Here is a 49147-nt window from a genome sequence, read left to right as displayed (position 1 = left end):
CACCACATTTAGTGTAGAGCCAAAAAAATACGAAGCGATTTATCATCAAAATGGGCAAATAGAGTGGGAAACAGCTGTTCCAGAAAAAGAAGAAGAGATCAAAAAGCATATTCACGAATTAATGCTTTTTCACGTATATGACGGTTCATAATAGATAATTTTTTCATTGCATGAATAGTAAGAATTCCTCCGAAACTAACGTGTAGGGGGGATATCATTTGAAGGATAATCAAAATCGTTATGAATTTTTAGATGACACCAAATATGAAGGGCGAGATAAGGCCTATTTCGATATTGATCGTATGGTCAATGAAGGAATGTGCGGAGGATCCGTACATCGCTTAGATACGGCCGCTAATATCGAAGAAGCCGTTCATATTACCGCTGAAGAACCACCGAGACAAGCTTAAGATGGGATGCTCACAATTTGTGTGAGCATCCCATTTTTTGATTTGGTTTAACGACTTTTTACGAGCATTTGCACCGCTTCTTGAATCGCCTCTTCTGCATTCGTCCCTTTTTTATTCGCTTCACGAATACACGCTTCTAAGTTTTTGGCGACAATTAGGCCAATGGAGCGGTCAACAGCTGAACGGATAGCAGAAAGTTGAGTCACCACATCTTTACAATGTTTTTCTTCCTCCATCATACGTAATACCCCTCGGACTTGACCTTCTAACCGGCGCAAGCGATTTTTTATATCTTGTGAATATTCCATTCATCATCCCTCACTCTTTATCATTCCTTACCCCCAAGTGTATACTATTGTGTCCTCTTTTTTCAAATCATATGGTGTCTAAGAGTTGAGTGAATTCCTCATTTTTCTTTCAATTGCTATAATAGGAAAAGAACAAAGTAAGGAGAAATGACAATGATTCACCGATTGAAACAACGGTTTCCAAATATACTTATTCAAACGAATTCACCTTCTTTTGCCAATGATTACGAATGGTATTTCTCATCAGAAGAAAACGTTTATTTTGGAATTCCGAAAAAAGATTTGTCTCAAGATGAACGCGAACTACTTCAATTGCTATTTAATCGAAATACCTTTCCTATGTCCCTAGTCGGAACAGCAAACGCCGACCTTTGGTATCAACTACTATTCCAAGGATCTGACTTTCAAAAGCCGATGGACATGGAAGCTGTTCGTTTTGTTCAATTTTACATTTCTTCGCACGATTACGAATTACACGACATCATAGATGCGATACGAAATGCGGTGACCCCAAACGTAGAACTATTTTTTATCTCTCCAAATGAAGGAATTATTGTCGAGCCGCTGTCACCTCTCGCAATGTCGAAACAGGATCTATCATCATTACAGTCCATTTTAGAAACTGATTTTTTCTTTAATGTTCGGTTTTATTTTGGCCGTTTTTTTCAGTTAAATAAGTATATACATCAAAACTTTCAAGCCGAACGACAACTATTTCAGTGGGCAAAAGGACATGTAGATCATAAACTTCTCACATTTGAATCAATTGTTCCCATGTTTCTCATGGACCACATTCCTCCATCCATTCGGGCAACCATTTTTTCATCGGTCATGTCCATTTTAAAAGAAGATGAAACTTTGCATAAAACTGTAAAAACGTATATTGAAAATCAATCGAATGCCAGTTTAACGGCAAAAGAATTATATATCCACCGGAACAGCTTACAATATCGCATCGATAAGTTTATTGAGAAATCCGGTATTGATATTAAAACGTTTACAGGAGCATTAACCGTTTATTTTGCTATTCTTCATGATGAACTGAGCAAACTGCCAGAAACAGAATAGCTTTTTTTGTGCAGCATGTCCATACGCAAACGCTTTCATCTTCTTTACAATAATTGTAACAAAAGGTTGGAGGGATAAAAGCATGGCTGAATTGAGACTTGAGCATGTGTACAAAATTTACGATAAAAATGTTACTGCTGTAAAAGACTTCAACTTACATATTAAAGATAAAGAATTCATCGTTTTCGTTGGCCCTTCTGGATGCGGAAAATCAACAACATTACGTATGATCGCAGGACTTGAAGAAATTTCTAAAGGAGATTTTTATATCGATGGAAAGCGCGTAAACGATGTCCCGCCAAAAGATCGTGATATTGCGATGGTATTCCAAAACTATGCACTTTATCCACATATGACGGTATATGATAACATGGCATTCGGATTAAAGTTAAGAAAGTTCCCGAAGGATGAAATTGATCGTCGTGTTCGGGAAGCGGCGAAAATTTTAGGACTCGAGCCGTATTTAGATCGAAAACCAAAGGCGTTATCTGGTGGTCAACGTCAGCGGGTGGCCCTTGGTCGTGCGATTGTTCGTGATGCCAAAGTATTCTTAATGGACGAGCCGCTCTCCAACTTAGATGCAAAGCTTCGTGTTCAAATGCGTGCTGAAATCATAAAATTACATCAGCGTTTACAAACGACTACGATTTATGTAACCCATGACCAAACAGAAGCAATGACGATGGCTACGCGGATCGTCGTGATGAAAGACGGTGTGATTCAACAAGTCGGAACTCCTAAAGAAGTGTATGAAAATCCAGAAAACGTATTTGTTGGAGGCTTCATCGGCTCACCTGCGATGAACTTCTTTAAAGGAACATTACAAGACGGTCAATTTGTTATGGGAGATAAAGTAATAGCCGTCCCAGAAGGTAAAATGAAAGTACTTCGTGGGGAAAATTATGTCGGTAAAGAAGTCATTTTAGGTATTCGCCCTGAAGACATCCATGACGAGCCAGTCTTTATTGAGTCTTCTCAAAACACAGCGGTTAACATTCATGTGGATGTTGCAGAATTAACTGGAGCGGAATTAACGATTTACGGTCAAGTGAGCGGCCAAGATCTTGTTGCTCGTATCGATTCTCGTAGCGATATTAAAGCAGGACAAAAACTTCAGCTAGCGTTTGATATGAATAAAGCACATTTCTTTGATGTAGAAACGGAACAACGTATTCGTGCGAAAAACTAATATCAATACACCAAAAGCTGCCTTGTAATTAAGGCAGCTTTCTTCTTTTATTCACTAAAATGTGATTGATTCACCTCTTGTAGAGGAATCATATGAATGGTATCTTCACGGCAAACTTGACATTGAAAAAGATGCGTACAATGGGTAAAACTCGTATGGTGCTGTTCCATATACGGACTGTAGTCGTCCAAATAATCCTCTATTCTCCCCACATCGTCCATTCGTCCGCCACATTCTTGACAATGTGGAGTAAAGTGAAACAAGCCATTACATAATGGACATTGCAACACGCACGTCACCACTTTCTTTTTTTCTATTTTACAAAACGAATGAACGATTTATACAACGTTAAAAAACCCACTATTTACCGTTATTTAAAAGCGCATACTTTTTATGAATACATCCAAACTATTGATTAAATAAAGCAAAAATAATTTCATCGCTGGGCTAAGCCAAGTCTAGGCTGCAAGTCACTTGATTTGCAAGCTGGTGCAATTCCAGCAACAGCCCAACCATTTATAATTTTACAACGAGGAGATGACAACCTATGCCATTACAAAACCAAAATCAAAACCGTAGTTCTAACCAATTAGTAGCTCCAGGTGCTCAAGCTGCAATTGACCAAATGAAGTATGAAATTGCACAAGAGTTTGGTGTACAATTAGGACCAGATGCTACATCTCGTGCTAACGGTTCAGTCGGTGGCGAAATTACTAAACGTCTCGTTCAAATGGCTGAACAACAATTAAGCGGATTTCAACAACAATAACGAATAGACAATTGCATATGAAATGGCTATACCCCTGATCATTCATCAGGGGTTTTTATTAGATTACTCATTTTTATTGTTACCGATCATAGTAGCAGGATTCACCCACTGGTCAAATTGCTCTTCGGTAACGAGTCCTAGTTGTAGTGCCGCTTCTTTTAACGTAATTCCATTTTCATACGCAAACTTCGCGATTTTCGCCGCATTTTCATAGCCGATATAAGGATTTAACGCCGTAACTAACATAAGTGAACGATTCACATTTTTTTGAATCACTTCTTCGTTTGCTTCAAGACCTTTCAGGCACTTTTCATGAAACGAGCGGATGCCATCAGCTAATAAACGGATAGATTGAAGAGCATTATAGACAATGACCGGTTTAAAGACATTTAACTCGAAATTTCCTTGACTTGCTGCAAATCCAATGGTGGCATCATTTCCGAAAACTTGTACTGCAACCATTGTGATCGCTTCACTTTGCGTTGGATTGACCTTCCCTGGCATAATGGAACTTCCAGGTTCGTTTGAAGGGATTTGGAGTTCTCCGATTCCACATCTCGGTCCGCTTGCTAACCAACGGATATCATTCGCAATTTTCATCATATCTGCTGCGAGCGCTTTTAATGCCCCATGGACATAAACAATTTCATCATGACTCGTTAAGGAGTGAAATTTATTCGGAGACGAATAAAACGAATAACCCGTGTATTCCGCCAGTTTTTCGGCTACTTTTTGACCGAATTGAGGTGGAGTATTGAGCCCTGTTCCAACAGCTGTACCGCCAATTGCCAAACTTAACAGCTGCTCGGCTGCCTGTTCCACCATTTCTTTGCTTTTTTCTATCATATAGCGCCAACCGCTAATTTCTTGACCAAGAGTGAGCGGTGTCGCATCTTGTAAATGGGTTCGTCCAATTTTTACAAGATGGGCAAATTGTTGTTCTTTGTTCTTTAACGTCTCCATTAATGAATTGGCTACCGGAATGAATTGTTCATGAAGTTGTCGAAAAATCGCAATATGCATCGCGGTTGGAAACGTGTCGTTAGAACTTTGCGATTTATTCACATCATCGTTCGGATGCACAACTTCCGAGTGACCTTCTGCACGTAATTTTTCATTCGCTAAATACGCGATCACTTCATTAACGTTCATGTTTGTTTGCGTACCGCTTCCCGTTTGCCAAACACGTAACGGAAAATGTGCGTCTAATTGACCACTGTTAATTTGGTCACAAACGGCCACAATGGCGTTTTTCTTTTTTTCCGAAAGCAGTCCGGAGGCAAAGTTCACTTCTGCCGCGGCTTTTTTTATTAATGCGTACGCATATACCACTTCAAGCGGCATCACTTCAGTTCCAATTCGAAAGTTTTCTAAACTTCGCTGGGTTTGCGCTCCCCAATACTTATTTGCAGGAACCCGCACTTCCCCTAATGTGTCTCGTTCAATCCGTTCATTCAACAGTCATCCCTCCTAAAAATCCATCTTTTTATTGTATTTCCGTGAATGATTTTTTATAAACACTTTCAGGTTGGAGTGCTAAGGTGAAGGAAGGTGAGGAACTTGACTTGCTGTAGGGAAATGCGAAACAATGCACATAGTGGTACATAACAGTGGTGCATATTTGGATATTGAAATGCAAATTAACAGTTTTAGGTGCAAGTTTGAAATCGGTTCATAAAAAACCCAGTTGGGTGCAAATAAAGGCCATACTGGTGCAAATAACTCGAAATTGGTTCAAATAGTCAAATAAACAGGTACTGATTGAACAAAAATTGGGTTGAAACCTTATTTTTTCGTAGCGAAAACATAAAGAAAAAATGACCTTTTTTTCAAGGGGTCAACTCACTTTATTAACGGCACATACAAATCAAATTTTCGTTCATCCTCTGACCTATTAATGTCCTCATCTTCTTCATGGTAAATTTCTAAACTGAGTGCATGATAATCTTGCTTGTACCCTTGCTCTTCCATCCAGCGAAAGACAGTAACATATGCTTCTTGAACATCTTTGGCGTGTCCATGAAACGTCGTTGAAGCATACGTTTGAGCTGGTAGGTCGAGCGCTACCATTCCCTCTGGTACACGGTCAAAAGCTTCTACTTCTACCGTTACATAATAGGTGAAATCTGTTTTCCGGCCATGAAACGGACAAATATAGGACGACCCTTTTCTTTTTTGTATGTCTTGTTCGCGCCCTGCCAACTCATCAAATAGCTTAGGAATATGATGCAATTCTGAATAAGGTCCTGTCCATCCGATTCCAACCACTTTTTTTGGTTGCAAGGTGACAACTTGAATTTCCATTTTTTCTCCTCCTTGTAATTTTTTATCTACTAATATTTTGACAGAAAATAAGAAAAACCCTTCTCTATGAAGGAAAATACATAGAGAAGGGTTTATTCTTTGTTTTACTGTACACGACGATCCTGCATGCTTCGAACGACCGAAGTAACAACTTTTCGTGGTAAAAAGCGAACACTATTCGCAAGAAAACGATTTTTAAATCCAGGAATAATGAGGGTTTTTCCTTTCATGAATTCGTCGTACCCAATCCGGACGACATCATCAACGTTCATGACACCTCGGTTAAACAGCTTGGATTCACCTAGTTTCGCCCGACTAGTAAAATTGGTCGCCGTTGGTCCAGGACATAAAACAGACACTGTTACATTGGTGCCTTTTAATTCATTTTCCAAAGCTTCGGTGAACGAAAGGACATACGCTTTCGTCGCATAATATACCGCCATTAACGGACCTGGTTGAAAGGCAGCTGTGGATGACACGTTTAAAATTTTTCCTTTGTTTCGTTTGACCATATCTTTCACAATCAGTTTAGTTAATTGGGTAAGGGTTTTAATATTTAAATCAATCATATTTAACTCTTCGTCTAAATCGGTTTCAACAAATTCTCCGTACAAACCAAAACCAGCGTTATTAATTAAAATATCCACCTCAATGTTTTCGTTTTGAAGTTGTTGGTATAAATCATTCACTTCCTCTTGAAGGGATAAGTCTTTTGTATACGAAAAGACTGTAATTCCATAAAGCGACTCAAGCTTCTCTTTTAGTGATTTTAACTTATCTTCACTTCGGGCAATAACAACAATATTATACTGGTCTTTAGCAAAACGCTCCGCAAATTTATAACCTATTCCACTGGAAGCTCCTGTAATAAGAACCGTTCCTTTACTCATAGTTTAGGCCTCCTTTATTCCACCTAAATTTTTATGTGTTTAAAAACTTGAACATATATGGTAAAAAATATTGTTCGTGTACTCAGTCACAATTTTCTACTGCTTGAATAAACGCCTTCAATAATTGCAGAGCTCTATCAATGGTTAAAGAGTAATAGCGCTGAGTTCCTTTTCGATTAACAGCCACTAGTCCAGCATCACGCAGTACTTTTAAATGATGAGAAATCGCCGGCCGCGACAAATGGGAATGCTTAGTAATTTCATTTACTGTCTGCTTGTCATGTTCGGTAAGCAGTAAAATAATTTGCTGCCGATGAATATCACTCAATGCCTCGAATAATGGAATACACGCACGATAAATACGAATAGATGGATCGTCCAAGCGTCTCCCTCTTTTGTTCTTATGTTTAAAAGTTTAAACATTTAATACACTTTAATCATATCTTAACTAGATTTTACTTGTCAATTATTTTTATTTAGGTTATTATCTTTTATCTTAATACGGACTGTAGAATTAGTGTTTAAGACAAAAAATTTGATTCGTTATTTGTTAAACTGGATAAAAATAAAAACGGCGTCCGGTCGGAAGCCGTTTTTTCTATCGTTATTGGAGTTTTTGTAAAAATTGCTTTGTCCGTTCTTCTTGCGGGTGATTAAAAATTTGCTCCGGTTTCCCGCGTTCGACAATATATCCGCCATCCATAAACAATACTTCGTCCGCCACTTCTTTCGCAAAGCGCATTTCGTGTGTAACAACAACCATGGTCATTCCTTCATTAGCTAAGTCTTTCATAACTTTTAACACTTCACCAACGAGCTCAGGGTCCAAGGCAGACGTTGGTTCATCAAATAACATCACTTTCGGCTCCATTGCTAGAGCTCTGGCAATGCCCACACGTTGTTGTTGACCACCGGAAAGCTGGTATGGATAATAATCGATCTTGTCCCCTAAACCGACTTTAGTAAGCAACTGAATCGCTTTTTCACGAACTTCTTCTTTGTTCTTTTTTTGAACCGTAACCGGTCCTTCCATTACATTTTCGAGTGCGGTCATGTGCGGGAACAAGTTGTATTGCTGAAACACCATACCGGTTTGACGCCGGAACTGTAACAATTGCTGTTTGGAAATTTTCTGTTCGAAATTCATATGAACATGATCGATGGTAATTTCCCCTGCATCCGGCGTTTCCAAGGCGTTTAAGCAGCGCAAAAACGTAGTTTTCCCTGAACCAGACGGTCCGATGACAACTACGACTTTTCCTTTTGGGATGTCTAAATCAATGCCTTTTAGCACTTCTAATGAATGAAAACGTTTTTTTAATCCTCGAATGGTAATCATGGTCAAACTCCTTTTACAGGATTATTTCGCCACATAGCGATCTAATCTTGCTTCCATGCGATCTTGGATGATCGTTAAAATGAAGCAAATGACCCAATATAGCAAGGCAGCTTCAGAATATAAAAGTAAGAATTCATAGTTCATAGCCGCAATTTCTTGTGCTCTTCGGAACATCTCGGTCACTAAAATTAATGATGCCAATGACGTATCTTTTACTAAACTAATAAACGTATTTGACAACGGAGGGATGGATACCCGTGCTGCTTGTGGTAAAATAATACGCTTTAACGTTTGCGAATGAGACATCCCTATGGAATATCCTGCTTCCCATTGTCCTTTTGGAATCGATAATATCGATGCCCGAACGATTTCCGATGCATACGCACCAACGTTTAATGAAAAACCGATAATGGCCGCTGGAAATGGTGTCATATCAATATTTAACGTAGGAAGTCCGTAAAAAATAATGAATAATTGCACTAACAGCGGGGTCCCGCGAATCGCAGATACGTAGACTCTAGCGATACCACGCAAGACTTTAATGTTCGATAAACGTGCGAGTGCTGTTAGGATTGCGAGAATCATTCCAAAGAAAAACGATAAGATGGTTAGAGGTATCGTATAATACAAAGCTCCCTCTATCATCGGAGCAAGGGAGCTTGTAAAAATGTCCAACATCCGGTCAGGATTTTGGAAAATATTATTTAGATACATCTTCACCAAACCATTTTTCAGAGATTTTTGCTAATGTACCGTCATCAATCATTTCTTGTAATACACGATTAACCTCTTCTACCAACTTATCGCTTCCTTTACGGAACATAAAAGCACTTTCGGCAGCATCTTCTGCCGTTGCTGCGATTTTAATATTCGCATCTGGCTTCTTATTTAAATAGTCTAAAATCGATAATTTGTCGTTAATGGTTACATCCACACGACCTGTTTCAAGCAAGTTAACTGCTTGGCTTAATCCTTCAACTCCAACGATTTCTGCACCATAGCTTTCCGCAATGTCACGGTAATTACTTGTTAAAGATTGGGCCGCTTTTAATCCTTTAATTTCTTCAAATGAAGAAATGTTGCTATCTTTATTTGTTACAAGAACAGCTGATGAAACTGTGTACGGAATTGAGAAATCATATTTTTCTAAGCGATCTTCACGAATACCTACTTGGTTGGCAATCATATCAAAACGCTTGGAATTTAATCCTTCGAACATCGCATCCCATTGTGTTTCTTTAAATACTGGTTCTACGCCAAGACGTTTCGCAACCTCACGCGCCACTTCTACGTCATATCCAGTCAATTCACCAGACTCATCGTGGAACGTAAATGGTGGGTATGTTCCTTCCGTACCGATGTATAATTTACCTTCTTCCATTACTTTATCGTACAAAGAAGCTTCTTCTGTTCCGTTGTCTACTTGAGCATTTTCTCCATTATTCGTACCACATGCTGCAAGAGCCAACATGGAACCAAGAGCTAAAGCGAAAATCCATTTGAAACGTTTCATGCTCTAAACCCCCATTAAACTTATCGGAATTAATTATTTAGTAACGAAAGCAATCTTACTTTGTTTTAAATAAAATGTCAACTAAAAAGATTGCTTATCACTAGTCATATGTTTTACATAAACATCGGTCGTTACTCTTCTATTTTTCCATGGCCTATAAACATTCTAATTGTGGAATGTGTATTTGAACATTACGGTACATGTTTCGGTTAGTGCTTAGCTCCTACATAGAAAGAATTGCGTGGGTTCAGGTCAATTTTTTTAAATTGAGACACATTTATCGAATTTTAGGACATGTTAACTTCATCGATTTCGTATAATTAACAAAACGAGCCTACACATCAGGCTCGTTTTAAACTTCAATCATTGGTTAGGAAACCGACTCAAATGTTGCATGCTGCATTTGATACATTTGATAATATTTTCCTTTTAACTTCATTAATTCATCGTGCGTCCCTCGCTCGACAATTTGCCCTTTATCTAATACGAGAATTTGATCTGCCTTTTTAATAGTAGACAAACGGTGAGCAATGATGAATGTCGTGCGTCCTTTTTTTAATACATCCATCGCTTGTTGTATGATTGCTTCCGTTTCTGTATCAATGTTCGATGTGGCTTCATCAAGAATAAGAATCGATGGATCAAACGCTAACGCCCGTGCAAACGAAATGAGCTGTCTTTGTCCAGCCGATAACGTGCTTCCCTTTTCATTGACGACGGTATCCCAACCGTTTTCTAAATGGGCAAGTATGGATTCTGCTCCGACATCCCGCAATGCTTGTTCCATTTTCTCTCTTGAGATGTTTGGATGATTCAACGTCACATTGGATGCAATCGTACCGGTGAAAAGAAACGGGTCTTGAAGAACAATTCCCATATGTTCGCGCAATGCTTGCACTGGAATTTCTTTAATATCCATACCATCAATGAAAATTCGTCCTTTTTGATAATCGTAAAAACGGAAAAGCAGATTAATAATCGAACTTTTTCCTGAACCGGTATGGCCTACTAAGGCGACCGTTTCACCGTGTTTTACCTTAAATGAAATATCTTTTAACACCATTTCTCCCTCTTTATAACCAAAAGAGACATGTTCAAACGTAACGTTTCCTTTGTATCGAGGAATTCGTTTGTCTGAAACAGAGGTTCCTTTTTCTTCAAGCATGTCAAAAACACGTTCAGCTGATACAAATGCTTTTTCCATATTCGCAAACTGATTTACAATTCCAGTTAGCGGCTGGAACAATCGGTTAATGTAATCAACAAACGCATAGAGCACCCCTAATGTAACGATATTACCATCTATAACACCATGACCAAAATACCAAATGAACGCTACGAAGGTTACATTGCGAACAATGGTCATGAAGTTGTGGGACGCTAATGCATTTAAGTGTAATAGCTTGTTTTGATAACGAAAGTGCGTTTCATTTAATTTTTCAAATTCATGTTGAATCCAACGTTCTCTTCCGAACGCTTGAATGATTTTCATCCCTTGAATGGATTCATTAATTTTGGCATTAATTTCACTGTTTTTCGACCGAATGACTTTGTTATAAGTTGATGCAAATTTACGATATACAATCATCCACACATACAAAACTGGAAGTAACAACAAACAAACAGCAGCTAACTTGGCATCGATCAAGAACATCGCCACATAAATCCCAGCAATGTAAATAAAACTCGTGACAAAGGTCGCTAAAACCGTCACAAATAATTCACGAATTGATTCCGTATCGTTCGTAATTCGAGCCACGATTTTTCCAGCCGGTGTCGTATCAAAATATCGAATCGGTAACGTTTGAATGTGTTGAAATACATCGTTTCGCATTTTCCGAATGATTTGATGAGCCGTTTTTTGTAATTGGTAGCGTTGCCCATAAACAAATGCCGCCGAAATCACCATCAAGACCAAATAGGTAAGTAAGTAAAACATAATGGATGGAACTTCAGGTTTATAAAATAAAATTAATTCATTTAGTGATAATGGTGAAGCTGGGTATTCGAACTTATTTTTTTCATTAATTACGACAAGCTCGCCATTATTATACGATCGTTTTCCCTCCCACACGATCGCTTGTGGAACAAAATAAAATTGATTGTTCACTTGAACGATACTAATTTCTTTGGAAGAGGGGGTGTTTATTTTTTTTGTATACCACGAACCGTCATAAAATACCGCCTGTTCATCCGTTTCAGTTTCATACCATGGCCCTTCAACACCTATCACATGTTCATCAATCATCGTTTTAATAAGATAAGGACCGGTTAATTCCGCAATGGTTGATAAAACAATAAAAAAAATGCCGAGCGTTAATCCTTTTTTAAATTTCAATGCATAAGCAACGAGTTGTTTAACGGTTTTCACGCTCTCCCCTCCTCTAACCCTTTCACTTGTTGACGAATATATTGCTCCTTATACCAACCGTCCTGTTGAATAAGCTCATGATGGGTTCCTTCTTGGATAATTTTACCATCATCCAAGACGATAATCCGATCAGCGTGCTCAACTGCTGTTAAGCGGTGGGTAACAATCATGGTCGTTTTTCCTTTTCTGGCTTGGCGAATATATTGAATGATTTTCGCCTCCGTCTTTCCATCTACCGCTGATAATGCATCATCTAGCAGCAATAATTCAGGATCTTTAATTAAAGCTCGAGCAATGGAAAGCCGTTGTTTTTGTCCTCCGGATAAAGCGACTCCTTTTTCACCGACAAGCGTTTCCCAACCTTCAGGAAACATTTGTAAGTCTTGGTCAAATGCGGCTAAACGTATCGCTTCCATCACTTCCTCATCCGATGCTTCAGGTTTTCCGAAAAGAATGTTTTCTTTAATCGTTTTTGAAAAAAGCACATGGTTTTGCGGAACGTATCCGAGCAATTGTTTGAAAGAGGACCGGTCAATTTTCTCAATCTGAACCCCTGATACAAATAGTTGATTCAAAGGGACTGGATACTCTCGTAAAAGCTGTTTAAGAAGCGTCGATTTACCACTTCCCGTTTTTCCGACAATTCCCAACGTTTCCCCTTTCTTTAAAGAAAAAGAAATTTCTACTAATTGCGGGGTGGTCGCCGTTGGATATTGAAACGTAAATTGACGAAATTCAATCGATGTAATGGACGGAATAACGACAGGTTGGACAGGAGACTCTAAGACATCTTTTGTAGACAACGTCTCTTCTACCCGCTCTAAAGACGCGTGACCACGCTGCATCACGTTGATTAATTCCCCAATGGCATACATTGGCCAAATCAACATCCCTAAATATACTTGGAACGAAATGAGCGCTCCTAACGTCAATTCTTGACGAATCACTAAATACGTTCCATACCCTAAACCGATGAAATAACTTAACGCAATAACGATTTGAATCGTTGGCTCGATTAATGCATCCACTTTGGCGACGGACACGTTTTTGTTGTATACATCATTCGCCATTTCTTGAAAACGGTCTTCATCTTTTCGTTCTTGTACAAATGCACGAACCACCCGAACCCCTTCGATTGATTCCAGGACTCGGTCGTTCAATTGACCGAATGCATCTTGAGCTTTCGTAAAATACGAATGAATTTTTCCACCATACATTTTTAGAAGTACCGACATGAGTGGCAGCGGGAGAAATGCCGCTACCGTCAACTTCCAACTAACAAAAATACACATCGATATAAGGATCGTTCCCATGTAAAAACTGGAATCAATTAACGTCAAAATCCCAAATCCAGCTGTCATGGAGATCGCTTGTAAATCATTCGTGGCTCTAGCCATTAAGTCTCCCGTTTTATTTTTTTCATAAAACGTTGGAGACATTTGTAAAAAGTGGCTCATTAACGAGGTACGTAATTTTCTTTGGAGCAAATGGGCACCACCAAACAATTGGTATATCCAAACGTAGTTGAGCCCATATGAGAGCAATACAACAAAAAGAAGATAAAATATATAAGATAATAGTTTCTCCACCGTTAACGTTTGCCCAAAGATCTCATCAATAGCCATCCCAACAATTTTCGGCGGGAACACCTCTAACACACTAGCACACATTAATAACCCAATGGCAATTGTATATCGTTTCCAATGTTCACGAAAAAACCAACGCAACTGGACTAACACTTGAAACATCCAAAATTCCTCCAATCATCTCGATAACATTTTCTAGCCCGAATTAATCTCCCAAACGCTCATTGCTATAAATGTGAATTGAATCATGTTTAATAACCACCTTTCTTTTTGTTAAATCATTTTTCATCGGGAGGCTTCCTTTCGTTCATAAAATGGAAGATTTACAAATACAAAAAGCATACCGCCCTTTTTTGCAGTATGCTTTCAAACACAATATAAACAAAAAAGGCACAGGCAAAGAAACCTGTACCTATCTCTCTTAGAATTTTTCATTTTAATATTCAAAATACTTTCCAAGCAAAGGTACAGGTATTGTGATATTCAGTTGAAGCTGAGTAACGATTCGTCGCTTTTTCATCACAATTCCTCCTTTGCTGTTAAGATGCATAAATTTTACCACAAGAATAAAATTTCTGTCAATTATTATTGTTTATTATTTTTCGTTCTCTACAAAAGATTTGCAGTGCCATCAGGGTGATGAACAGGATGAACTTAATTATTATTCTTATGGTTTATCGAAATGAAATTCAGACGCGATTCTAAAAAGAACAAAAAAGGGGGAAACTCGAATTCGAGTTCCCCATCGAATCGGCTTACTCTAATCATCATCGTCTCCAAAATACTTTTTCCACTTGTCCTTTTCTTTTTCGAATTTTTTCTTCCATTTCTTTTGTTGCTTTTCTATCCATTTCTCCCACTGATTTTTTTCTTTTTTCTCTTTTTGTAAATAAGTATTTACCGAGTGAACATCAAACGGATCATTCGGCGTATAGATGACCGTAGCTTCCATAATTTGATCAAATAATGGGACTACGGTTTCCGAACTTAATCCTTTTAGATAATGTTTTTCATCCGTTCGGTCGTAGCCTAACCAAACGGCCCCAACTAGATGAGGAGTATAGCCGACAAACCATTGGTCTTTCGTTCCATCTACCTCGGCAAATGGAACTTGAGTGGAACCAGACTTTCCAGCAATCGTATAACCATCCACATGAATCCCTTTACCTGTCCCAGTTTCTACCACATTTAAGAGCATTTTTGTCATTTCGTCAGCAATTTCTTTTTCTACGACTTGTGTGGCTTTTTCATTCCATTCTCCAACGATCGTACCATCTGGTGCAACAATTTTCGTAATGAAATGACTGTCATATCGTTTTCCACCATTCGCAAATACGGCATACGCTTCAGCTAAATCTTGCGGGGAAACCCCTCGATGTAATCCACCAAGCGCGATTCCTAAGTTTCGGTCTTCTTTGGAAATTTGAAAACCGAATGCTTCTGCATAGTCCAAACCTTGATCAATACCGATTTTATTTAATAACCAAACTGCTGGAATATTAATCGACTTTTCTACGGCAAGATACATGGGGACTTCCCCTTCGTATCTGCCATTGTAATTCGTAGGTGTATAGTCTCCAAAGGACATCGGTTCATCTTTTAACATACTCGTCACTTGATACCCTTCAACAAGTGCAGGCGTATAGACGACAATCGGCTTAAACGTGGAACCAGGCTGCGCTTTTAACTGTGTCGCTCGATGGTAGCCACGAAACACATGATCGCCCCGCCCTCCAACCGTCGCCAGTACGCCACCTGTATGCGGGTCTACTAAAATCGCTCCACTTTGGACGATTTGCTCATCCGTCCCCTGTGGGAAATTGGCATCATTTTCAAAGACGTTTTCTAACCCTTTTTGCATGTTTTGGTCCAGGGCCGTGTATATTTTATATCCTTTTGTTAATAACTCTTCTTGAGTTAAACCGTATTTATTAATCGCTTCATTAATGACTGCATCCACATAATATGGATAATTTCCTTTTAACGGGTCACCGCTGTTTTCTTTCAGAACAATTTCTTCACTAGTTGCTGTCTCATACTCTTCTTTTGTAATCATTTGGAGTTCATACATTGTTTTTAACACAACATTCCGGCGCTCGATGGCCTTTTCGAAATGTTTGAATGGGTTTAAAGCAGATGGCGCTTTAATGATTCCTGCTAACAACGCAGCTTCACTTAAAGTAACATCCTTCAAATCTTTACCGAAATAAATATACGCCGCATTTTGTATTCCCCAGGCTCCACTACCAAAATAGATGTGATTTAAGTACATTTCTAAAATTTCTTTTTTAGAGTAATGTTTTTCAATCTCACGGGCTAAAAACAATTCCTCTAGTTTTCTTTCAAATGTTTTTTCAGAGCTAAGGAACGCATTTTTCGTTAATTGTTGAGTGATCGTACTTCCACCTTGGACAATGTCCCTATGAACAATATTTGTCCAAAACGCTCGGACGATTCCTTTTATATCAATCCCATTATGTTCATAGAACCGTCGATCTTCAATTGCAATCACCGCATCTTGAACATAGGTTGGAATGTTCTCAATAGATACAGGTTCCACTTTATTTGCCGTAATTTTACTCGCCGGCTCTCCATTTCGGTCATAAATCACCGTAGCTTGGGCCAATCCTTTTTTCAAGGCATCCACATTCGCTGATTTCGCTTCTATATAAAAGAACAATAAAACGGACAAAATCGATGTTAATACAAGTAAAACAAAGATTTTATTTACGTAAGCATTCTTCCAAAATGTTCGTATATGCTGAATCCATTGTTTTACTAGCTTCATCGGATTCCCTTCCTTTTAGAAATATAAAATCAATTTTATAGTTAATAGACGAATGATACAAGATATTGTTTCATTTAGCCTATCAAATAGAAAAAAGTAATCGAATGATTCGATTACTTTTTTAATACGAATTTCGTTTTCTTGCAATTGATAGACCAATGTTTCATATACATGTAAACGATTTGTAACGTTTTTTCATCCATCTTTAATAGTTTTAAAGAGTCATAACAGGATGAATTAACTGAATCCATGTAATTAATAGTCATACTGTTTTTCAGAGGAAATTTAATACTTTTTTCCTCTTCCCCAAACTGAATGAACGACCATGATGTTTCGTTTTGCAAGCCAACTTTTTAACCAATTTGGTACATATAAAATAAGGAAGACGAGTAGGACATAAATGATGGTAAATGTGTTTGGAATGAGGATGAGACGTATCCATTGTTTGAATTGCAAACCTGAAAACACACTTATTCCAAGGGCACGTTCCATCGTTCCAATCGGAATAAGGCCACCTTTAATATAAAAAAAGATGGCTATATTTGATAAAACATAGACGAGAAAAAGGATGAATTTATTCGCCCAAGTCCACTGCTTGAAACAACACTTTAATAAAATAGAGAGCCCTACAAAACATAACGGATACAAGCCGAATAAAATACGTGTTGGCGTCAATCGTTCCCACACCCCTTTTTATCTTATTCCTTCCGTTCATCGAGAACGAGTTCATCCAATCGTTTAAAAGCTCCCTCTTTTGAAAAACTACTATAAATTCGATAGTTTTCATCATCTAAAATACGGTAATGTTGGCTGATGACGTTTTGCTGAAGAACATACCCATTCTTCCGTTCAATTTCTCGCCACCACACTTTACCACCAAGTGTTTTTTCCTTCCGATAATCAATTCCTTCACGGACGACGGTTTCAATTACTTCTAACGGATCGCCCCCCAACGTGTTTTGCACTATCGTGCTTTCTCTGAAGATTGCACAAACGGCAATGACGACTGTCCAACTTGCTTCAATACGACCTTTTTCAATTTGAACGAGTGTTTTTTTAGAGATTCCAATAATTTCAGCCATTTTATCTTGTGTATAGTTCGCTTCCGTACGTATAAGCTTTAACTTCTCTGAAATAAGTAAAATAATTTCATCCCTTGTCATATATCTCATCCTTCATTCATAGTATAGTGTAATTTTACACAATTTTCTTTTATTTTCCAATAATCTTGCTCATGACTGTGCCGAAAGGTGAGAAGGTTAGAGAAAATTTTAATAGTTAAAAAGGAAATTTAATAATTTTGTCGAATAAAAGTAACGGGTTGTACATATATTTAAAATTATAATCAGAGAAATCATTCATTTCTGAATTTTCGTGAGATGAATGGAAATTTATTCATATTTTTACTATAATAAAAATCGAGGTGAAAATATGGAAATTTCTCAAAAAAAAGAATGGGCCCATTCCATCAAGGACCATAAACAACAGTTACTGAACGTTTGGGAGAAAAAAATATCCTCTCAGAATAAAGAAAGTAAAAAAATAATTATAAAGTGTGGCGAACTTTTGTTTAATTCATTACCGTTTTTCTCCTCGATTGATGATAAACAAATTGATAAATACATTCACCAATTTGCCAAATCGGTTATTGATGAACGTCTATTTTCGAATTTAAATATTCAAGACTTCGTGTACAACGTCAATATTGGTCGAACTGTCATTATAGACGATATTTTTCAAACTATTGAAGAGAAAAAAAACTTACAACAGGCGATTCATTTAATTAACCGCTTGTTTGACCTTTTCTTATTCCATACCATTTCCTACTATACAACCTTAAGTTACGAAATCAATGAGTCGAATCTTAAATATCCAAGTTCAAATCATCAAGAGCGGTTGTCGATTTTAGGACAAATGACTTCAAGTTTTGTACACGAATTCCGAAACCCATTAACATCCATACAGGGGTTCATCCAATTATTACATGCAGAATATCCAACGCTACCTTATTTAAATATTATTCGTTCTGAATTAGAACAACTGAATTTCCGAATTACCCAATTTTTACTTCTCTCTAAGAAAGAGACATCGAATAAAGACAAAACGGAAATCTTAGTCGCTGACTTAATCGAAGAAGTGTTGAACTTCCTATATCCAAGCATTCTTGACGTAAATGTCCAAATTATTAAAAATATCGACCCACATCTTCGAATTTTTGGTTCTAAAGAAGAAATTCGCCAAGTGTTAATTAACATTATCTTTAATGCAATTGACGTCCTTCAAGATTATCGAGATGACCCGAAAATTTTCATTCTAGCCACAGAACTCGATAATAAAGTTATCATTCATACTCAAAATAATGGCCCAAAAATTCCTGATCATATCAAGGAAAACATATTTGAACCATTTGTCACAACGAAAAAAAGAGGAACAGGGCTTGGACTATACGTATGTAAACAAATTATCAACAATCATCAAGGTGAACTATTGTGTGAATCTAACGATGATTTAACGACGTTTACTATTAAGCTACCTCTTCATAAATAATAGCCATGACGCAAAAGCGCCATGGCTACTGTATACAACATCCGTGAAAAAAGCTTGCCTAATGTATAAGCAATCCTCATTTATTCTCTTCGTCATCCATCATCTCTTTCCAACCTTTTTTAAACTGATACATTGTTTTCCCTGCTGTTTTACCGATTTTCGGTAATTGATTTGGGCCGAAAATCAACAGTCCAACAAGAATGATAACAGCAATTTCACCTAGTCCAAGATTCATCTTGCTCCCTCGTTTCCACTATAAACCTATTCTCCTCGCTGTTCTTTAATCGTTCTTCTTTTTTCCGTTTCCGCCACAACGAGAGCACAAGCGGCATCTCCTGTAATGTTCACCGCCGTACGCGCCATATCCACCAGACGGTCAATACCTAACACTAAAGCAATTCCTTCTACCGGTAATTGGACACTCGTTAATACCATAGCAAGAAGAATTAATCCAACCCCAGGAACACCAGCGGTACCAATACTTGCTAATACAGCTGTTAATACGATCGTCACTAACTCGGAAAGTGATAAATCAACACCGTATACTTGAGCGATAAATACGGTAGCTACCCCTTGCATAATCGCGGTTCCGTCCATATTGATTGTAGCCCCTAACGGTTGGACGAAACTACTAATCGGCTCTGGTACTTTTAATTTTCGTTGCGCCGTTTCCATAGAAATCGGTAAAGTGGCACTACTGCTTGATGTACTTAAAGCAACGCTCATGGCTGGAGCAAACGTTTTAAAGAACCAGAGAGGACTTTTTTTAGCAATGAAGAAAATACTTGAACCGTACGTAATGAACGCGTGCAAAACTAAGGAAATTAATACAACGAGTAAATAGAGCCCCATCGCTTGAATGGCATCCCATCCTTGACTTCCAATAGCAGACGCAATTAATCCAAACGCTCCATATGGCGCAAGCTTCATGATGAATGACACTAAATACATCATGATGTCATTACCTTCTTCTACAAATTTTCGGAACGTGTTAGCTTTCTCACCTAAAACCGTAATCGCCATCCCTATAAAAATCGCCAACAAAATAATTTGTAGCATGTTTCCTTCAGCGAGCGCTTGAATTGGATTCGTCGGAATCATATTTAGGAATGTTTCTGAGATAGGTGGAGCTTCTTTTGCTTCAAATTCAACATCCGTTGTTTCAAATTCACCGGCAAGACCAGGTTTGATAAGCAGGGCCATAGAAAGTCCGATGACAATGGCAATCATCGTGGTAACTAAAAAATATCCAATCGTTTTTACGCCAATTCTCCCTAATTTTTTCGGATCTCCTAAACTACTTGTACCTAAAATGATGGAAAATAACACAATTGGAACAACAAGCATTTTAATTAAATTTAAGAACAGCTTTCCAAGAGGTTGAAAAAGATATGTATCAAACGTTGGAAAAAGATTCGGCGCAAACGTATTAATCATTCCGCCGGCGATAATCCCCAAAAATATACCAATAAAGATCTTCGTCGTTAGTTTCATTGATATCCTCCCACCTTTCTCTTTTCTATTAATCTTAAAAGAAACTGATGACGAATTGCAATGTGATTTTAGACATCTTCTTAAATAAAAGCAGAAATAATAATTCATTTCAATAAATGTAAAGAACAAACCTCTTATCTCCAAAAAAATCTCCCCTTTTTTTGGAGAGATTAAGTAAAATATTCAATGGTTGCTTGTGGAAACAATCGCTCGATGTACGAGGACAAGGTGGTTTTAATTTCTTCTTCTTCCTTTTGTTGATACACGTATTTCCCGATTCCGTAGCGTCCCCACTTGTATCGACGTTTCGTTTCTTCTAGTTCCAGCTTCGTCATTGGATAATTTTTTTGAATCACCCGTTTCGCTGGTTTCGTAAATCGATGTTGAATTAATTCAAACGTTAACCCTTTTTTGGCATGCATTGGTAGTTCCCCCTCAAGTTGTTCAAACAGTTTCCGATACCCTTCTTTCCACCCTTCATGCAAATAGATCGGGGCGACGATAAACCCTAACGGATAGTCTGCATCCGCTACTTTTCGAGCCGCTTCGATACGTTTCGGTAGCGGAGATGTACCTGGTTCAAAATTTTTAATCACATAATCAGCGTTGACGCTAAAACGGAATCGCGTGTTCCCTTGATGGTTCGCATCTAATAAATGATCGACATGGTGAAATTTTGTAACAAATCGCAACTTGCCATACTCGGATTGACCAAAATATTCAATCGCTTGTTTTAATGAATGAGTCAAATGGTCAATTCCGACAATATCAGACGTACAAGACGCTTCAAATCGAGTAATTTTCGGGGCTCTCTCTTGTATGTATTTTTCCGCTTGTTCTAATATTTCATCGACATTCACATATGTTCGAATATACGGTTTACTTCCCATCGTTGTTTGTAAATAACAGTAGTGACAATGTCCCATACAGCCGGTTGCCAACGGAATCGCATATTCTGCTGACGGCTTCGAAGAATCAAATGTTAACGTCTTTCGAATGCCTACAACGAGCGTCGATTTAGCGACACGGTACTTTTGGAAGTCATTTTCACCTGGTAAATTACGCACTTGATTGTGCGAGGTCGTATAACGAATTTCTACTCCTAATTTTTCGAATTTTTCTTTGAGCCTTTTCCCCAATGGATAATCTAACGCTTTTGGTTCAAAATACACGAGCTGTGGCATGAATGGCTTAATCATTAACTCACCTCTAATCAATTCCAAAATAGTAATGGTATGCCTGTTCCGCTTCCTCTTCGGTACGGAATATCGCAATATCATCGGTAATTGGGTAATACGTATCGTATAAAAACAAAGCGAGCTTATCAGGTGCTTCCGGATTGGCCACCACAGCCGCCGGTTGAATATTTCCCACATTAGGAGTATGTGGGTTTCGATACACTACATAAACGATATCCCCAGCTTGGTAATTCGAAGTTTCATAACTATTCCAATTCAATTTCATCAATCCTTCTCTTTTTTTTCAGTTTTTCTCGAATCGACCAAAATTATGAATGGGAACAAAAAAACTCCTATCCTTAACAGATAGGAGTGGAAAAATTATTAGGAATTACCGTTTTCTATATGTGAAAAAAAGCTTTCGTGTTATGATACAACTGTTTATACACATCTTCAAGAGGTATTCGCTTGATTTGACTGATGATGTTCACCGATTCTCTTATCATCCGTGGGTGGGTCATTTTCCCCTGGAACGGTCCTTCAAATGGCCATGGGCCGTCCGTTTCCACCATAAGAAGGTTCATTGGATATATCGATACAAGTTGTTGGATTTCTTCTTCGTACACGATATCAGGAGTAACCGACATGTAATAACCGTTTTGCTTTAACCGTTCGACGGTCAGCGGGTCCCCTTTAAACCAATGAAAATGAGCTTTTGTAATGGAATGGGCTTCTAACAAATCGCAAACGAGTGGTGCGTCTTCATACACCGCATGTAAACAAATCGGGAGGTCCCATGTTTTGGCGACCTTGATCCACTCGGTTAATACCTCCACATACGGCTCTAACGGAATGGACGGATGTTTTCGACGTAAATAATATGGTAACCCGACTTCACCAATCGCAACCATTTGAGAAGAATGTTGATTTACCCAATCGATAAACGACTGTAGCTCTGCTTCGTGGATGAATGGCTGCTCTGGATGCCAGCCAAATGCTGGATAAACAATGGACGGAAACGATTGGTGAAGGTCTAGAACACGCTTGGCTGAATCTTGGTGAAACGAAACGGCAATCAGCGCTTCAATCCCTTCACTTGGAGCGGTTTGAAGCAGTGCTTTTTGCTTCTCCACTTCATATAGATCAAGATGGATGTGCGCATCAATAAGAAGTTTCAACAGAATCACCCGTCTTTAATTCCGTACGTAATTGTTCGTACACTTCTTTTTTCACTTCCATAAACGGTTCGGTTAACATTAATTCTTGCTCCCGCGGTTGCGGAAACGGTACGTGTATTTCTTTTTTCACCGTCGCCGGGCGATTCGTAAAAATATACAACCGATCTGATAATAAGATCGCTTCATCGATGTTATGGGTAATTAATAAAATCGTCCGTTGATGTTCTTTTAAAATCTCTCGCAGCCACATTTGCATCTCATAACGCGTAAATTCATCCAATGCCGAAAAAGGTTCGTCCAAGCAAATAAACGGATGTGGACTTAAAAGCGCACGGATAAACGCTACTCGCTGTTTCATACCTCCTGATAGTTGGTGAGGATAGTTATGGATGACATCTCCTAAGCCAGCTTTTTCTAACATTTGTTGGGCTATCTTTCGGTTCGGCCTTCCGATAATTTCTTGTGCTAACATAACGTTTTGGAGCACGGTCCGCCAAGGGAATAATGAAGGTTGCTGTGGCATATAACTCACTTTTCCGCTTTTTCCGTTCACGACTTCTCCTTGAAGCCGAATCGTGCCTTGGTCTGGGGTATACAGTCCTCCGATTAAATGCAATAACGTGCTTTTTCCGCTTCCCGATGGCCCGAGGATCGAGACAAATTCTCCTTCGTTTACTTCTAAATGAAGGTTTTCAAGAACCAATTTATTGCCAAACGATTTAGAAACGCCTTCCACTTTAAGCATCCTCATCCTCCTTCCACCTCACAACGAGCTTCTCCAATAACACAATGCTCCAGAAAAAAAGTAAACTAAACAGCATAATAGCCATAATCGCCACAAAAACCCGATCAGTTCGGAAAGAGGAAGAAGCTAACGTCATAAATACTCCGATTCCTGCTTTAGCCCCTAACCATTCGGAAATAACAGCACCCATCACACTATAGGTCGCTGAAATTTTTAACCCTGAAAAAATCGAAGGAAGCGCATATGGAAATTCCAGCTTCCAAAACGTTTGCCACTTCGAAGCTCCGGCCATCGCCATAAAATGTCGCAGTTCCGGTGCTGTTTGTTGAAACCCATCAAGCGTGGCAACCGCAACTGGAAAAAAACAAACGAGAGTAATGACAATCAATTTCGGGAGTATTCCAAAGCCAAACCAGATGACAAGCAGTGGAGCAAGCACAATGATTGGAACGTTTTGGGACAATATAAGTAATGGATACACCGCTTCACGAACACCCGGAAGTAAATGTAAAATAATTGCGATCATAAGTCCGAACGTAATCCCAAGAAGAAAGCCCGTAAATGTTAATTGCAACGTTGACAGTAAGTGTTCACTAAAAGTACTTTTCACTTCCATAGCTGCATTTACAATACGTGACGGTGTTGGCAGTAACCAAGCGGGTATGTTCCCCCATCTTCCGACCGCTTCCCAAATCGCAAAGAAAAGGATGAGGACCCCTATCGGTCTCCATCCCTTTTTCCATCCTTGACTCATCATCGGTATTTCTCCGTTAACTCAGCCATTGTAATACCGCTTGGTTGATACAAAATTTTCACTTGGGAAATTACGTTTGTGCTGCCTAGCTCCATCATTCGTTTATTCATTAATGAAATGATGTGTAACAGTTCATCCAATTCCCCTTCCATCGTTGTTTCAAGAGGATGAACTTCATACTTAACACCTGATTGGGCAATCACGTCAATGGCTGCATCAACATAAGGAATGACATCTTCCCCTTGTTTTGTTTTCGGCAATATTTGGACACTGACTAGCGCTTCAGCCATTTGGATTCCCTCCTTTTATTCTTCAGGTAAGAACTCATTTGTAAAAGCCTTGTCTACATCTAACTCTTTTTCAAGTAACCCGTGCTCATACATCCAATCAGAGTAATTTTTCCAAACTTCTGCTTTTTGTTCACCCCATCGTGGTGCATCGTCTTGGTACTTGTCTGCTAACCATTGTTGACTTTTCTTTACTAATTGTTCATCTAAATCAGGTACTTCCGCTAATAAGATGTCTGCCGCTTCTTCTGGGTGCTCAATCGCAAATTGATATCCTTTAGAAACAGCTTTCACAAATGCTTTTACCACATCCGGCTGCTCTTTAATCATTTGTTCACTTGTCGCTAAAACCGGTGTGTAATAATCGAGCTTCTCCGAGTAATCCGTTAAGTAAACCATGTTAATCGGTTCATTTCGAAGCTTTGCCTCAATTCCTGTCCAACCATAGTAAATCCACGCAAAGTCAATATCACGTTTGACAGCGGTAAAGAAATCAGAGTCTCCGATATTGACAAAGTTCACTTTACTTACATCCGCATTTTCTTCTTCCATTAACGAAGTAATGACCGCTTCTTCGATTGGAGAGCCCCAACCACCATATGTTTTTCCTTCAAAATCTTTCGGAGAAGTAATATTTTTTTCTACCGGAGAAGCAAAACCGGATGTATTATGTTGAATAATAGCAGCAATCGATACAAGCGGTACATCTTGAATTCGTGCTTGGGTAATGCTTTCTTGATAACTAATACCGAATTCGGCTTGTCCTGAAGCAACAAGCTGATCCGCCCCTGCTTCACCTGGAAGTAGAATTTCTACATCTAATCCTTCTTCTTCAAAATAGCCTTTTTCTTTTGCTACATATAATCCGGTATGATTCGTGTTAGGTGTCCAATCAAGAACTACCGAAACTTCTTTTAACTCTTGTGCGTTTTCATCTACAGGTTGAGTGTCTTCGCCCCCATTACAGCCTACCAATCCTACTGTAGCAAGTACAGCCATTAACCATTTTTTCATTGTTTTAATCTCCTTTCAGTCTGCTTTCACACGTTGTTAGCTAAAAATGGTAAAAATAAAATCGCCACCGGTTGAACCGAGTGGCGCATATTTCAAACAAGTTTATTCGTTTGAGAATATGTTCCCTCCGCTGGTATCAACCAGATCAGGTTCAAAGGGTCAGCATCTTACGGATGCAATCTCAGCCAGCAACACTGGCTCCCCTACTATTCTCTCCATATTCGGTTTTGTCAATCGCGATTATATCATATATTTTGTTCTTCAGAAACGACAATTTTACAAAAATGATTGGATTTAAATATTGCATATTTTTTTAATCCCTTTCTTCTATTTTCACCTCCATTGTGAGATTGTTATTTTACTATTTTCACAAATACCACCTGAGCCGCACAACTGTATATATTTCGTATACAAAAATACTTTTAATTCCACTAGTGAAAATATAAGTATGTGATTTTCCTATATATGGTTATTGTTCTAAATTTTTTGAAACTTATTTTTATAAATTATATTGTATATAATTTGTTTTCTTGTTATGATTAATAACGTATTCAGATTATAGTAATTATTCAGATATGTTCAAAGGGGGATTATTTTAAATGAAAAAAGGGGTTTTACTTGGAATCATTATGATGATGGTGTTTGCATTAATTGGATGCGGACAAGCTTCTAGTGATCAAGCCTCAGGCGGTGACGTACAAAAGGTCGTTGTTGCAACCGATGCAGCATTTGCACCGTTTGAATATATGGAGAAAGGGGAAATTGTCGGATTTGACATCGATTTCCTTGATGCGGTTATGGCAGAAGCTGGTTTAGAGTACGATTTGAAAAATATCGGTTGGGATCCACTCTTTGCTGCGGTTCAAGGAAAAGAAGTCGATATGGCGATTTCCGGTATTACAATTAACGACAAACGAAAACAAACGTATGATTTCTCAGTTCCGTATTTCCAATCTACACATATGATTCTAGTGCCTGAAGGAAGCGATATTAAAAACGCGAATGACCTTATCGGTAAAAAAGTTGGTGTACAAAACGGGACAACTGGACAAGCAGCCGTTGAAAAATTATTAGGAGAAGAAAATGAAAACATTAAGAAATTCGAAAACAACGTCGTCGCGATTATGGAATTGTTAAACGGTGGCGTCGATGCCGTTGTAACAGACAATACAGTGGTGAACGAATACTTAAAGAACAACCCTGATAAAAACTTAGTCGGTATTGAAGATCCAACTAATTTCGAGTCCGAGTTTTACGGCTTAATGTTCCCGAAAGGCAGCGAGCTGAAAGAAAAACTTGATGCTGGTATTAAAACGGTTATTGAAAACGGAACATATGCTGAAATTTATAAAGAGTGGTTCGGTAGTGAACCAAACGTAGACGTCTTACTTGAACAACAATAAGGAGTAGGAAAAATAGCGTAACTCGTTGTTAGTTACGCTATTTTTCTAGAAAGGTGAGGATTATGGATTTTCGTTGGGACATTGTGCAAGAATACGCTCCCTTCTTTTTTAAAGGAGTATTATTAACGATTGGACTTTCCATTGCAGCGATTTTGATTGGTTCCATTTTAGGGCTAGTAATTGGACTTGGAAAAATGTCTTCCTATAAAATTATTCGTTTTCCGTTTGAATGGTATATTAATATTTTTCGAGGCACCCCGTTGTTTGTTCAAATTTTACTTATCCATTTCGGGGTTTTACCGTTGCTTATGGAAAATCCAAAACCGATTTTATCGGCCATAGTATCGTTGTCATTAAATGCTGCGGCGTATATTGCGGAGATTTTTCGCGCAGGGATTCAGTCAATTGACCGTGGCCAAACGGAAGCGGCCCGCTCTCTTGGAATGACGAAAGTTCAAGCCATGATTTATATTATTTTACCGCAAGCACTGAAGCGGATGATTCCACCGTTTGGTAACGAATTTATTGTTTTAATTAAAGATTCTTCCCTAGTTTCGATTATTGCTGCCCCGGAATTAATGTATTGGGGTCGTGCCGCCCAAGGGCAATATTATCGCGTATGGGAACCTTATTTAACAGTGGCGATTATTTATCTTATTCTTACTTTATCCTTAAGTAAATTGCTACATTATGTAGAAAGAAGGTATTCAAACCAATGATACAAGTATCGAACCTAGTAAAATCGTTTGGTGACCTGGAAGTGTTAAAAGGCATCAACGCTCATATAAAAGAAAAAGAAGTCGTCGTTGTAATCGGGCCATCTGGTTCCGGTAAATCGACATTTCTGCGTTGCTTAAATCTTTTAGAAGACTTCCAAGATGGAGATATCGTCATAGACGGTTTTCATTTAAAAGATAAAAATACAAACATCAATAAAGTGCGCGAAGAAGTCGGCATGGTCTTTCAGCGGTTTAACCTTTTCCCGCACATGACCGTTTTAGATAATATCACCTTGGCACCTATGAAAGTTCGAAAATGGTCGAAAGAAAAAGCGAAAGAAAAAGCATTACAACTGCTTAAAAAAGTAGGATTAGAAGAAAAAGCTTACGTCTATCCAGATTCTTTATCAGGTGGACAAGCGCAACGTGTTGCCATCGCTCGAGCATTAGCGATGGAACCGAAAGTCATGCTGTTTGACGAACCAACGTCCGCTTTAGATCCAGAAATGGTCGGAGAAGTGTTGGCCGTCATGAAACAGCTCGCCCAAGAAGGGATGACCATGGTTGTCGTCACCCACGAAATGGGATTTGCTCGCGAAGTAGGCGACCGGGTTATTTTCATGGACGGTGGATACATCATTGAAGAAGGGACCCCAGCTGAGCTGTTTGACAACCCACAACACGAACGGACCAAGGCGTTTTTATCGAAAGTATTATAATATAAAAAAAGCAGGGAATCCCCTGTTTTTTTTTTTCATTTTCGATGGTATTATGTCTAAATTTGCAAGCAAAAGATGATTAGAAATAATGAATGCATTCGTTTTTGAATAAATGATTGAAATTACCATCTCGTAGAGCAAAAAATGTGCCATCTTAAACTTGCTGTACATCATATTTACGCCAAAATCTATAATTTATACACCGACACTTTTTTGCACCGAATTGAGACTTTTATGTACGGATCTGAAAATATTTTGCACCTTGATGTTGGTTTATGTATCTATAGAGTCTTTTTTGCACCTCAAAAGGCGGTTATACACGATAATGTGTATATTTTCACTAATTCAACAGAAAGCACTGATGACAAAAACCTTACCAGTTTTAATAAAAAAGGGTGGGACTCCCCCACCCTTTTTAGTCAATCTAAGATTACACTGCTTCTTTATATTTTTCATCTCTTGTCGGCCAAGCTTCCACGCCTTTTAGGCCTTCGATGTCGTCCGCATAGAATATAGGATCTTTTCCTTGCTTCCGTTGTTCCATATAGTTATGCAATGCTTTGAACGCAAATTTACCAAGTATGCCGATCGCAACTAAGTTCGTTAAGGCCATTAACGCCATCGCTAAGTCAGCTAAGTCCCAAACGATTTGTAAGCTTGCGACAGATCCGAAAATAATCATACCTAAGGCAATCACCCGATAGATGAATAGTGCCGTCTTAGAAGAATGAATGAACTCTATGTTTGCTTCACCGTAGTAGTAGCTACCGATAATAGAGCTAAAGGCAAACATTAAGATCGCTAACGCTAGGAATAAGCTAGCCCAAGAACCGAAATGCTCGGCCATGGATGCTTGTGTTAATTCAATACCTTGAATTCCATCTTTATAAGCACCGGATAGTAAAATAATGAATGCCGTTGCAGAACATACAAGCAACGTATCAAAAAATACCCCTAACGCTTGGATAAATCCTTGTTTGACTGGGTGAGAAACGTTTGCCGTTGCAGCAGCTACTGGCGCAGAACCCATCCCAGCTTCGTTAGAAAATAAGCCACGTTTGACTCCCATCATGATCGCTGCACCAAATCCACCGCCAATGACTTGCTCTAAACCAAAGGCACTCTTCACGATTAAAGCAATGACCGCTGGAAGCTCAGTAATGTTCATCACAGTAACGATTAATGCTAATGCGATATAGAAAGTCGCCATAATTGGTACGATAATGGATGAGAAATGCGCGATACGCTTCACTCCACCAAAGATAATTACACCAGTTAACACGGTTAACACAATACCTACAACTAATTCATTAAGACCAAAAGAGTTATTTAATGCACTTGCAATGGTATTACTTTGTACCGCGTTAAACGTTGTCCCGAAAGATAAAATAATGGTTACCGCAAAAATGGTACTTAACCAGCGCTTTCCTAATAGCTTTTCCATGTAATAACCAGGTCCACCTTTGAACCCGTCTTTATCTTTCACTTTAAATATTTGCGCAAGCGTACTTTCAACAAACGCACTGGCTCCACCTAAGACTGCAACAATCCACATCCAGAAAACCGCCCCAGGTCCACCTAAGGCAATCGCCATCGCTACCCCTGCAAGGTTACCTGTACCGATACGTGTAGCGGCACCGATAAAGAACGCTTGTAAAGATGAAATGCCCCCTTTTTCACGTGGTGATTTTTTCTCACATATAACACGAAACATTTCAACTAAATGGCGAATTTGGACGAAACCAGATTTAACAGTGAAATAGAATCCAAGTCCTAAAAGTAAGCCGATGAGGATATACCCCCATAAAAGTGAGTTTGCTTGACCGATTAAGTTTTGAATAAACTCCACTATTGTACACCCCTTATTTACAATTGTCTTTACACGTCTAATTATTTATAAATTTCAGAATAATGTCAATGAATAATTCTACAAAATAAGACAAATTTTGACAAAACTAGACATAAAGAAAACCATAGGCTGAAACCCCACCTATGGCTTTCTCGGAAAACGGATACGAAATAATGTCCCTTTCCCTTTTTCGCTTTCTACTTCAATTTCTCCCTCATGTAGTTTCACGAGCTGCTTGACAATCGACAGACCTAATCCAAACTCTCCGAATTGATGATTGGTCCGCGATAAATCCGCTTTGTAAAATCGCTCCCAAATTTGCTCCACTTCTTGCGGATCCATGCCGATACCCGTATCCTCGATTTCGATGATCGTATGATGATTTTGTTTTATCCCACGTAGAATGATGTGCCCGTTTTCGGTAAACTGAATGCTGTTTTTTGTGATATTCATAATAATTTGCACAATACGATCGTAGTCCGCAAACACATGCACATCTGGTTGAACTTCAATAGTGATCGTATTTCCTTTTTCCTCGGCAAATAAAACCAGTTGTTCTTTAATAATTTCAAAAACATCGATGAGTGGAATCTCTGTTTTATATAATTGAATTTGATTTGAACGAATTTTTTCATAATCTAAGTTTTCATTAACCAGTCGGATGAGGCGACTTGTTTCTTTGTTCATCAGTTGAATACAACGTTCTTGCTCTTCAGGTGGAATCATTCCCGATTGGAGTCCCTCAATAAGGCCGCGAATGGTCGTTAACGGCGTTTTTAATTCGTGCGAAACATCAGCCATAAATTGACGCCGTCTTTTTTCGAGCCTTTCAATTTCCTGTTGTGATGCCTCTAGCTGTTTGACCATTTCATTAAAAGCGGTCGCTAATTCGCCTAATTCATCAGTTGAATTCAACTCTAGCTGAACCGAGTAGTCTCCTTGTGCCACTTTTTCCGTCGCCTTTTTGATTCGAGCGATACGAAAAACATGCCATTTGGAAAGAAGCCAACTTAAAATAAACGTCACGGCAAGGGAAATGACAATGATGAAAAACAACTTTTTATTGATTTGAGAAATCATTTGCTCTGCACCGCTAATCGGTGATGTTAATAAAACGCCACCGGCTAATTGACCGTTAATCATATACGGTAACACAACGAGGGAAACGACTTGATCAAAACGAGTTAAATCACGGGTTACAATGATGGTTTCCCCTCGTTGTAACTTTTGCCATTCATCCGGCTGTAATTTCACTTCATCGGGTAATTCGCTTCTCGATGAAACGACTTCGCCTTGACGATTAAACAGAACAAAATGAATACGTTGCGCACTTAACAATTCTTTGTAATGAGCAAGCATCAGCGATTTTTCCACAAACCGTCTTTCAGAAATATCTTGTAAAATGGACTCCCCATAGGTGATTAGCTCCACCACTTTTCGTTCATACACATATTTTTCAATATAGTTAATAAATAGACCACTCACAATAACGAGTCCAATAAATAAAATGACGATGTGCGAGGCTAATAGCTGATATAAATACTTAATTTTCATCGAGTTCCACCGTTTCGTCAAATTTATACCCTACACCCCATACCGTATGAATAAAAGGTTGATTCCCTCGAGCAATTTTTTTACGCAAACGTTTCACATGGACATCCACGGTTCGCTCGTCCCCGTAAAATTGATAGCCCCACACGCGCTCTAAAATTTGCTCCCGTGAAAATACTTGACGTGGGTGTTGTAAGAAAAAGTACAATAGATCAAATTCTTTTGGTGTTAGCTGCTTTAACGGTTCATTATTTAAAAAGACTTCTCGAGTTTCTTTTGATGCTCTAAAATGCTTCGTTTCTATGTAATGTTGTTCCGATTGTTGTTCATTACCACGATTCGTCCGTCGCGAAACAGCTTTAATGCGCGCCATTAATGTTAGCGGACTAAACGGTTTAGTGACATAATCATCGGCTCCCATCTCTAAACCTAGCACTTGGTCGGCATCACTGTCTTTCGCTGTTAGCATGATAATCGGCACGTCGCTCTGTTCACGAACTTTCCGACAGATTGTTACACCATCCATCTCCGGAAGCATCCAATCAATGATTAATAAATCAAAGGAACCGTTTAGAAATGTTTCATAACCTTCTTTCCCGTTATGGACAAACGTCCCTTGATAGCCTTCTTTTAGAAAAAACATTTCCAGCATCGAACAAACGCTAGGATTGTCTTCAATGACTAAAATATTCACATTTGTCCCCCCACAACAACCTTCTTACTTTCAACGTTAATTGCTTTACTTCGAATTTGCAATGATTTTCTCGTTCGTTCATTTTATTTCATCGTTTCGTCATCGTTTCTTCATATTTCCCTTCAATCTTATTTACTAGATTTTAAGAATACATATGCATCTCTACTTTTTTGTCGTACGAAAAATCACTAAAAGATAGCAAAAAAAGACTGCTTATTCTGTTACAAAAAAGCAGTTTTTTTTTAAGAAGGATTTTATTTACACAGAATATATTGAATATTTTAATATTTTTGTATATTATATCCATAAGTTTCAGAAGGAGGTTAACGCATATGGTGAAAAAATGGAGTCAATGGATTGGACAAACATTTGCCCTTTGGGTCCTTTTATTTTCCGTCATCGCCTTTCTGTTTCCAAAAGGGTTCACTTGGATTGCCCCGTACATTGTCCCGATGCTTGGGGTCATCATGTTTGGCATGGGACTGACGTTAAAATGGGATGATTTTAAAGAGGTATTTACCCGTCCGAAAGAAGTGTTCATTGGGGTTGGGGCCCAATTTTTGATTATGCCATTATTGGCAGTTGGCTTAGTCACCATATTTCCAGTGTCACCTGAAGTGGCACTAGGAGTAATTTTAGTTGGATGTTGTCCTGGGGGTACGGCTTCCAATGTTATAACGTATTTAGCTAAAGGAGATACGGCTTTATCCGTGACTATTACGTCGGTTTCTACTCTTTTGGCCCCATTCGTTACACCGTTTCTCATATGGCTGTTTGCGGAAGAATGGTTAACGATTTCAGCCACTTCCCTCGTGTGGTCGATTATGAAGATGGTCATTTTACCAATTGCACTAGGACTGATTGTCCGTTCATTATTTCCGAAACATGTCGAAGCAAGCATCGATGTGTTACCGATGATTTCAGTTATATCAATCGTCGCGATTATCGGGGCGATTATCGCGGTAAATAAGGAGGCACTAGCTTCGAGCGGTGTCCTAATTTTTACGATTGTCATGTTACATAACGTGCTCGGCTTACTCATTGGCTGGTTGCTCGCCAAATGGTTGAAATTAAGCCTCCCAAAACAAGCAGCCATTTCCATTGAAGTCGGCATGCAAAATTCTGGTTTAGGTGCTGCCTTAGCTGCTGCTCATTTCGCACCAATGGCCGCCGTTCCAAGTGCGATTTTTAGCGTCTGGCATAACATCTCCGGTCCGCTTTTTGCGACGATGTTCAGAAAGCAAATGGCGGCTACAACAGTAAAAGAAGATATCCATACAGTAGTGAACTAATAAAGAAAGGCTGGCTTCACTTTTTTTTGTGGAGTCAGCCTTTAACTAAATTACACTTCGACCATCATCGTGTCGTAGGCGATTTCAACGGCTAAATCATCTTTTTGTAACCGTTTGGCTACTGTCTGTAATTCATCGTGGCTAAGTCCGTTCATTTCTTCATGATGCGTTAATACCACTTTCTTTGGACGAAGTTGTTCAATGATTGCTACTGTTTCTTCAAACGTACATTCCATATTTAAAACAGGATGGTCTTCTGGAATCAATCGCTCATTTGTCAGCGGATGCACGTCAAAAAGACCGATTGGTAAAACAGCTACATCCACTTCTTGCAACTCGTTTGGCGGCATCCATCCGTTTAGCTCGTCCATTGCAATGAGCACTCGTTTGTCTCCCTCCGTCAATTCAAAGGCATACACATAATCTTCTGCTAAACGAAACGGACGAATATGAACTCCGTTTTTATAGATCTTTTCGCCATCTTTCAGTTCATATAATTGAATAAAGCGTTGCTGCTTGAAATATTGCAGATGATCCCATGTGCCCAGCCACGTTCGAAAATCGGCAGCGACTTTTTCAGGAACGTACACATCTGTTTGTGACGGCTTCGGCGGCCACCCACACCAATCCGCGTTTAGCGATTCCAGTACCCGCCGTCCCATTACATGATCCGGATGCCAGTGGGAATAAATCACTCCCTCAATCGTTGAAATGCTCGATCGCTCTATTTGATAAACGATTTCTTCCGGTGTGTCAAACAACATATTCGGTCCATGTACAAACAAACTCGGTCCCATTCGACTATATGGAACCCCTTTTTCCCTTGATTCCTTGCACACTCGACATTGACATAACGGCCGTGGAATCGTTGTCGCTCCACCTGTACCAAGAAATTCGATTTTCATTATGAGTCCCCCACTTTTTAGTTTTTCTATCATATTACAAAATGGATGATTGGAAATAAATAACGAAATTGGTGCATTTCCGTATTTGCCATGACTATATGTAATGATATGGTAAAAATATCATTCATTTATTGAGGTGGTTTTCTTGAAAAAAATTTATACCTTCTTTTTTAGCGGCCACGTCCTAACAGGAGCAAACTTGTTTTTGGAGATTTCCTTGGAGAATATTATGTAAACGGTTACAATCTGATATAGTCTCTTAAAATATTAGTCAAAAATGATGAATTTCCTTTATGTTTTTTATACTTTTACTACACATTATCTCATTGATTATTTTCCTTAAACGATCATTCCGCTTATAAACCTAGGTCATTATCAACAAACATTGCATCCTTCTACAGAATTTTTCATGTATGAACGATCGAATTAATACGATATATTACGCCACCTTTTTAAAACTATTAAACTTATTTGTAACAAATAAAGGGGTGATACTTTGAAGAAATGGAAAACCGAATTAAAAAGGCGGCTTCAACATCCAACTCCCCTTCGCCCACTTCAATCATGGGAAGAACAGATTGTCCAGACCATCAAAGAAGAAACAGCACGAAACAATGTCAATAACGTCAAACGTACAGCAGCCTACTTGTCATTTTACTTACGTTTTCCTGAAATTCATTGGGCATTCCTTGCACATATGGTCTCTCGAAATGGCGGTTGGAACATGACGGATTTAAAAGGTGGCTTACTAAAAAGCTTATTAGACAACGATGAAAAAGAATCCATTTTTGCTTTTCTTGAACGAGGAAACTGGCTGATTTTTCAGGATGCCTTTCCCCAGTTAATGCTTTATGAATGTAGCGTAAAATACAACCAAAACTTATTTGATTTACTTCCGTATTTTGGGGTATCACGGTTCATGGAAGCCATGTGGTCCTTTTTTTGGGAAGAAAGGGACCAAGAGACTTTGGCCATTGCAACCATCATTAATGAACAGAACTACATCGAGTCAAGAGTCATTCAACACAAAACATACAAGAATTCGGTATTGAATACATGGGGATTTCAGCTATACGATGTACTTCCTTTTAATCATATTCTCCTTCCATTTGTAGAAACCAATCAAAACGTGCGCCCTCATCTTGCTGGGGCCACCGTACAGCACTTCGCTTCCTTATCCCGTCGAATTGAATTTGGAAAATCCTTATATCATCTTCTATTTCACAAGCCAAGTCTTCGGCAAAAAGTACTGAACTGGGCTGCCTCCCATCCGCACACCGGTTCCCGTGCTGATTATTGGAACGATATATTTCATCCCATAAAAATGACCATTGTAAAAGACCGTTATCAAAAACGAATCGACCACTGTCGATTAAAAAAAGAGGCTCTCCCCATTCATAGTCCAACCTTACAAGCAGCATGGAAAAACGTCGACCATGAACAACCAGATTCGAATGATTGGTTTCAAGATTTGTCCGTTCTCCGGTTTTTTAAAAAAGGAAAACCACTAGACGGCGACATCCTCGATGATTATTGCCGCACGATTGATCTATTAGAACTTGCTGTAATAGCTCGACAAATATTGTCGATGGTTTAGAACTCATCCTGCTTGCCAAGTAAAATACCTAGCCGCAAATAAATACCTATTTCAACTAATAAACTCTCTGGGCAAGTAAAATTCTTATACTGGCAAGTAATTTATTCATTCCAGCAAGTTCTCATTTGGCAAGTAATCATTTTTAATAGAAAAACTTTCATATTTAATCCAGAAATCCTTGCCTTTTTTGATAAAATCAAAATCTTTACGTTATCATTTCTTGGGAACAATAAAAAAGGAAAACACCAAAAAGCGTTTTCCCACCTTTTTTATCTCCATTGCACGCTAACTTCTCCAGTTGTACCAACTGGTGTCGTATACGTATGGTTCGAACCACTTTCCCAAATGACGTTTCCGCTTGCATCCTTTTTAATAAATTTAAATTCAAGCGAAGTTCCTTCTGGAACGCTAACATCGATATACCAGGAAGGATACGAATAAATCACTTGGTTAAATAACGGACCAATGGCTTTATTTGGGTCCCAATTTCCTAGTTCATGTACATTACCGACTAAATACACATTCTCTCCCCAATTGGTATACGCATTGTGAACAACAAATCGAACAGACACTTGATCGTTCGTTAATACTTCAAATTTGTCGTACGAATTACTTGATGTACCGCTTGCATTTTTTACTGTTATATCGTAAATACCAGGTGTAACTATTGGAACCTTTGCAATAATTTGATGATCTGTCCATGAAACAATTGTAGCCGAAGCGGAACCGAATAACACTTCACCTGGTGATACACCAAACCCTTCACCATCAATGGTTACACTATGTCCGACCTGTCCCATCATCGGGCCCACATGCCCAATATGAGGTAAAGTCTCCTTTTTAGAATAAGACCATACTCCGACTTCTCCGGCACTTAACGTAAAAGGTGATACGGATTTATCACTGTTTACCGTTATGGCGTTTCCGTTTAATAATCCGGCTAACTCATCCCTATACGTTCCAGATGGTAAATCCGTAAATAATCCGGTAATATGATAGGATTCATTGGAACTACGATTAATGGCTACGAGGACTACGTCGTTACCAAATTGACGTTCATAAATATAGACATCATGATTCATCCATCTTTGTTGTGTATCTCCATATGCTAAAGCTGGATTGGACGTTCGTAATTGAGCTAGACGCTGAATAATTTGGTATGCTCTCGTGTTTTTATGAAATGACGTCATCATTTTTCGGTTATTCGGGTCACCGTTTCCCGTTAGATATTGTTCCGTTCCGTAATAAATCGTTGGGATCCCTCGGGATGTTAAAAGGACGGCCAATGCCATATCGACGGTCCGCGAATCACCGCCTTCGATCATAAAACGGTCCATGTCGTGGTTATCGATAAAGGTGACTTGATCAATCACTTCATCATATGCATTCGCAGTATCTTGAATCATTTGATCAAATCCATACCAACTATCTGTATTGTCTCGTAACACTTGACGTAATTTTTGTCCAAAACGAAAGTCTAATAAACTCATCCCAGATTCATTGGCAAACATATGAATTGCTGGATCAACTTCATTTTCTGATAAAAACCATTCTCCAAATGTAAAGACGGGTCGATGATCATAAATTTTATCCATGAATGACTTTTGCCATCCAAATGGCATATGTTTCACCGCGTCCATCCGAATGCCGTCGATTCCTAAATCAAGCCACATTTTGATTGCATCTTTAAAATATTGATCAATAACTGGTTGTTGATGATTAAAATCGGCTAAGTCAAATAAGTTTCGAAAAATACTATCCTCCCCTGTCGAAAAGTCAGTGCCTCCGTTATGATGGAAATATCCTGAAGTATCGTGTGTATAGCCTCCTATCAGTACACCGTTATCATATAAACGACCATTTTCCATATACGAAGGGTCATCCTCGGAAGCAGGCGATGTATGATTGGGTGCAAAATCAATGATTACTTTTATACCATGGGCATGAGCTGTTGAAATTAATTCACGGAACTTCGCTACATCCCCAAAGAATGGATTCGTCTTTTTAAAATCACGTGCCCAATAGCCATGATAAGAGGTGGTACCTGCAGCATCATTCATGATAGAGTAAACATTTTCAACCGGCTGGGAAATCCAGATTGCAGTGATTCCCATGTCCGTTAAATATCCGTCCTTAAGTTTGTCAATAATCCCTTGCCAATCTCCACCACAATATTTTCGTAAATTAGTACAATTTTTGCTATATAAGCTTTCAGTTGGATTATTACTTGTATTCCCATCGTAAAAACGGTCCACCACAATTTGATAAATGACATCGGATGTAAAATTCACATCATTTTCTGTACTAGCAATATTAACGACTTGTTTGTCTTGATTAAGGCCTATCCTTAACAGCCCAAAAATCAATAGCCACACACTCCTTAATTTCAATGATTTTTTCATAAAAACCTCCCTTATGACGAAAAAACCCCGCCTCTCTATATGAGAAAACGGGGATGTCCTTTCATCATAATAAAAACAAGCATAGCTCACATAATTTGTTAATAAAATTTTAATATTCAGAAAAATAATCGTCAATATTAAGAATTGTCGATTTTATAAGTAATAAGGACTATTTTTTCATATATTCATTCCTTCGAATTCTACAATTTTTCACACTGAATAGTTGTACACTCTATGTGGAAACGATTTCGGCATATGTTCTTAATTGGGAATTCGACTTTCTTTTATCTTCTTTAGATATGTCTCTATGTCCTTTTTACTTTTCAACACCACAATTGTTTTCTGTGTTCCAGTAAGCTGCATTTCCCGTAGACGTTCCGGCATCGCTTTTTTGCGCCGACGATGAGTGGTTAGGATATAGTGAAAAAATTCCCATTTAAATCGTTCAGGGCATCCTTCTCCTAAGTCATTGCGGTTTTTTCCAAGATTAGAATACGTTCGTTTGAAAACTCGAAACAGGCATCGTATTAATGAAAGCTCTAAATAAATAATCGTATCTGCATGAGGAACCCGAACATCATATGTATTGGTATAATTTCCTTCAATGATCCACTTTTCTTGTTTGACGATTTCTAGTTGAGCTGCTCGAAATTCTTCTAATGGAGACTCAACCCATCCCGGCTTCCAGTAGTATTTGTCTAAATGATAGACCGGTATGTTAAGCGCTTCCCCTAAACGCCTGGCAAACGTCGTCTTCCCTACGCCTGGCGATACCCCAACGACCATGATTTTTTTCATATTTTTCCCCCCATTGTGATTTTTCATTCCTCCGGAGATCCGTCTTCGTTCCATCTCTCAATGTTAATGTTGTTCGGAATGTACCTCAAAAAAGAATCTACAGTTGAAAATCTCGGTTCATTTGCTGATTTTACTTTTTTCATGTCACTCAAAATGGTCACTCCGTATGTTGTTATTAAAAACTGGACAATCTTTTCAATTACATTTTTGACGAAACGTTTCATGTGGAATTAAAAATCGATGGCACTTGTAAAGGAATAGTCCGTCCGAAATAATCAAAAATCCCCTCATCTTCTGATGTTGGAATCATGTCTTTTTTCATTGGCTGAACTTGAATAGTGAGTAATTTTTCTAAATGGCTCATTTTTGACCTCCAAAGTGTGAATAGTCCACATCTAAACCGGACAAGATAGATGAAAAACGAAAAGAGGGATGGTTGTGGAAAAAGATAGATTTCCTGTGGCGAAATTAAATGAGAAAACGGTAAACGAATTAAAAAATGTAGAAGAAAAATTTAGACAAGAAACGGGAGAGGAAATTGTTTTAATCGCCTACCAAAAAAGAAGATCCTAATATTTTTGTAACATCCCCTAGCAATGAACCTCTAGGGGATGTTTGACCATTTTTAGTCACCAAATCCAATGGAAGAATGAACCGGATTTTCAAGCCACTCTTGTCGCCACGTCCGTCTATTGTTTGTTTGCAGATCTTTAATAATAGAGTGCAAATCAACCTGCTTATCGTAATGCCATTGTAAGGCTACCATCGTATATAATTCGTTTAATTGAGCAATCGAGAGCCCCTCTGTTTGCTTGATTAAATAATTAAACTCGGCTTCAGAAATAAACTCTGTAATTTTCTTTTTGCGTAAATAAAGGCTACGCGTTTCTTGATTCGGCAGTTTGATTTCGTAGGCTCGGTCAAATCGCCCTGCTCGATTGATTAAAGCCGGGTCAATTTTTTCAGGATAATTCGTTGTACCGATTAAGAAAATTCCTTCTTTCGTCGAAGCACCATCCAACGTATTTAAGAAAACCGAACGTGATTCTTCTGGCATGGAGTCAATGTCTTCAATCACGAGAATGACAGGCGCTAATTTTGATACAGTCGAAAACACTTCTTTAATAGTATAACTGTATGTGAATTCCGTAATTTGCCAATACACAACCGGTGCAGGGGTACTACCTGCAATTGATTTTACAAGGGTAGTTTTTCCGTTTCCTGGTGCCCCGTATAAAAGAATCCCCCGTTTATAAGGTAAATTATACTTTTTGAAAAATTCTCCTTCATTAAGGAAAAATTCATCAATAGAACGGAAAATTTCTTTTTTAATAGGTTCCTCTAGTAAAACATCCTCCCGTTTGATTTGATACGTAAATTCTTCTTTACTACGTTGAATACCATCATCCGTAGCAACGATGACATTAATATACCCTTTCATACTTTCTCGTTGCTTTTCATACAAATAGTCAAGAAAAGAAATAATGGCTTTCCCCTCTTTTGCAAAAAGGAACGTCTCTTCATAATCTTCATGGCTTTGGTAAATAGGGAGCTTCGCGACGGCAACTCCAAACTTAGGAAAATAGTAAAGTGCATTATTTAGCAATGGTTCTTCAATAAACTTTTTATCGCCATGGAGCGTACTGTACTTTATTCTACCTTTTTCCAAACTATCAAAAATATAACCGATCAACGTGGCTTCATTTGCATCATTCAATATCGTTTCCTGAATCATTTCTAATAATTCATCCATATTTTCACTATAAGAAAATAAGGAAAACTGTTCCCCTGTATGTGTAAAAAGGGCTTCTTTTAGTTTGTTCATCACAATGGCCACATCGTAATAATGTGGCATTTCTTCTCTAGTAATCTGATCAATTTGAATTAGCGTTGGAATGTGTTTCAATGTTGTTCCCTTCCTTTTGTATGAAGCTTTTACCTATACAGTTGAGAAAATGTCAGTATTTAGATATTACCTCATTAGTAGGGGAAATTAAATACGATATACAGAAAAATACAAGGGAAATTTTATCTATAGCGGTACTTTTTCATTAATAAGATGTAGTTATTGTTTGTTATAACGATTCACTTATTTTTCTTGCCCAACTGATTCTGTAAAATTATAGCAATAAGGTTTAAGGGGGAGAGAACCATTCAGATTTTTGATGCTCATTTCCACATTATTGATTCGAGGTTTCCGTTAATAGTGAATCAAGGTTTTATGCCTGATGATTTTACCTGTGAAGACTATTTAGATCGAGTGAAAGATTTTAATGTAATTGGTGGGGCTATCGTATCCGGTTCGTTTCAAGGATTTGATCAATCTTATTTAATCAATGCACTTCAAACACTCGGGGAACATTTTGTCGGTGTCACCCAACTGCCTGACGATACATCGGATGAAGAAATAATGAGACTTCATCAACTCGGTGTAAGAGCGATCCGTTTTAATGTCAAACGTGGCGTATTAAAAGATCTTTCCCGTTTAGACTACATGGCCAGAAGAGTGTATGAACTGGTCGGCTGGCATTCCGAGTTATACATTGATTCTGCATCATTAGTACATTTCACAAAGATAGTTGAAAACCTTCCGGCTGTTTCCATTGATCATCTTGGGTTAACGAAAGAAGGATTTTACACTTTGTTAGCTCTAGTTGAAAAAGGGGTCAGAGTAAAAGCCACGGGTTTTGGTCGAGTGGAGTTAAACGTAGAAGAAGCCCTTCGTAAAATATTCTCTGTTAATCCTGATGCCCTTATGTTTGGGACAGATTTACCTTCAACAAGGGCGAAAAGACCATTTCAAACATCAGATATGGAACTTATATATGATGTTCTTGGGGACGAAGGGGCTAAGAAGGTTTTCTATAAAAATGCAATAAATTGGTATAAGATTTAAGAGGTGGACTTTTTGTTTCGAGGAATGGTTAAACATCTCCATTGATCAGATTTTAGCAGTTTGGCGATATAAACGATTTGCCCAATATGGTAGGAATAGTGATACATTTGCCTTTCAATGGCTTCAATTACCGTATGAGGTTCTTTTCGAATGTAAATGACATGAAGGAGATGTTCTTCTGTAAGCGAATCAATTGCCTTAAAGAATACATCCCAACCTTTATTCCAAACTTCGTATAGCTCTTTTCGACTCGAAATCGTATGTTCAAATTCGCCATCCCGATCTCTATATGGCTTTTCACCATCTGAATGTAAAATGTCCGTCCACCGAGATATCATATTCCCGCTCATATGCTTAACAATGACTGCAATGCTGTTGGAGTTTTCATTTGGATACCAAAACAAATCTTGATCATCAAGTTGTTCGAATGTCTTTTCTGCCGTATCTTTCATACTTATAAACCGTGACTTTATTACTTTTAAATATTCTGTCGATACCGCTTTCTCATTACTTGACATCACATCTTCCCCTTTTTATATAAATTTTAATCCATATCATCTTATTCCATCCATTTTTTATTAAATCAACAAAATTTTTCTTTTCATTTGATTATACTTTAATGTACTAATTACCCTATTTTTCCCCCCATATTCTTTGAACATCTATCAGCTTCTTTTGCTCAAAAGTTAATTTATAGATGTCTGGCATATCAAGTTTTTTCCAAAAATGAAAATCATATTGGTGATCGAAATGATTCATGATTAAAACCATGATGTTGCCATGAGTACCTATGACAATGTTTTTCCCTTCATACTTTTCCAATATCCGAAAGGTCGTTTTAACCCCTCTTTCTTGAGCGAGGATATTAGATTCTCCTCCTTCCCAAGAAAAATGTACATCCTCCCATACCTTCGTAATAGCTTGATTAAAGTCTTCAACAGGTTTCTCAGCCAATGTTCGTTCTTTAAAACCATCCTCTATTACAACCTCTTTACCTAAAAATTTAGCTATTCCCTCCACTGTCTGAATGGCTCTTTTATACGGACTTGAAATGACCATATCAATTTCTTCTTTTTTTAGTAATTCAGTAACTTTTTCCGCGTCAACCAACCCTCGTTCGGATAAGGGTCTTCCAACTTCATCAGGTGTATATGTAGAATGGGCATGCCGAACAAAATACATGTTAGTTCGCAAAAGTATTCACTCCCACAAATATTTTCCAATTCAATATTTTATCAGCTTTTCAAACAATTTTAATATTTTTTTCTGAATTATCTTAATCTATTTTAGAAATTTAGAACTATTGTTAAACAGTTGGATGTGCCAAATTCTGATAAGGAGAGATAAAAAATGGCTACATTAAAGCAATCGGAAATTTTGGTTTTCCTATCGTACTCTTGCTGTTCCCGCTGGAGTCTCCGCCGTGTGAATAACTTGCTAAAAATCAACAATGACATATAACATAGCCTTATGTTAAAATTATACAAAAAGTTCTCTTTATCCTAATTTTCGAAGAAAAAGGTGAAAGTGGAAATGAAGAAAATAATTCTTCCTGTATTATTATTGGTCAATCTTGTCTTTATAGTAGGTTACCTAATAGATACTGGATTTCCCTTTGGTACTTTACAGCTAGTATGGCCAATTTGTTTCGTTGCTGGTATCATTCTATCAATTACGTTTATGTATCGTTATAAAAGTGAATCCAATGCAAACGTATTTTTATCGCTTGCAGTCCTATTAAGTAGTTTTAGTTCTTTAGGTGTCTGGGGTTTTTATTATTATTTAGCTCATATAATGGGGGGATAAGCACACAAAAAGAGTAGAAGGCGAAGTAACTTCACTCCTTTTCAAAAAACTTTTAGCCAAATACTAACTAGCTTTCCTTCAGATCACTATAATCCAACAGTCATAAATAAAACCAACATGCCGGCTTAGCTCAATTGATAGAGTACGACCAAATAATCTTCGGAGTGATGCTTCAGCTTACCGCTCCAGCTGCAACTTAAATGAACTTACTAAGAGAAGCTTTCCTATGTTCCAAACTACGATGATTGTTTTTTTACAACCGAAAAGGGCGAACTCTCCAATACGGGGAGTTCGCCCTCCTTTTTTCATTATTCACCAGTTTCTGCAAAACGTTTAATTCGCTCACCAATTTCATCGCGGACACGTTGGAAGACAGCCCATTTTTCTTCTTCTGTTCCTTCTGCTTTTGCTGGGTCATCGAAGCCCCAATGTACTCTTTTTACATGAGGAGGTGTCACTGGGCAGTTGTCTGCTGCATGGCCACAAAGAGTAACAACTAAATCAGCATGATTTAGAATTTCAGGGTCAATTACATCGGATGTTTGATTTGAAATATCGATTCCCACTTCTTGCATCGCTTTTACTGCGTTCGGATTTAAGCCATGCGCTTCAATACCTGCACTATATACATTCCACTCGTCACCTAAATATTTTTTCGCCCATCCTTCGGCCATTTGACTGCGGCAAGAGTTACCTGTGCATAAGAAATAGATTGTTTTTTTCGCCATAATGAAATCCCTCTCTTAATCGTGTAAAGTTTTATATAAGATTGTCGCAATGACGGCTCCTAATGTCGTTGCGACAAGATAAACCCATAAATGTTCCAATGTACCGGATACCACTGCTGGACCGAGCGATCTAGCAGGATTCATCGAAGCACCCGAAATCGGGCCACCAAACATCGCCTCTAACCCGACCGTTGCCCCAATCGCAATTCCAGCAAAGGACTTCACCGCTTTCCCATGCACCGCCGATCCAAAAATAACAAGCATTAAGAAAAAGGTAAGAATGAATTCTAACACAAACGATTGAGACCATGTCTCTCTTGGTAAAGTGGCCCCAAGAGACGCCACGTTTCCAAACAAATAGCACAAAGTGGCACTGGCGGCGATAGCTGCAAGAAATTGACTAATGATATAATAAATCCCGTCCTTTATGCTGATATCTCCATTGATGTAAAATCCTATGGTCACCGCAGGATTAAAATGAGCTCCCGAAATATGCCCAAACGTATAAATTAACGCCATCACCACAAGCCCAAACGTAATCGCAATTCCCACATGCGTTAAGCTGTTCGTTAATTCATTAATAACAACAGCCCCCGTCCCTGCAAAAACGAGGAAGTACGTGCCTAAAAACTCACTGATTAACTTCTTTTTCATTTTTGGCTCCCCCTGATGTTTGGCTACTCACAGCAAGAAATACGTAACCCCTTCTCTTCCAACTCTTTTAACTTATCGTCTTGTTCTGGAAGATGCTGTAGAATGTGTTGAATCAATGGATACATATCATGATCTTTAATTAGTGAGTAAAAAACCCACTGTCCTCTTCTCGTTTCTTTCACAATACCAGCATCTTTTAATTTGCGAATATGTTGACTAATAGCTGGCTGACTAATTTCAAAAATCTCCACAAACTCACAGACACAACAATCATTTTTTTCTAACAGTTTCACCATTGTTAGGCGGGTTTTATCACCTAATAATTTTAGGATCGTCGCGACTTTTTCGATTTTTAATGTGGAATGTTGCATACGAGCACCTCCAGTATATCCATGTATTAATATATAATGATTTACTTATATAAGGCAATAAGTTTTTTACTTATACAAAAATACGTTGTTAAAAAATAATAGGGGGTTGAACCAGAGGAACTTTTAACACAAGAACTAAAAGTAGGTAAGGCCCCACCTGAAAAGTGTTGAGGACTTTTTATTTGGGTTCTACCTTAAAATAACTGTGGATAACTTTGACTGTTATTTCATTCATCGATGTTCCAATGGCAATTGGCATGAATGTCTGTTAAACGATCTGTTGATATTTATACATTTCGCTACAGGCTGACGTTTTCCGCGGGCAAGGTGCAAGCCGTTTCCCTCGCTACGCTCAAGTAAGGGTCTTGCGGCTTCTTGATCCCGCTGGAGTCGCCGCCTTTCGCTTCATGTGAATACCTTGCTAAAAATCAACAATGAAAGATAACATAGCTTTTATTTTAAAAAACTCAATTTTTACTTATTTCTTTTAGCTGCATCGCCTCAAGATTTTTGGAAAAAAACTGCACAAACAATTTATATAGTAAAAAACCCAATCCTGTCCCTAACGTATTTAACATCAAGTCATCCACATCAAACGACCTCATCGGAATAAATAATTGACAGCATTCAACAACAAAAGAAGTAATCAATCCAAGGAGTGTCACTTTCCAAAAGGTTCGAATTTGAAAGCGAAAAGGGAGAGAGAATCCTAATGGAATAAACAGTAGAATGTTTCCACCAATATTTCTAATCGGAACCATATAATAAAAATGATGTAGTGAACCATAGATACTTGCAAATGGTATGAGATTGATAGGTGAAGGTAAATGGCTATCAAAGTATGTATAAAAAGGAAATGGAAAAACCGTAACACTATAAATTCCAACGACTGAAAAAGCAAACAAAGCTTTTATTAGTTCTCTTTTAAATGAAAATTTCATTTTTAAAATAATATTGATAGCTCTGTAAATGCCCCAAACAATCCCAAATATTATTAAAGGAAATTTATAATCTATCATCATTTTTTAAGACTCCTTCAAATCCAATTTTGCGAGCACGTTTATTTTACCATAAAAACCCAATATAGAAATTACTTTCTATGTATCTTTAAAACAAGAGGCGTTACAAATCCTCTTGTCGTAATATGAGCCAACGCTAACTCCTTATGTGCCAATTCCGATATTCTAGACCAATAAAAAAACCGCTGACCCTTCAGCGGCTTTTCTCTTTTCTGACTTATAAATATTTTCGCTGTACGCTTCGACCGTCGTACGTAAAGAGAATATTGCGGTTTTCAACGACGGTTTCGAGGTGGACGTTACGTCCCCAGAGCTGGTAAATGTACGGTAACACTTTTTCTAAATATTTGAGATCAAGTTCGATGCCTTCGTACCAATGTTTTAAGTACAGCTCGCCGTTGCGCATGTAGTCGCCGTCGTTGACGGTAATGTACGGAAAGCCCCCGTTGACGCGCATGTTGACGAGTTGGTCACGAACGTTTTCCCATTCCTTGTCGATGATTCGGTAGTCTTTCCCTTGTTTTTGAAATAAGTACATATCTTCCCTCATAACGAGTTCTTTCGTTAAGTAGTTCCGTAAGAACGAGATATCCGATTCGATTTCGCGTACTTCAAAAATTTTCTCCCGACCCGAATTAGGCTGCACGCCGCGTTTTTTCATCTCTTCGGTTGGGTTGTTATAGCGCTCTTCAATGTCTTCGAAGATTTTTAATCCGAGGTAGTATGGATTGATGCTGGTCCGTGACGGCTGCACGACTCCGGCATTTAACTTCGCAAACTCAATCGCTTCATCGCTTGTTAAATCCATTTCACGCAAGATGCGCTGGTGCCAATACGAAGCCCAGCCTTCATTCATGATCTTCGTTTCGAGTTGTGGCCAGAAATACAACATTTCTTCACGAATCATTGTCATAATGTCCCGCTGCCAGTCGCTTAATTCACGACTATATTGTTCAATAAACAAGACAACATCTTTTTCTGGTTGTGGCGGAATCTTCTTTTTCTTCTTTCTCGGTTCAGGTTTTTGTTTTTTCTCTTTTTCATCCAGGGTCCATAAATCATCATATGGAGTAGATTGCTGCGTTGGTTCGTCTTCATACTCTTCATCCGTAAGATCCCAAGCAAGTTTTGGACGCATTAACGATGGATCGATATGCTCCTCAATCGCTAACACCGCATCGATAAACTTTTCGACTTCTTTTTTACCGTATTGGATTTCATACTTGCGAATGCGTTCTGCAGTAGCCGCCATACTTTCGACCATGTCTCGCTTGGTATTTTGGAAGCGAACGTTGTTTTTAAAGAAATCACAGTGGGCTAAAACGTGGGCGACAATGAGCTTATTTTGAATAAGCGAATTTGAATCTAATAAGAAGGCATAGCACGGATCGGAGTTAATCACGAGTTCGTAAATTTTACTTAACCCTAAGTCGTAATGAAGTTTCATCTTATAAAATTGCTTTCCAAAACTCCAGTGGGAAAAACGCGTTGGCATTCCGTAAGCCCCGAACGTGTAGATAATATCAGCTGGACAAATTTCGTAGCGCATCGGATAAAAATCTAGACCAAAGCCTTTTGCGATTTCCGTAATTTCCGAAATCGCTCGTTCCAGGGCTTTTCGATCTTCTTCTCTCATGACCTCTCCCCCTTTTTTGTCTTACCACAATGTATGACAAAAAAGAGGAATTGATGAAATGAGAATAGTAAGTGAGTTACATTATGGTTTTATTTTTTGGTCCAATCCACGTCCGTCCTAACATTTCTCAATAAACACTGGATAGGTGTCCAATCAATGTTAATCGAAGATTGCTTCCTTATTAGGATTTCGTAGGAATTCAAAAAGCATTTTAATTTGAGACTCTGTATTTCTACCCAAAGAAAGTGATGGCAATTGATTTTCACTATAAAAACTGATCCCTTTTGTTTCCAATCCGCTTCTTGCCTGTCCACCGATTATCTCACATTGAATAAACAATTTATAATAGTGATAAGGTTGAGGGGGGTGAGGATGT

Annotated in this window: 53 protein-coding genes and 1 riboswitch (1 of these 54 running past the window's edge); of the genes, 14 read left to right on the top strand and 39 right to left on the bottom strand. The window is 38.4% G+C overall.

The features are described from left to right. Together ABES52_RS14250 and ABES52_RS14245 are read left to right on the top strand one after the other, a co-directional pair. Positions 1-151: DUF5342 family protein (locus tag ABES52_RS14250; protein WP_429651851.1), on the top strand; the 151-nt coding region annotated here is incomplete at its 5' end. A gap of 67 nt (positions 152-218) precedes the next feature. Next, the gene (locus tag ABES52_RS14245) at positions 219-410 is read left to right on the top strand and encodes a hypothetical protein (protein WP_429651848.1); all 192 of its coding nucleotides are present in this window, start codon (positions 219-221) and stop codon (positions 408-410) included. Between the two features lie 47 nt (positions 411-457). Here the strand turns inward: ABES52_RS14245 and ABES52_RS14240 are convergent, their stop codons facing one another. Then, on the bottom strand, positions 458-718 hold the full coding sequence (locus ABES52_RS14240; protein WP_429651847.1) for a metal-sensitive transcriptional regulator: 261 nt from the start codon (positions 716-718) through the stop codon (positions 458-460). A 153-nt stretch (positions 719-871) separates the two neighbouring features. Here ABES52_RS14240 and ABES52_RS14235 point away from each other — a divergent pair, with 153 nt between their 5' ends. Together ABES52_RS14235 and ABES52_RS14230 are read left to right on the top strand one after the other, a co-directional pair. After that, complete coding sequence (locus ABES52_RS14235; protein ID WP_429651846.1) at positions 872-1786, top strand: PucR family transcriptional regulator; 915 nt, start codon at positions 872-874, stop codon at positions 1784-1786. A gap of 82 nt (positions 1787-1868) precedes the next feature. After that, the gene (locus tag ABES52_RS14230; RefSeq protein ID WP_429651845.1) at positions 1869-2975 is read left to right on the top strand and encodes an ABC transporter ATP-binding protein; all 1107 of its coding nucleotides are present in this window, start codon (positions 1869-1871) and stop codon (positions 2973-2975) included. Positions 2976-3022: 47 nt separating this feature from the next. Here ABES52_RS14230 and ABES52_RS14225 read toward each other — a convergent pair whose 3' ends face one another. After that, on the bottom strand, positions 3023-3262 hold the full coding sequence (locus ABES52_RS14225) for a hypothetical protein (RefSeq protein ID WP_429651844.1): 240 nt from the start codon (positions 3260-3262) through the stop codon (positions 3023-3025). A 260-nt stretch (positions 3263-3522) separates the two neighbouring features. Between ABES52_RS14225 and ABES52_RS14220 the strand changes: the two genes are divergently transcribed. Next, positions 3523-3744, top strand: coding sequence for an alpha/beta-type small acid-soluble spore protein (locus tag ABES52_RS14220; RefSeq protein WP_429651843.1), 222 nt, complete (start codon positions 3523-3525; stop codon positions 3742-3744). Between the two features lie 63 nt (positions 3745-3807). Here the strand turns inward: ABES52_RS14220 and fumC are convergent, their stop codons facing one another. The 12 genes from fumC to ABES52_RS14160 all read right to left on the bottom strand — a co-directional run bounded on the left by fumC (position 3808) and on the right by ABES52_RS14160 (position 17698). After that, complete coding sequence (fumC, locus tag ABES52_RS14215) at positions 3808-5202, bottom strand: class II fumarate hydratase (protein ID WP_429651842.1); 1395 nt, start codon at positions 5200-5202, stop codon at positions 3808-3810. Between the two features lie 384 nt (positions 5203-5586). Next, positions 5587-6048 (bottom strand): GyrI-like domain-containing protein, encoded by a 462-nt coding sequence (locus ABES52_RS14210; protein WP_429651841.1) that lies wholly within the window; start codon positions 6046-6048, stop codon positions 5587-5589. A 104-nt stretch (positions 6049-6152) separates the two neighbouring features. Further along, positions 6153-6938 (bottom strand): SDR family NAD(P)-dependent oxidoreductase, encoded by a 786-nt coding sequence (locus ABES52_RS14205; protein WP_429651840.1) that lies wholly within the window; start codon positions 6936-6938, stop codon positions 6153-6155. Positions 6939-7020: 82 nt separating this feature from the next. Then, positions 7021-7320: an ArsR/SmtB family transcription factor gene (locus tag ABES52_RS14200; protein ID WP_429651839.1), complete on the bottom strand. Its 300-nt coding sequence runs from the start codon at positions 7318-7320 to the stop codon at positions 7021-7023. A 222-nt stretch (positions 7321-7542) separates the two neighbouring features. Further along, positions 7543-8277, bottom strand: a complete 735-nt coding sequence (locus tag ABES52_RS14195) for an amino acid ABC transporter ATP-binding protein (RefSeq protein WP_429651838.1) — start codon at positions 8275-8277, stop codon at positions 7543-7545. A gap of 21 nt (positions 8278-8298) precedes the next feature. Then, positions 8299-8991: an amino acid ABC transporter permease gene (locus ABES52_RS14190; RefSeq protein ID WP_429651837.1), complete on the bottom strand. Its 693-nt coding sequence runs from the start codon at positions 8989-8991 to the stop codon at positions 8299-8301. After that, positions 8978-9790, bottom strand: a complete 813-nt coding sequence (locus ABES52_RS14185) for an amino acid ABC transporter substrate-binding protein (protein WP_429651836.1) — start codon at positions 9788-9790, stop codon at positions 8978-8980. Before ABES52_RS14185 ends, ABES52_RS14190 begins: the two co-directional genes overlap by 14 nt. A gap of 370 nt (positions 9791-10160) precedes the next feature. Then, positions 10161-12161 (bottom strand): ABC transporter ATP-binding protein, encoded by a 2001-nt coding sequence (locus ABES52_RS14180; RefSeq protein ID WP_429651835.1) that lies wholly within the window; start codon positions 12159-12161, stop codon positions 10161-10163. After that, positions 12158-13909, bottom strand: a complete 1752-nt coding sequence (locus ABES52_RS14175) for an ABC transporter ATP-binding protein (protein WP_429651834.1) — start codon at positions 13907-13909, stop codon at positions 12158-12160. Before ABES52_RS14175 ends, ABES52_RS14180 begins: the two co-directional genes overlap by 4 nt. A 598-nt stretch (positions 13910-14507) precedes the next feature. Continuing rightward, entirely contained in the window at positions 14508-16535 is a 2028-nt protein-coding gene (locus ABES52_RS14170; protein ID WP_429651833.1) for a transglycosylase domain-containing protein, read from the bottom strand. Positions 16536-16820: 285 nt separating this feature from the next. Next, positions 16821-17210: a hypothetical protein gene (locus tag ABES52_RS14165; RefSeq protein ID WP_429651832.1), complete on the bottom strand. Its 390-nt coding sequence runs from the start codon at positions 17208-17210 to the stop codon at positions 16821-16823. A gap of 23 nt (positions 17211-17233) precedes the next feature. Next, positions 17234-17698 (bottom strand): helix-turn-helix transcriptional regulator, encoded by a 465-nt coding sequence (locus tag ABES52_RS14160; RefSeq protein ID WP_429651831.1) that lies wholly within the window; start codon positions 17696-17698, stop codon positions 17234-17236. A 268-nt stretch (positions 17699-17966) separates the two neighbouring features. Between ABES52_RS14160 and ABES52_RS14155 the strand changes: the two genes are divergently transcribed. Continuing rightward, on the top strand, positions 17967-19082 hold the full coding sequence (locus ABES52_RS14155) for a histidine kinase N-terminal domain-containing protein (RefSeq protein ID WP_429651830.1): 1116 nt from the start codon (positions 17967-17969) through the stop codon (positions 19080-19082). 76 nt (positions 19083-19158) lie between these two features. Here ABES52_RS14155 and ABES52_RS14150 read toward each other — a convergent pair whose 3' ends face one another. The 9 genes from ABES52_RS14150 to ABES52_RS14110 all read right to left on the bottom strand — a co-directional run bounded on the left by ABES52_RS14150 (position 19159) and on the right by ABES52_RS14110 (position 25732). Further along, positions 19159-19317: a twin-arginine translocase TatA/TatE family subunit gene (locus ABES52_RS14150; protein WP_429651829.1), complete on the bottom strand. Its 159-nt coding sequence runs from the start codon at positions 19315-19317 to the stop codon at positions 19159-19161. Positions 19318-19343: 26 nt separating this feature from the next. Next, on the bottom strand, positions 19344-20576 hold the full coding sequence (locus ABES52_RS14145; RefSeq protein WP_429651828.1) for a dicarboxylate/amino acid:cation symporter: 1233 nt from the start codon (positions 20574-20576) through the stop codon (positions 19344-19346). Positions 20577-20746: 170 nt separating this feature from the next. Further along, a complete protein-coding gene (gene splB / locus ABES52_RS14140; protein ID WP_429651827.1) occupies positions 20747-21775 on the bottom strand; it encodes a spore photoproduct lyase in 1029 nt (342 codons plus the stop codon). A 10-nt stretch (positions 21776-21785) separates the two neighbouring features. After that, positions 21786-22040 carry a transcriptional regulator SplA domain-containing protein gene (locus tag ABES52_RS14135; RefSeq protein ID WP_429651826.1) on the bottom strand — a complete coding sequence of 85 codons (255 nt, stop codon included), beginning with the start codon at positions 22038-22040 and terminating at the stop codon, positions 21786-21788. Between the two features lie 115 nt (positions 22041-22155). Beyond that, positions 22156-22941 (bottom strand): TatD family hydrolase, encoded by a 786-nt coding sequence (locus tag ABES52_RS14130; RefSeq protein ID WP_429651825.1) that lies wholly within the window; start codon positions 22939-22941, stop codon positions 22156-22158. Beyond that, a complete protein-coding gene (locus tag ABES52_RS14125; protein ID WP_429651824.1) occupies positions 22916-23677 on the bottom strand; it encodes an ABC transporter ATP-binding protein in 762 nt (253 codons plus the stop codon). The genes ABES52_RS14130 and ABES52_RS14125 overlap by 26 nt, the downstream gene beginning before the upstream one ends. Beyond that, the gene (locus ABES52_RS14120; RefSeq protein WP_429651850.1) at positions 23670-24431 is read right to left on the bottom strand and encodes an ABC transporter permease; all 762 of its coding nucleotides are present in this window, start codon (positions 24429-24431) and stop codon (positions 23670-23672) included. Before ABES52_RS14120 ends, ABES52_RS14125 begins: the two co-directional genes overlap by 8 nt. Then, on the bottom strand, positions 24431-24721 hold the full coding sequence (locus ABES52_RS14115; RefSeq protein WP_429651823.1) for a thiamine-binding protein: 291 nt from the start codon (positions 24719-24721) through the stop codon (positions 24431-24433). Before ABES52_RS14115 ends, ABES52_RS14120 begins: the two co-directional genes overlap by 1 nt. Positions 24722-24736: 15 nt before the next feature. After that, positions 24737-25732 (bottom strand): ABC transporter substrate-binding protein, encoded by a 996-nt coding sequence (locus tag ABES52_RS14110; RefSeq protein ID WP_429651822.1) that lies wholly within the window; start codon positions 25730-25732, stop codon positions 24737-24739. A gap of 105 nt (positions 25733-25837) precedes the next feature. Continuing rightward, positions 25838-25947, bottom strand: a riboswitch (TPP riboswitch). A 384-nt stretch (positions 25948-26331) separates the two neighbouring features. Here ABES52_RS14110 and ABES52_RS14105 point away from each other — a divergent pair. The 3 genes from ABES52_RS14105 to ABES52_RS14095 all read left to right on the top strand — a co-directional run bounded on the left by ABES52_RS14105 (position 26332) and on the right by ABES52_RS14095 (position 28573). Further along, positions 26332-27135, top strand: a complete 804-nt coding sequence (locus ABES52_RS14105; RefSeq protein WP_429651821.1) for a basic amino acid ABC transporter substrate-binding protein — start codon at positions 26332-26334, stop codon at positions 27133-27135. Between the two features lie 62 nt (positions 27136-27197). Next, positions 27198-27854 carry an amino acid ABC transporter permease gene (locus ABES52_RS14100; RefSeq protein ID WP_429651820.1) on the top strand — a complete coding sequence of 219 codons (657 nt, stop codon included), beginning with the start codon at positions 27198-27200 and terminating at the stop codon, positions 27852-27854. Further along, positions 27851-28573, top strand: a complete 723-nt coding sequence (locus ABES52_RS14095) for an amino acid ABC transporter ATP-binding protein (protein ID WP_429651819.1) — start codon at positions 27851-27853, stop codon at positions 28571-28573. Before ABES52_RS14100 ends, ABES52_RS14095 begins: the two co-directional genes overlap by 4 nt. A gap of 430 nt (positions 28574-29003) precedes the next feature. On the opposite strand, the gene ABES52_RS14090 is transcribed toward ABES52_RS14095, so the two are convergent. From ABES52_RS14090 to ABES52_RS14080, 3 genes are all read right to left on the bottom strand, one after another. After that, positions 29004-30422, bottom strand: a complete 1419-nt coding sequence (locus tag ABES52_RS14090) for an alanine/glycine:cation symporter family protein (protein WP_429651818.1) — start codon at positions 30420-30422, stop codon at positions 29004-29006. A gap of 141 nt (positions 30423-30563) precedes the next feature. Then, on the bottom strand, positions 30564-31976 hold the full coding sequence (locus ABES52_RS14085) for an ATP-binding protein (RefSeq protein WP_429651817.1): 1413 nt from the start codon (positions 31974-31976) through the stop codon (positions 30564-30566). After that, on the bottom strand, positions 31966-32667 hold the full coding sequence (locus tag ABES52_RS14080) for a winged helix-turn-helix domain-containing protein (RefSeq protein WP_429651816.1): 702 nt from the start codon (positions 32665-32667) through the stop codon (positions 31966-31968). The genes ABES52_RS14085 and ABES52_RS14080 overlap by 11 nt, the downstream gene beginning before the upstream one ends. 332 nt (positions 32668-32999) lie before the next feature. On the opposite strand from ABES52_RS14080, the gene ABES52_RS14075 reads away from it, so the two are divergent. Next, positions 33000-33959, top strand: coding sequence for a bile acid:sodium symporter family protein (locus tag ABES52_RS14075; protein ID WP_429651815.1), 960 nt, complete (start codon positions 33000-33002; stop codon positions 33957-33959). Between the two features lie 50 nt (positions 33960-34009). On the opposite strand, the gene ABES52_RS14070 is transcribed toward ABES52_RS14075, so the two are convergent. Beyond that, positions 34010-34864 (bottom strand): MBL fold metallo-hydrolase, encoded by an 855-nt coding sequence (locus ABES52_RS14070; protein WP_429651814.1) that lies wholly within the window; start codon positions 34862-34864, stop codon positions 34010-34012. Positions 34865-35360: 496 nt separating this feature from the next. Here ABES52_RS14070 and ABES52_RS14065 point away from each other — a divergent pair, with 496 nt between their 5' ends. Continuing rightward, the gene (locus tag ABES52_RS14065; RefSeq protein WP_429651813.1) at positions 35361-36461 is read left to right on the top strand and encodes a DUF2515 family protein; all 1101 of its coding nucleotides are present in this window, start codon (positions 35361-35363) and stop codon (positions 36459-36461) included. Positions 36462-36730: 269 nt separating this feature from the next. On the opposite strand, the gene ABES52_RS14060 is transcribed toward ABES52_RS14065, so the two are convergent. From ABES52_RS14060 to ABES52_RS14050, 3 genes are all read right to left on the bottom strand, one after another. Further along, positions 36731-38863, bottom strand: a complete 2133-nt coding sequence (locus ABES52_RS14060) for an alpha-amylase family glycosyl hydrolase (RefSeq protein ID WP_429651812.1) — start codon at positions 38861-38863, stop codon at positions 36731-36733. Between the two features lie 261 nt (positions 38864-39124). Continuing rightward, positions 39125-39661, bottom strand: coding sequence for a P-loop NTPase family protein (locus tag ABES52_RS14055; protein ID WP_429651811.1), 537 nt, complete (start codon positions 39659-39661; stop codon positions 39125-39127). A 220-nt stretch (positions 39662-39881) separates the two neighbouring features. After that, on the bottom strand, positions 39882-40025 hold the full coding sequence (locus ABES52_RS14050) for a hypothetical protein (RefSeq protein WP_429651810.1): 144 nt from the start codon (positions 40023-40025) through the stop codon (positions 39882-39884). 74 nt (positions 40026-40099) lie between these two features. Between ABES52_RS14050 and ABES52_RS14045 the strand changes: the two genes are divergently transcribed. Beyond that, positions 40100-40234, top strand: a complete 135-nt coding sequence (locus ABES52_RS14045; RefSeq protein WP_429651852.1) for a hypothetical protein — start codon at positions 40100-40102, stop codon at positions 40232-40234. 52 nt (positions 40235-40286) lie between these two features. Here the strand turns inward: ABES52_RS14045 and ABES52_RS14040 are convergent, their stop codons facing one another. Further along, the gene (locus ABES52_RS14040; protein ID WP_429651809.1) at positions 40287-41567 is read right to left on the bottom strand and encodes an AAA family ATPase; all 1281 of its coding nucleotides are present in this window, start codon (positions 41565-41567) and stop codon (positions 40287-40289) included. Positions 41568-41813: 246 nt separating this feature from the next. Between ABES52_RS14040 and ABES52_RS14035 the strand changes: the two genes are divergently transcribed. Further along, positions 41814-42557 (top strand): amidohydrolase family protein, encoded by a 744-nt coding sequence (locus ABES52_RS14035; protein ID WP_429651849.1) that lies wholly within the window; start codon positions 41814-41816, stop codon positions 42555-42557. Here the strand turns inward: ABES52_RS14035 and ABES52_RS14030 are convergent. Then, positions 42554-43075, bottom strand: coding sequence for a DUF1572 family protein (locus tag ABES52_RS14030; protein ID WP_429651808.1), 522 nt, complete (start codon positions 43073-43075; stop codon positions 42554-42556). The two genes, ABES52_RS14035 and ABES52_RS14030, sit on opposite strands and share 4 nt — an antisense overlap. A gap of 115 nt (positions 43076-43190) precedes the next feature. Further along, complete coding sequence (locus ABES52_RS14025) at positions 43191-43751, bottom strand: histidine phosphatase family protein (RefSeq protein ID WP_429651807.1); 561 nt, start codon at positions 43749-43751, stop codon at positions 43191-43193. Between the two features lie 339 nt (positions 43752-44090). On the opposite strand from ABES52_RS14025, the gene ABES52_RS14020 reads away from it, so the two are divergent. After that, entirely contained in the window at positions 44091-44363 is a 273-nt protein-coding gene (locus ABES52_RS14020) for a hypothetical protein (RefSeq protein ID WP_429651806.1), read from the top strand. A gap of 308 nt (positions 44364-44671) precedes the next feature. On the opposite strand, the gene arsC is transcribed toward ABES52_RS14020, so the two are convergent. From arsC to ABES52_RS13990, 6 genes are all read right to left on the bottom strand, one after another. Further along, positions 44672-45091, bottom strand: coding sequence for an arsenate reductase (thioredoxin) (arsC, locus tag ABES52_RS14015; RefSeq protein ID WP_429651805.1), 420 nt, complete (start codon positions 45089-45091; stop codon positions 44672-44674). 15 nt (positions 45092-45106) lie between these two features. After that, positions 45107-45745, bottom strand: coding sequence for an MIP/aquaporin family protein (locus tag ABES52_RS14010; RefSeq protein WP_429651804.1), 639 nt, complete (start codon positions 45743-45745; stop codon positions 45107-45109). 23 nt (positions 45746-45768) lie between these two features. After that, on the bottom strand, positions 45769-46116 hold the full coding sequence (locus ABES52_RS14005) for an ArsR/SmtB family transcription factor (RefSeq protein WP_429651803.1): 348 nt from the start codon (positions 46114-46116) through the stop codon (positions 45769-45771). Positions 46117-46583: 467 nt separating this feature from the next. After that, positions 46584-47138, bottom strand: coding sequence for a VanZ family protein (locus ABES52_RS14000; RefSeq protein ID WP_429651802.1), 555 nt, complete (start codon positions 47136-47138; stop codon positions 46584-46586). 214 nt (positions 47139-47352) lie between these two features. Further along, on the bottom strand, positions 47353-48771 hold the full coding sequence (locus tag ABES52_RS13995; protein ID WP_429651801.1) for a SpoVR family protein: 1419 nt from the start codon (positions 48769-48771) through the stop codon (positions 47353-47355). A 159-nt stretch (positions 48772-48930) separates the two neighbouring features. Beyond that, a protein-coding gene (locus ABES52_RS13990; RefSeq protein ID WP_429651800.1) for an NUDIX hydrolase crosses the window boundary here: on the bottom strand, positions 48931-49147 show its 3' end. It continues 401 nt past the right edge of the window; only the last 217 of its 618 coding nucleotides appear in the window; the start codon falls outside the window, past its right edge — the gene reads right to left on this strand; the stop codon is at positions 48931-48933.

It is taken from the genome of Aeribacillus pallidus (assembly GCF_050478865.1).
GTDB lineage: Bacteria > Bacillota > Bacilli > Bacillales > JACDOC01 > JACDOC01.
The sequence above is the reverse complement of the archived record's forward strand: the minus strand, read 5'-3'. Positions and strand labels throughout refer to the sequence as shown.

Excerpts from the sequence above, each read along its gene's own strand:
- ABES52_RS14100 (WP_429651820.1), top strand. The coding sequence starts at position 27,198 with ATGGATTTTCGTTGGGACATTGTGCAAGAATACGCTCCCTTCTTTTTT.
- ABES52_RS14155 (WP_429651830.1), top strand. The coding sequence starts at position 17,967 with ATGGAAATTTCTCAAAAAAAAGAATGGGCCCATTCCATCAAGGACCAT.
- ABES52_RS14240 (WP_429651847.1), bottom strand. The coding sequence starts at position 718 with ATGGAATATTCACAAGATATAAAAAATCGCTTGCGCCGGTTAGAAGGT.
- splB (WP_429651827.1), bottom strand. The coding sequence starts at position 21,775 with ATGATTAAGCCATTCATGCCACAGCTCGTGTATTTTGAACCAAAAGCG.
- ABES52_RS14060 (WP_429651812.1), bottom strand. The coding sequence starts at position 38,863 with ATGAAAAAATCATTGAAATTAAGGAGTGTGTGGCTATTGATTTTTGGG.
- ABES52_RS14110 (WP_429651822.1), bottom strand. The coding sequence starts at position 25,732 with ATGAAAAAATGGTTAATGGCTGTACTTGCTACAGTAGGATTGGTAGGC.
- ABES52_RS14055 (WP_429651811.1), bottom strand. The coding sequence starts at position 39,661 with ATGAAAAAAATCATGGTCGTTGGGGTATCGCCAGGCGTAGGGAAGACG.
- ABES52_RS14150 (WP_429651829.1), bottom strand. The coding sequence starts at position 19,317 with ATGAATCTTGGACTAGGTGAAATTGCTGTTATCATTCTTGTTGGACTG.
- ABES52_RS14235 (WP_429651846.1), top strand. The coding sequence starts at position 872 with ATGATTCACCGATTGAAACAACGGTTTCCAAATATACTTATTCAAACG.
- ABES52_RS14095 (WP_429651819.1), top strand. The coding sequence starts at position 27,851 with ATGATACAAGTATCGAACCTAGTAAAATCGTTTGGTGACCTGGAAGTG.
- ABES52_RS14195 (WP_429651838.1), bottom strand. The coding sequence starts at position 8,277 with ATGATTACCATTCGAGGATTAAAAAAACGTTTTCATTCATTAGAAGTG.
- ABES52_RS14105 (WP_429651821.1), top strand. The coding sequence starts at position 26,332 with ATGAAAAAAGGGGTTTTACTTGGAATCATTATGATGATGGTGTTTGCA.
- ABES52_RS14230 (WP_429651845.1), top strand. The coding sequence starts at position 1,869 with ATGGCTGAATTGAGACTTGAGCATGTGTACAAAATTTACGATAAAAAT.
- ABES52_RS14115 (WP_429651823.1), bottom strand. The coding sequence starts at position 24,721 with ATGGCTGAAGCGCTAGTCAGTGTCCAAATATTGCCGAAAACAAAACAA.
- ABES52_RS14005 (WP_429651803.1), bottom strand. The coding sequence starts at position 46,116 with ATGCAACATTCCACATTAAAAATCGAAAAAGTCGCGACGATCCTAAAA.
- arsC (WP_429651805.1), bottom strand. The coding sequence starts at position 45,091 with ATGGCGAAAAAAACAATCTATTTCTTATGCACAGGTAACTCTTGCCGC.
- ABES52_RS14190 (WP_429651837.1), bottom strand. The coding sequence starts at position 8,991 with ATGTATCTAAATAATATTTTCCAAAATCCTGACCGGATGTTGGACATT.
- ABES52_RS14075 (WP_429651815.1), top strand. The coding sequence starts at position 33,000 with ATGGTGAAAAAATGGAGTCAATGGATTGGACAAACATTTGCCCTTTGG.
- ABES52_RS14220 (WP_429651843.1), top strand. The coding sequence starts at position 3,523 with ATGCCATTACAAAACCAAAATCAAAACCGTAGTTCTAACCAATTAGTA.
- ABES52_RS14160 (WP_429651831.1), bottom strand. The coding sequence starts at position 17,698 with ATGACAAGGGATGAAATTATTTTACTTATTTCAGAGAAGTTAAAGCTT.
- ABES52_RS14210 (WP_429651841.1), bottom strand. The coding sequence starts at position 6,048 with ATGGAAATTCAAGTTGTCACCTTGCAACCAAAAAAAGTGGTTGGAATC.
- ABES52_RS14125 (WP_429651824.1), bottom strand. The coding sequence starts at position 23,677 with ATGCTTAAAGTGGAAGGCGTTTCTAAATCGTTTGGCAATAAATTGGTT.
- ABES52_RS14085 (WP_429651817.1), bottom strand. The coding sequence starts at position 31,976 with ATGAAAATTAAGTATTTATATCAGCTATTAGCCTCGCACATCGTCATT.
- ABES52_RS13995 (WP_429651801.1), bottom strand. The coding sequence starts at position 48,771 with ATGAGAGAAGAAGATCGAAAAGCCCTGGAACGAGCGATTTCGGAAATT.
- ABES52_RS14185 (WP_429651836.1), bottom strand. The coding sequence starts at position 9,790 with ATGAAACGTTTCAAATGGATTTTCGCTTTAGCTCTTGGTTCCATGTTG.
- ABES52_RS14070 (WP_429651814.1), bottom strand. The coding sequence starts at position 34,864 with ATGAAAATCGAATTTCTTGGTACAGGTGGAGCGACAACGATTCCACGG.
- ABES52_RS14135 (WP_429651826.1), bottom strand. The coding sequence starts at position 22,040 with ATGAAATTGAATTGGAATAGTTATGAAACTTCGAATTACCAAGCTGGG.
- ABES52_RS14205 (WP_429651840.1), bottom strand. The coding sequence starts at position 6,938 with ATGAGTAAAGGAACGGTTCTTATTACAGGAGCTTCCAGTGGAATAGGT.
- ABES52_RS14030 (WP_429651808.1), bottom strand. The coding sequence starts at position 43,075 with ATGTCAAGTAATGAGAAAGCGGTATCGACAGAATATTTAAAAGTAATA.
- ABES52_RS14000 (WP_429651802.1), bottom strand. The coding sequence starts at position 47,138 with ATGATGATAGATTATAAATTTCCTTTAATAATATTTGGGATTGTTTGG.
- ABES52_RS14145 (WP_429651828.1), bottom strand. The coding sequence starts at position 20,576 with ATGAAACTAACGACGAAGATCTTTATTGGTATATTTTTGGGGATTATC.
- ABES52_RS14170 (WP_429651833.1), bottom strand. The coding sequence starts at position 16,535 with ATGAAGCTAGTAAAACAATGGATTCAGCATATACGAACATTTTGGAAG.
- ABES52_RS14010 (WP_429651804.1), bottom strand. The coding sequence starts at position 45,745 with ATGAAAAAGAAGTTAATCAGTGAGTTTTTAGGCACGTACTTCCTCGTT.
- ABES52_RS14050 (WP_429651810.1), bottom strand. The coding sequence starts at position 40,025 with ATGAGCCATTTAGAAAAATTACTCACTATTCAAGTTCAGCCAATGAAA.
- ABES52_RS14175 (WP_429651834.1), bottom strand. The coding sequence starts at position 13,909 with ATGTTTCAAGTGTTAGTCCAGTTGCGTTGGTTTTTTCGTGAACATTGG.
- ABES52_RS14120 (WP_429651850.1), bottom strand. The coding sequence starts at position 24,431 with ATGAGTCAAGGATGGAAAAAGGGATGGAGACCGATAGGGGTCCTCATC.
- ABES52_RS14020 (WP_429651806.1), top strand. The coding sequence starts at position 44,091 with ATGAAGAAAATAATTCTTCCTGTATTATTATTGGTCAATCTTGTCTTT.